We start from the raw sequence: 57,017 nt of genomic DNA, 5'->3' as shown, positions 1-57,017 counted from the left end.
GTCCTCGTTGTCCTTGAGGAACTTCTCCGTCTGGTAGACGAGCTGCTCGCCCTGGTTGCGGGTCTCGGCGGCCTCGCGGCGACGGTGGTCCTCGTCCGCGTACTGCTCGGCCTCCTGGCGCATCCGGTCGACCTCGTCCTTCGGCAGCGAGGAGCCGCCGGTGACGGTCATCTTCTGCTCCTTGCCCGTGCCCAGGTCCTTGGCGGTCACGTGCATGATGCCGTTGGCGTCGATGTCGAAGGACACCTCGATCTGCGGGACGCCACGGGGGGCCGGCGGCAGACCGGTCAGCTCGAACATCCCGAGCTTCTTGTTGTACGCCGCGATCTCGCGCTCGCCCTGGTAGACCTGGATCTGCACGGACGGCTGGTTGTCCTCGGCCGTGGTGAAGATCTCGGACCGCTTGGTCGGGATCGTGGTGTTGCGCTCGATGAGCTTGGTCATGATGCCGCCCTTGGTCTCGATACCGAGGGACAGCGGGGTCACGTCGAGGAGCAGGACGTCCTTGACCTCACCCTTGAGGACACCGGCCTGGAGGGACGCGCCGATGGCGACGACCTCGTCCGGGTTGACGCCCTTGTTGGCGTCCTTGCCGCCGGTCAGCTCCTTGACGAGCTCGGCGACGGCGGGCATACGGGTGGAGCCACCGACGAGGACGACGTGGTCGATCTCGTTGATGGAGACGCCGGCGTCCTTCATGACGTTGAAGAACGGGGTCTTGCAGCGCTCCAGGAGGTCCGCGGTCAGCTGCTGGAACTGGGCCCGGGTGAGCTTCTCGTCCAGGTGCAGCGGGCCCTCGGCGGAGGCCGTGATGTAGGGCAGGTTGATCGAGGTCTCGGTGGAGGAGGACAGCTCGATCTTGGCCTTCTCGGCGGCCTCGCGGAGGCGCTGGAGGGCCATCTTGTCCTTGGCGAGGTCCACGCCGTGGCCTGACTTGAACTGCTGCACCAGGTAGTCGACGACCCGCTGGTCCCAGTCGTCACCACCGAGGTGGTTGTCACCGTTGGTGGCCTTCACCTCGACGACGCCGTCGCCGATCTCCAGGAGGGACACGTCGAAGGTGCCGCCACCGAGGTCGAAGACGAGGATCGTCTGGTCGTCCTTGTCGAGGCCGTACGCGAGCGCGGCCGCGGTGGGCTCGTTGACGATACGAAGGACGTTGAGACCGGCGATCTCGCCGGCTTCCTTCGTCGCCTGGCGCTCGGAGTCGTTGAAGTACGCCGGGACGGTGATGACCGCGTCGGTCACCTTCTCGCCCAGGTAGGACTCCGCGTCCCGCTTCAGCTTCTGCAGGATGAAGGCGGACATCTGCTGCGGGTTGAAGGGCTTCCCGTCCAGCTCCGTCTTCCAGTCGGTGCCCATGTGGCGCTTCACGGACCTGATGGTCCGGTCCACGTTGGTGACCGCCTGGCGCTTGGCCACCTCGCCGACGAGCACTTCACCGTTCTTGGCGAAGGCGACGACGGACGGCGTGGTCCTGGCACCCTCGGCGTTGGTGATGACGGTGGGCTCGCCGCCCTCCAGAACGCTGACGACGGAGTTAGTCGTGCCCAGGTCGATGCCGACCGCACGTGCCATGGTGATTTCCTCCAGCTGACTTGAGTGGAACGGACTCAAGTGTGCACGACACCCGCGACTCGGTCAACAGACCTGAGTCACAGGGACTCAACTCTTATCCGTTCCTTACACGCAACTGGCCCGTGACCTGCGGAGATACAACCCGCTGACGCTGCTGCGGCCTGATGCGAAGCAGCCCCAGCACGACGATCAGGGCGCCCGCGCCCACCCAGAGCACCCCGGTTCCGGCGATCCACCCGAGGTGCACGAGGACCCCGACGAGTACCCCGCCGAAGGCTCCGAGACCGAGGAGTACGGACGCGCCCTGCGGGGTCAGCCCGAGCCGCCGCAGCCGGTGGGCGAGATGGTCGGGCGCGGCACGCAGCAGCGGCCGTCCGGACAGTCGCCGCGCGAGCACCACGAGCACCACGTCGGCGGCCACCACCGCCGTCAGCGCGAACAACACCCCTGCGCCGGCGCCGAGTTCCTGCCCCGCGCGGGTCGTCACGGCCGCCGACGCCAGCACGAACCCGGTGAACAGCGCCCCGCAGGCACCGAGTCCCACGCGCGCGGGATGCCAGTTGTGCATCAGGAACCCGGTCAGCGCGGCGGCCAGCACGCTCAGCAGCACGGCGAGCCCGTCCATCACCTCTGCCGCCGCGCAGGACCCCGCGCCGAAGGCGGTGACGACCCCGACGGTCCCGGCGAGCCCGTCGGCGTGGTCCAGCGCCTTGAACCCGAGGGCGACGAAGACGATCCACCCGACGGCGAGCAGCCCGGCGGGCACCCCTGTGTCCTCGTACGGCACCACACAGGCCGCCGCGACAGCCGTACCGCCGACGAGGAACCGCGCCTTGACCCGCCGTACGTCGGCGACGAGCCCGAGGAGGGCGACGGCGCCTCCGGCGACGAGCAGTCTCCCGACCTCCGCGCCGAGGGGCGTGACCCCCTGCCACTCCCCCACGACGGCGACCAGACAGGTGGCGGCCACGACCGCGACCCCGCCGGACAGCGGCAGGGGGCGCCGCCATCGCCGGTCGACGATCCCGAGGCGCAGGGCGGGCAGCCGCAGCAGGGCGGTGAGCACGGCGGCGAGGAGCAGGGCGGAGGTGGCGGCGAGGATCCCGTAGAGCACAAGCACAAATTAGCGGCGTATGTACCAATTCAGCACGAATAACACGATCGGGTTTTAAGGTAACCCTCAGCGATTCAGATCACCCCCCACCCGGCTACAGTGCGGCGCAGGATGGGGGTAGTCTCAGACGACTACATAAGTTACCGCTTAGTAATCACATTCTGATCTTGCTCGCAGAACCCCTCGCAGGCCCGAGGAGCCCCGAAATGCAACTCGCCGCGATCATCGTGTCGCTGGTACTGACCGTGGTCGGCGTGGCGCTGCTCGCACGCGCCATCGGCCAGTTCGTCCGGTACTTCAAGCTGGGCCAGCCCGTGCCCGCCGGAAGCAGGACCGACAACCCCTACGCCCGCAGCGTGACGCTGGTGAAGGAGTTCCTCGGCCACACCCGGATGAACCGGTGGGGCATCGTCGGCTTCGCCCACTGGTTCGTGGCCATCGGCTTCCTGACCCTGCCGCCGACCCTCGCGCAGGCCTTCGGCCAGCTCTTCAAGGCCGACTGGGTGCTGCCGGTCATCGGCGAGTTCCTGCCGTTCGAGCTGTACATCGAGTTCATCGGTGTGATGACGATCCTGGGCATCGCCGTCCTGATCGTCATCCGCCTGCTGAGCCTGCCCTCCCGCCCCGGCCGCAAGTCCCGCTTCGCCGGCTCCAAGGCGGGCCAGGCGTACTTCGTCGAGTACGTCATCCTCACCATCGGCCTCGCCATCTACGTGCTGCGGGGCCTGGAGGGCGCGCTGCACCACGTGGACGGCTACGAGGCCGGGTACTTCGCCTCGTACCCGCTGGTCCTGGCCTTCAAGGGCCTGAGCGTCGCCACGCTGCAGAACCTCGTCTACCTCGTCGCGATGATCAAGATCGGCACGTCCTTCGTGTGGATGATCGTCGTCTCGCTCAACACCAACATGGGTGTGGCCTGGCACCGCTTCCTGGCCTTCCCGAACATCTGGTTCAAGCGCGAGGCGACCGGCGGGACGGCCCTGGGCGGCCTCCAGCCGATGACCTCCGGCGGCAAGCCGATCGACTTCACCGACCCCGGTGACGACGACGTCTTCGGCGTCTCCCAGGTCGAGCAGTTCTCCTGGAAGGGCCTGCTGGACTTCTCCACGTGCACCGAGTGCGGCCGCTGCCAGTCGCAGTGCCCCGCCTGGAACACCGGCAAGCCGCTCTCCCCCAAGCTGCTGATCATGTCGCTGCGGGACCACGCGCACGCCAAGGCGCCGTACCTGCTGGCCGGTGGCGGCAAGACGATGGAGGGCGAGGAGAAGGCGTCTCCCGAGGCCCTCAAGGATGTCCCCGCCGCTGCTCTCGCCGAGGCCGAGCGCCCGCTGATCGGCACTCTTGAGGACAACGGCGTCATCGACCCGGACGTCCTGTGGTCCTGCACCACCTGCGGCGCCTGTGTCGAGCAGTGCCCGGTCGACATCGAGCACGTCGACCACATCGTCGACATGCGCCGCTACCAGGTGATGATCGAGAGCGCGTTCCCGTCCGAGGCGGGCACCATGCTCAAGAACCTGGAGAAGAAGGGCAACCCCTGGGGCCTGGCGAAGAAGCAGCGCCTGGAGTGGCTCAAGGAGGTCGAGTTCGAGGTCCCGGTCGTCGGCCAGGACATCGAGGACCTCACCGAGGTCGAGTACCTGTACTGGGTCGGCTGCGCCGGCGCCCTCGAAGACCGCGCCAAGAAGACCACCAAGGCCTTCGCCGAGCTGCTGCACATCGCGGGCGTCAAGTTCGCGATCATGGGCGGCGACGAGAAGTGCACCGGCGACTCCGCCCGCCGCCTCGGCAACGAGCCCCTCTTCCAGGAGCTCGGCATGGAGAACGTCATGGCGCTGAACATGGCGTTCGGCGAGGAGCTGGACGACGACGGCAAGGTGGTCCCGGAGTCCGCCAAGCCCAAGTCCGCGAAGAAGATCGTCGCGACCTGCCCGCACTGCCTCAACACGATCGGCAACGAGTACCCGCAGATCGGCGGCGACTACGAGGTCATCCACCACACCCAGCTGCTCCAGCACCTGGTGGACGAGGGCAAGCTGGTCCCGGTGACCCCGGTCGAGGGCATCATCACCTACCACGACCCCTGCTACCTGGGCCGCCACAACAAGATCTACACCCCGCCGCGCGAGATCATCGCGAACGTCCCGGGCCTCCGCAACGAGGAGATGCACCGCCACAAGGAGCGCGGCTTCTGCTGTGGCGCCGGTGGTGCGCGGATGTGGATGGAGGAGCGGATCGGCAAGCGCATCAACAACGAGCGCGTCGACGAGGCGCTGTCGGTGAACCCCGACATCGTCTCCACCGCCTGCCCCTTCTGCCTGGTCATGCTCACGGACTCCGTCAACGGCAAGAAGAACGACGGCAAGGCCAAGGAGTCCATCCAGGTCGTGGACGTGGCCCAGCTACTCCTTGAGTCCGTGAAGACGCCGGTCGACCCGGAGGACGTGACGGAGACGGAGAGCGAGCCGGAGCCCGCTCCGGTGAAGTAGCCGACACCGCCGCCAACACCGCCGACGTCCCCTGCCCAGCCCGGGCAGGGGGCGTCGGTGTGTCATTCGCGCTACCCCATCAGGTGACCATTTCGCGCCACGGCGTTATTTATCCGCCCAATTTCCTACCTATTACATATGCGACCTGTACATGACGACCATGCGAGGCAGGCGCCTGTACCGCATTCCCGTCGACGGCACGGACGTGGGCACCCCGGTCACGCACTATCAGGACCAGTACGGTCGACTGCGCACCGTCGAGAAGGTCCCGGGTCGGAACACGCTCTGGGTGCTGACCACCAACGCCGACTACAACGGCAAGAAGCCCGCGGGCTCCGACCAGGTGCTCGAGGTGGCGTTGACCGACGGCGACTCCCGCTGACCAATGCCTGCGTGACTGCGTCTCTCATCACCCGGCATCGGGCCCGCATCCGGAGAAGGAGTGCGGGCCCGGCCTCTGTAGGACTGCGCAGGGGCGGTTCCGGAACGCTCCACCCCTCACACAGGGCTGTCGCCGCGTGTCGAACAAGCGCATCATTGTCGGGTCGTTGTCAATGATGCTGACGGGGTGAACGGTGCACGTGCGTAACGGCGTGATGTATACGGCGGCTCTCTGTGTCACCCTTCTCCTCGCCGCCTGCGGCCCCACACAGCACGCCGAATCCGCGGACGACACACCCGCGCAGATCGCCGAGGCGCCCGCCCAACTCCCGGTCCCCCGCGGCAAGGGCGACAGCAAGTCCCCCGACGACTTCAACGGCGACGGCCACCGCGACCTCGTCCTGGGCGACCTGGTCAAGGCGCAGGCGCACGCCGACGACCCCGGCATCGGGATCGTCTACGGCGGGGCTCGCGGACTCGTCCCGGGCGCCCGGCAGTTGATCACCGCGAGGACGCAGGGCGCGGCCACCGAGGGCCAACTCCCGGCCGTCTTCGACGCGCAGGCCACCTGCGACCTGGACGGTGACGGTTTCACGGACCTCGTCGTCTCCACGGACCCGCCCTACGACGGCCAGGGCCAACCCCCGGTCCCACTGCAGATTCTCTTCGGCTCCCCTACGGGCCTGTCCGGCAAGGCCGTTCACCTCACGGTCCCGGCCGCCGCCCGCGTCGGCAACGACTGGCCCGACCAGCCGGTGTGCGGCGACTTCGACGGCGACGACGCCCAGGACCTGGTCCTGCACGCGACCGGCGGCGAACTCACCTATCTGCGCGGTCCGTTCACCAGGAAGGGCGCCCCCAAGGCGGCCGGCGCCCCGGTCCGGTCGCCGGGCGAGGTCCCCACGGGTCCGGCCGCCGACGTGAACCGCGACGGCTACGACGACCTCGTCGTCCGTACGACCCAGGGCACCGGCCCCGCCGCGATCGTCCTCGGCGGCCCGGCGGGACCGACCCGCACCGGGGCCGCCCTGCCGTCCGGGATCGACGTGGCCCTCGGCTCCTTCGGCCGCGGCAAGGCCCTGGACGCGGCGGTCGGTGCCATGGGCGAAACGTCTCTGCGCTACGACCTCCCCACCGCCGTACGCGGAACCCTGGATGCGGCGGGCTCGGTCCTCGACGCCGCCGACTTCAACGGCGACGGCCTCTCCGAACTGGTCTCCAGCGGCTCGCGACTGCGGATCTTCCCGGGCCGTACGACCGGCCTGTCCCCCAAGGGGATGGTGACCGTCGAACCGCCCGGCACCGGCACCACCCGGGTCGTGGCGGTCGGCGACTTCGACGGCGACGGCCGCGCGGACCTGGCCGTACGGACGTATCGGAGCGAGACGAAGGACACGGTGGCCGTGTACCCCGGCGCGAAGAAGGGCCTGGTCGCGGCGGAGCCGTCGGTGACGTTCTCCACCTCGGCGTTCCTGACCACCTGAAACCCCTTAGGTACCAGCTGAGTCTCCCCTTAGGGGATGTCACAGCTCGGCCGCAAAGCCGTCCCCGGAACGTCGGCCCGCGCACGCCGATCTTCGGGACCAGGTACGTTCGAAGACGTGGCTGGATTCAGGATCGGACGCGGCCGGGACAACGGCGCTCCTCACACGCGACCGCAACAACCTCCGTACGGGCAGCAGGCGCCCCAGGGACAGTCGTACGGCTATCCCCCCGCGCCGCAGCCCCACCCGGGCCGGCAGGCGCCGTACGGCACCGCGGGCGGCCAGGGTCAGTGGACCCAGGGCGGCGGGGGCTACGACGAGCCGGAGTACTTCGGCGGCGACGGCGGGCCGTACCCACAGGGCGACCACGACCCGTACGCGGCCAACAATCCCGGCCACACCCAGGCCTTCTCGGTCGGCGAGGACCCCTACACCCAGGGCGACACCTACCGCGCGGGCTCGGCCCCGGCCGGTCCCGTGGGTCCCCGCCTGCACTGGAAGGAGCTGCTGAAGGGGATCTTCATCTCCCCCAAGCAGACCTTCCTCCAGATGCGGGACTACACGATGTGGGGCCCGGCCCTCATCGTGACCTTCCTCTACGGCCTGCTCGCCGTCTTCGGCTTCGAGGGCGCACGCCAGGACGCGATCAACGCCACCCTGTCGAACGCGGTCCCGATCGTCCTCACGACCGCCGTGGCCATGGTCCTGTCGGCCTTCGTGCTCGGCGTCGTCACCCACGCCCTGGCCCGTCAGCTCGGCGGCGACGGCGCGTGGCAGCCCACGGTCGGCCTCTCCATGCTGATCATGTCCCTGACCGACGCGCCCCGTCTGGTCGTGGCCATGTTCCTCGGCGGCGACGCGTCCTTCGTCCAGATCCTGGGCTGGGCGACCTGGGTGGGGGCCGGCGTCCTGCTCACCCTGATGGTCTCCAAGTCCCACGACCTTCCCTGGCCGAAGGCTCTCGGCGCCTCCGCGATCCAGCTGATCGCACTGCTGTCGATCGTGAAGCTGGGGACGTTCTAGTCACGTCCGCTCGGCAGCACCCTCGACCAGGTGGGCATAGACCTGCTCGGTCACTTTCGTCCAACTGTGGCCAAGCCAGCGCGAGATTTCATACAGCGGTACCAGGCCGGTGGCGTGCTCCAGTGCGGCGAGCAGGTGGATCTTGCGGCCCGTCGCCTTGGCCGTGCCACGCAGGCTCTTGCCGTCCACTGCGAGGCCGCGCAGCCCGGTCGTTTTCGGGTGGCGGTCGGCGATCCATTCGCCGACCGCCAGCAGCGAGGTCGCTCCGGCCAGCACCGCGCACGCGGTGAGAGCGAGCACGACGGTCAGGCGGTGGCGCACCCCGCGTGGGTCACGCGGGTCCGGCACCTCGGCCAGCCGCTCCAGCAGGCCCGAGACCTTCTCGGGTACGACCTGCGGATTCTCCGTCCCCATCGAAGGGGACCGGCACCGCAACCACCGTTCCCCTGCTCGAACTCCCGTTGCCGGAGCGCAGACCGGGCACAACACATACCAGTGCGCCAACTGGTCGTATCTGCCACTATGTGATCTCTTATTCAACATTGGGGGCAGGGGACATGCGGACCACTGCAGCGCTCATATCCACGGCAGCCCTGCTACTGACACTTGCCGCCTGTTCGGACGGATCAGGGGACTCCGGCAGCCCGGCGGACAGTGCCACAGCCTCCTCCTCGACGGCCGCCACGGCGACCACTGCGCCCCCGGCCGACGCCGAGGCGATCCGCGCCTGTATGACGGGCATCGACTCGCTCTTCACCGCGGACTGGTCGCGGACGACCCCGCCGGAGACCCGGCCGCCCGGCTGCGAGTCGCTGTCGGTCACCGAATACGGCTACGCCTACCGGAGCGCCATGGCGGCGATCGCCCAAGACGGGGAAGACTTCTACAACGAGAACGACGGGCTTCCCTCCGACTGGCCTTCGTGAGCGATCCCCGGTCCGTCACCCGGTGCAGATCACCGACCGTTCGGCCGCACCAACCGCGCCTCGTACGCGCACACCGCCGCCTGCGTCCGACCCCGCAACCCCGGCTTCACCAACACCCTGCTGACCTGCGCCCTGATCAACATGACACGCGGGCCCTCGCCATCGGTGCTCCGCGCCTCGCCGAGAGCACCAACATCACTGCCAGCGTTCGGCGCAACGCCCGTGACACCAGCAGGTCGCTCGCCCCAGTAGCGGTCGAGGTGAAGCCGAATCCGTTATGCCGAGTGAGATCGAAACTGCTAGCGCAAGGTGCCCCGTCTGAGAGAGAAGCGTGCCGCGACGCTAGATCGCTTCCTTCGATGGCGTGAGGGGCTCTCCAGACTTACGTACTACAGGCAGAACGCTCCACGGGAAATTGATCCAGCGATCAGTCGTCTTCCACACGTACTCGCACTTCACCAAAGACTGCGGCTTCTCGTAGATCACAGCCGAGCGCACCTCCGCAGCGTGGGCCAGCGCGAAGTCATGTACGAGTCTGAGGGTCTTCCCGGTGTCGGCGACATCATCTGCGACCAGGATCTTTTTCGAACTGAAGTCGACCACATTGGGCACCGGAGGCAGCATGACAGGCATGTCCAGCGTCTTGCCGACACCCTCGTAGAACTCCACGTTGACAAGGTGGATGTTCTTGCAGTCGAGGGCGTACGCGAGGCCACCGGCGACGAAGACGCCCCCGCGGGCGATGCTGAGCACGATGTCGGGGACGTAACCGTCGTCCGCGATGGTCTGCGCGAGTTCGCGGACGGCGGTGCCGAACGCCTCGTAGGTGAGGTTCTCCCGTACGGCGCTCATACCTGGGTCCGGTGGAAGTTGAGGAACGAGCGGGAGGCGGTCGGTCCGCGTTGGCCCTGGTAGCGGGAGCCGTAGCGCTCGCTGCCGTAGGGGAACTCGGCCGGCGAGGAGAGCCGGAACATACAGAGCTGGCCGATCTTCATGCCCGGCCAGAGCTTGATCGGCAGCGTGGCGAGGTTCGACAGCTCCAGGGTCACGTGACCGCTGAAGCCCGGGTCGATGAAGCCCGCGGTGGAGTGGGTGACGAGCCCGAGGCGGCCGAGGGAGGACTTGCCCTCCAGGCGGGAGGCGAGGTCGTCGGGGAGGGTGACGACCTCGTAGGTCGAGGCGAGGACGAACTCGCCGGGGTGCAGGATGAACGGCTCGTCGCCCTCCGGCTCCACCAGCCGCGTCAGATCGGCCTGCTCGACGGAGGGGTCGATGTGGGGGTAGCGGTGGTTCTCGAACACCCGGAAGAAGCGATCGAGGCGCACGTCGATGCTGGACGGCTGCACCATGGATTCGTCGTAGGGATCGATCCGCACGCGTCCGGCGTCGATCTCGGCCCGGATGTCCTTGTCTGAGAGAAGCACGCCCCGAGGATACGCAAGGCGCGCGGACCGACCACCATCGGACGGACCCGCGCGCCTGGTACTGAACTTCTAGTGCTTCTCCAAGGTCACCTGAACGACGCTGCGAAGCCGGGCACAGCGAGGACACCGGACGAGGCGTCCGGGACCGAGGCGCTCGGCCTGCTGCATCGGGAACGAAGCGGTGCTGAACACGTGCCCATCGGCACAACGGACGACGGTGCGCTCCATCAAGTCCAAGAGTCCCTTCCCCAAGAGCCGCGTCGGGCTACTGCTCACCTGACGACAAATGCCACATTACGGGATCGATGGGACGGCCCTCCAGGCGGCACTCCGGTCCCGCCCGGACCCTCTTCCACCCCTCCACCGTACGCCCCAACTCCCGCCCCCCGCAGCCCCGTCCCACCCCTGAAACGCAGTCAGGCCCCACGGCTTCGACGCCGGGGGCCAGGGATGAGGTAAGGTGACAGTGCGTTTCGACACCGGCCCGTCCGGCGTCTCGCGCGGGTGTAGTTTAGTGGTAGAACATCAGCTTCCCAAGCTGAGAGTGCGAGTTCGATTCTCGTCACCCGCTCCAACTTGAACCCCCTGGTCATGGACCCGGGGGTTGTTTGTTGTCTAGACCATTTCGGGGGTTCCGTGCCCTCCGCGTGCCCTAAGTGCAGGTCAACCACCCCACAGGGTCATCTTCCGGCGCCGGTCTGGACCAGAGGCGGCAGCTCTCGACTCACCGCTTCAACCCCGCCACCTGTTCAGGAGCCGTGTTGTCAGTGGTGCTCATTGGGCTTCTTGATGTCACCGACGACAGGAGGCCGCGCATGGCCGAGTTCGAGATCAACAAACGGGCCCTCGATGGTCCGGTCGCCGGTGTCGCCGTAGTAACCGGTCGCGGACGCGGAGACAAGGACGCGGGGCGGGGTGGACGATTCGGCGCAGGCCCGCGCGATGGTGCGGGTTCCCAGTGCGCGGCTGCGGCGGATCTCCTCTTTGTACGCGGCGCTCCAGCGCTTGTCTCCGACCCCGGCGCCGGCCAGGTGCACGACGGCGTCCACAGTGTCCCCGGCTGGGCGGTCGTCCGTCGTCTCTCCAAGCACCCGGCGGGGCTGCTGCGGTGGCTGGTGCCCGTGCTCGTGGTCGTGTCGTTCGCGCCCGACCTGTCCCTGCTCGGTGGCGGCACGCCCGGCAGGGGGCCGTTGGCCGTCGCTGCGCTGATGGTGATGCATGGGGTGGTCGCGGTCGTCGCCGTCGCCGCCTATCGGCCCGTTCTGCCACTGCCTGTCCGCTGACGCTGCCTGGCGTGCGCGACCGTGCCGGCTGCGGGCTGCGGGCTGTGTCCCGGGAGTCGGGGCGACCGAGCTCCGGGACACCGCTGTTCGCGCGCAGGAACGGCCGTGCACGTCTTTCGTCCGCGTGACGGTTGCCCATCCCATCCACCGCGTGGATAACCCGGATACGGGATTCGGATTGCGCTGGGGATGGCAACGGCGCCTTGGCGCCCCCATAGTCGTCGCTACCGCACGCCGCTGTCCGGATGCCGCCGGCGTGCGAGTCCCCCAGCATGCCGTGCGTCGTCGGCGCCCGTTAGGCATGCCCGCTCCCTTACGCCGTTCCCTGGAGTCGCCATGCCCGGTTCCGTGCCCCCGCCGCCTCCCGCCGCGGTCGATGCCACCGCTCCGTCAGCCGTCGCCGTGTCGGGCCCGGCCCATCTGCTGCGGGTGACCCTTCTGATGGCGGGCAGCTGTCTGCCGATCCTGGGGGCGGTGTTGATCGCCCCGGTGCTGCCGAAGATGCAGGACCACTTCGCGTCGGTCCCGGGGGCCAAGGCGCTGGTGCCCCTCGCGCTCACGGTCCCGGCGCTCGCGCTGGCGCTGCTGGCCCCGTTCGCCGGTGTGATCGTGGACCGGGTGGGCCGCAAGCGCCTGCTGGTCGTGGCGACCCTGCTGTACGCCGCGTTCGGCACCGCCCCGCTCTGGCTGGACTCGCTGGGAGGCATCATCGCCAGCCGCGCCCTGGTCGGAGTCGCCGAGGCCGCGATCATGACAGCCTGCACGACCCTGATCGGCGACTACTACAGTGGTCGGCAGCGGGTGAAGTACCTCGCCCTGCAGACCATGTGCGCCTCGGCATCGGCCACCGTCTTCTTCGTGCTCGGCGGCGCCGCCGGATCGGCGGGCTGGCGCATGCCCTTCTGGGTGTACGCCGTGAGCCTGGTGCTGGCCCCGCTGATGGCAACCGCCCTGCCCGACCCGGCGGCCCGTGCGGACGGCGACGAGGTCCCGGCCGCGGCTCCGGCCGAGGCGGAGGCCCGCCGCCCGTTCCCCTGGCGGCAGCTGGCGGGCATCTGTGCCCTCACCTTCTTCGGGGCGATCGTCTTCTACACCGTCCCGGTGGAGATGTCGTACCTGCTCGACGACCTCGGGGTGGAGAACACCGGCGTGATCGGACTGGCCACCGCGATCGCCAGTGCCGCCACCGTGGGGGGAGCGGTCGCCTTCGCCCGGCTCAAGCGTTCTCCCGACCCGATGCTTCCCGTCGTTCTCGCGGTCTGCGCGGTCGGCTTCGGGGTGATGTTCCTCGCGGGCAACGCCCCGCTGCTGGTCATCGGGGCGGTCGTCAACTGTGTGGGCACCGGCATGCTGCTTCCCGCCCTTCTCACCAGTGCCATGTCCCGTCTGTCGTTCGAGGACCGCGGCCGTGGCACGGGGCTGTGGACGGCGGCCTTCTTCGGCGGTGAGTTCGTCTGCCCGCTGGTGCTGCTCGCCGGGGAGGCTGCCATCGGCAGTCTCCCCGGTGCGGTGGGCGTGCTGGGGCTGTCCGCCGCCCTCGTCGCGGCGGGGCTGTGGGCGGCCCGCCGTCGTACGGGTGCCGTCGATCCCCGGTCGTTGCCGGAGCAGTTGGCCTGAGGGGGCAGGCCGGTGTACGGGCGCTGTCGGTCCTTGGCCGTTGCCGGAGCAGTTGGCCTGAGGGCGCGCGGGCCGGCCGTTGTACGGATGTCGTCCGTTCCCGGCTGTTGCCGGAGCGGTTGGCCTGAGGGCAGCAAGGTCCGCCCGCTGTACGGGTGTCGTCCCCAGCGGTTGCCAGGAGCGGTGGTTCTGAGGGCGGCCAGTCCGCCCGCCGACAGCGCGTCACTCACGGGCTGCCGCTGGGCCCGGTCAGAGCCGGCCCGGCGGCAGCCCCGCGCTCTGGTCGACGGTCACGGCCTTCCCTGGGCCCTTGCCGTTGCTGTAGCCGTTGCCCGCCAGCGTCACGCCCACCTCCGCGGCCTTCTGCCGCAGCCAGATGTGGCCCGCGTCCTGCGCGTGCACCGGGTGCCACCACATCGCCTCCCGCACCGGTACCGCCTCGAACGGGCAGGGCAGGACGCGCACCGCGGCGGAGCGGACCGCCTTGCGCGCCAGGCGCTCCTGGATCATCGCGATCCGGCGGGTGCCCTCGACCATGTGGGGCAGCAGCTGGAAGGTCTGCACGGACACCTCCACCTGGGGACTGATCCCTATCATGCTGAGCTGGCGGGCGGCCGGGGCGTCGTAGGGACGCTGGTAGACGGCCCAGGGCAGACGCCCCAGCTGGTCCAGGGTGAGTTCGTCACCGATCTCGGGGTGATCGTCGGCGACCAGGAACAGCCAGCGGTCCTGGTGGAGGTCGACGGCGGGCAAGCCGTCGATGACGCCGTGCGGCATCAGCAGTCCGTCGACGGTGCTCAGCACCGCGGCGGTGTTCTCCACGACGGACGGTGCCGGGTGCTGGAAGGTGAGCCGGATGCCGGGCGCTTCCTCGTGCAGGGCGCGGGCGAGTGCGGCACCGAACACGGCCGCCCCGTAGTCGGAGGCGAGCAGGGTGAACTCACGTGACTCCGCCGCCGGGTCGAAGTCGGCCTGGCTGGCGAAGACCCGTTCCAGCAGGTCGCACGCGGTGGCGCTGCGGTCGCGCAGGGCGGCGCCGAGCGGAGTCAGCTCGTAGGCGTTGCCGGTGCGGGCGAGCAATTCGTCGTCGAAATGACGGCGCAGCCGGGACAGCGCGGCGCTCATGGCCGGCTGGCTGAGGCCGATGCGCTCGCCGGCCCGGGTGACATTGCGCTCCTCCAGCAGCGCGCGAAGGGCGAGGACCAGATTGAGGTCGAGTCGGGACAGGTTCACCGGCAACCACCTAGCAACGAGAGCCATCCATGACGTGGATTCGGCACATCCACAGGATTAATTTCCGTGATTGGTCGATCGGGGTCAGAGTAGACCGCAACCCCGCAGGAGGAAATCTGATGGCAATGCTCGCGCAACCTGCCGGCCCGTTCGCGCTCGGCACGTTCTCCGCTCAGGACGGGGAGTCGTTTCCCGGCCTCCTGGCCAAGGGCCGGGTACTCGACTTGAGCAGTGTCCTGGCCTGGGCACCGTCCAGCGTGCGTGCCGTGGTGGAGCGGTGGGAGGAGGCCCTGCCCGTCCTGCGCGTCCTGGCGGACGAGGACGCCCTCGGCTGGCGGCCGCTGGAGAGCCTGCGGATGCACGCCCCCATCGAGCCGCGGCAGATCTTCCAGTCCGGCGCCAACTACCGGCAACACGTGATCGACCTGGAGGTCGCCCACCGCTCCCCGGACGACCCGCGCACGGTCGAGGAGGCCCGCGAGGAGATCGCCGCGGTCATGGACCGCCGGGCCGCCGAGGACCTGCCGTACGTCTTCATCGGTCTGCCGAGCGCGATCACCGGCCCGTACGACGACGTGGTCCTGCCCGCCTGGGCCGAAAAGCCGGACTGGGAGCTGGAGTTGGCGGCCGTCATCGCCAAGCCCACCTACCAGGTGACGGTCGAGGAGGCCCTGGAGTACGTCGCCGGCTACACCATCGCCAACGACCTCACCGACCGCGCCACCGTGTTCCGCCGGGACATGAAGGCCATCGGCACCGACTGGCTGCGCAGCAAGAACGCCCCCGGCTTCACGCCGCTCGGCCCGTGGCTCGTACCGGCCGAGTCGATCGCGGACACCGGTGACCTGCGGGTCACGCTCAAGCTCAACGGCGACACCATGCAGGACGAGTCCACCAAGGACATGCTCTTCGGAGTCGCCCGGTTGGTGTCGTACGCCTCGCAGACGGCTCAACTCCTGCCCGGTGACCTGGTGTTGACCGGCAGCCCGGCCGGCAACGGCATCCACTGGGGACGCCTGCTGCGCGACGGCGACGTCATGGAGGGTTCCATCACCGGTCTGGGCGTGCAGCGCACCCGCTGTGTCGCGGAGGGAACGACATGAGCCTGAACCGCCGCGACCCGGAGGACGCGATAGCCGAGGCCGCCAAGGCGTACTCCAACTGGGGGCGTTGGGGTGAGGACGACGTGCTCGGCACACTGAACTTCCTCGACGAGGCCAAGCGGCGCGAGGGCGCGGCGCTCGTGCGCCGCGGCGTCAGCTTCTCGCTGTCGCAGCGGTTCGACATGAACGGCCCGCAGAAGGGCTGGCGCCGGCGGACCAACCCGGTGCACACCATGCTCGACACGGGCACCGACGCGGCGCTGGGCAACCAGGGCTTCCCGCACGGCATCGGCGGCGCCGACGACGTGATCGCCATGCCGCTGCAGTGCTCGACCCAGTGGGACGGACTCGGCCACATCTTCGACCACGGATTCGCCTGGAACGGGCGGCGCGCCGACAAGGTGGTCACCTCCGAAGGCGACCTCGTCACCGGCATCGAGCACATGGCGCCGCACGTCGCCGGACGCGGCGTGCTCCTCGACGTCGGCCAGGTCGTCGGCACGGACGGCGAGTTGCCCGACGGGTTCGCCATCACCGAGGAGCACCTCACCCGGGCCGCCGAGGCCCACGGGGTGACCACCGGCCGCGGCGACATCGTGCTCGTCCGCACCGGACACCTCGCCCGCGCAAGGCGCGACGGCTGGGGCGACTACGCGGGCGGCCCCGCGCCCGGCCTGTCGTTCACCACCGCCGGCTGGCTGCACCGCACCGAGATCGCCGCCATCGCCACCGACACCTGGGGCTTCGAGGTCCGTCCCAACGAGTTCGACGACGCCTTCCAGCCGCTGCACCAGGTCGTCATCCCCAACATGGGCCTGCTGATCGGCGAGATGTGGGACCTCGACGCACTCGCCGCCGACTGCGCCGACGACGGCGTGTACGAGTTCTGGCTCACCGCCGCTCCCCTCCCCATCACCGGCGCCGTGGGCTCCCCGGTCAACCCGATCGCCGTCAAGTAACCCGCACCACTAGCGGATGCGCCGTTCCCCGGACAGCAGCGGCGCATCCGGCACCGCACCCCCGTCCCCACCTCTGGCCCGCACTCGCAGCGGGCGAGCCGCAGCTCCCGCCGCCCGAAGTCGCGCGGCCCAACCCCGGGAGGAATCCCCGACATGGCTGACAGCCGCACTCTCCCCCAGCCTCCAGCCGGGGGCACACCCACCGTCCTGGTCATCGGCGGGGGCGCCTCAGGCAACGCCGTCACCATCCTGCTGCGGCGCGCCGGCATCGTCGTCGACCTGATCGAGGCCAAGCCGGACTGGAACGCCACCACCGGCTCCGGCATCACCCTCCAGGGCAACGCCCTGCGGGTCCTGCGCGAACTGGGCGTGTGGGAACAGGTGAAAGCCTCCGGATACGCCTTCGGCTCGCTGGGCGTGACCGCTCCCGACGGTACCGTCCTGTTCGTCGCCGAGGACATCCAGACCGGCGGCGACGACCTGCCCGCCACCCTCGGCATGCAGCGCCCCCAGCTGCAGCAGATCCTCATCGACACGGTCCGCGCCTCCGGCGCCGACGTTCGTCTCGGTGCGCTTCAGCGACGGCAGCGAGGGCAGATACGACCTGGTGATCGCCGCCGACGGACTCAACTCCGCCACCCGCGCCGCGATCGGCGTCACCGACAAACCCGAGCCGACCGGCATGGCCATCTGGCGCGTCGCCGCCCCGCGGCCCGAGAGCGTGACGCGCACCGACCTCGCCTACGGCGGCCCCGCCTACATCGCCGGCTACTGCCCCACCAGCGAGAACACCCTCTACGCGTACGTCGTCGAAGGGTGCCGCGAACGCTCCTCGATCGACCCGGCCACCTACGCCGACGAGATGCGCCGCCTGGCGCAGAGCTACGGCGGGGTCTGGCCGGAGATCACCGAGCACATCACGGACCCGAAGAAGGTCAACTACACCTGGTTCGACCACCTGCTGGTGGAGGGGTCCTGGCACCGGGGCCGGGTCGTGCTGATCGGCGACGCCGCCCACTGCTGCCCGCCCACCCTGGCCCAGGGCGCGGCGATGTCCCTGGAGGACGCCCTCGTCCTCGCCGAGCTGCTCACCAGCGGACGGGACTGGGACGACGAACTGTTCCAGGCCTACCACGACCGCCGTATCCCCCGGGTGCGCACCGTCGTCGAGGCGTCCATGCAGATCGGCCAGTGGCAGCTGGACGGCGTACGCGACGCCGACATGGCCGGGCTGGTCGGCCGCACCATGAACCTCCTCAAGGAGCGCCCGTGACCACCACCGCCTCCTCCGCGCCGACCATCGACGTCCACGCCCACCTCCTGCTCCCGGAGGTCGAGGAGGCCGTCGCCGGTCATCCCGGTCTCGCCGCGGCCCGCGCCCTCGACGCGCGCCGCAACGGACCGGCGGCCCTGGCAGTGAACGGTCCGATGGTCGGCGCGCGCGTGCCGAAGCTGACGGATGCCGCGGTGCGCCTGACGGCCATGGACGCGCAGGGCGTGGACATCCAGCTGGTCAGCCCCTCGCCGTCCCACTACCACTACTGGGCCGAGCCCCAACTGGCCGAGACGGTCTGCCGACTGGCCAACGAGGGCACCGCCGCCCACTGTGCGAAGGCTCCCGACCGCCTGCACGGCCTGGGCCTGGTCCCGCTCCAGCATCCCGGCCTCGCGGCCGGCCTGCTCGACCACGCCCTGGACCAGGGGCTGAGGGGCGTGGAGATCTCCTCGCACGCGCCCGGCCGCGAACTGTCGGACCCGGCGTACGAACCCCTCTGGTCCCGTGCGGAGGAGACGGGCGCCTTCCTCTTCCTCCACCCGTTCGGCTGCACCCTCGACGAGCGCCTGGACCGGTGGTACCTGTCCAACACCGTCGGCCAGCCCACCGAGAACGCGGTCGCCCTCTCCCACCTGATCTTCTCCGGCGTTCTGGACCGTCATCCGGGTCTGAGGCTGATCGCGGCGCACGGCGGCGGCTACCTGCCCACCCACATCGGCCGCTCCGACCACGCCTGGCGGGCCCGTCCCGACGCCCGGGGCTGTGAGCGGGAACCGAGCAGTTATCTGAAGCAGCTGTACTTCGACTCCCTCGTCCACGACCCTCAGGTGCTGCGGGAGCTGCTGCGAGCGGTCGGCCCGGAACGGGTCCTGCTCGGCTCCGACTTCCCCTTCGACATGGGCACCGACGACCCGCTCGGCGCGCTGCGCGCCGCGGACCTGCCCGACACCGACTTCCACTCCGTCCGCGGCACAAACGCCGCCGCTCTGCTCAACCTCGTCTGAGGAGCTCCCCTCATGAGTAACCGCCTGCTCACCCACCTCCGCCACGTCGATCTCGCCGTACCGGACTACGACAAGCAAATCGACTTCTACGCCGGCGTCTGGGGCCTGACCAAGGTCGCCGAGGACTCCGGCATCTCCTTCCTGGCCGCCGAGGGCTCCCCCGAGCAGTACGTCGTCCGGCTGCGCAAGGCCGACGAGAAGCGTCTGGACCTCGTCTCCTACGGCGCCGCGAACACGACCGACGTGGACACCCTCGCCGAACAACTCCTCGCGACCGGCGTGCAGTTGATCTCCCAGCCGGGCAAGCTGGACACCCCCGGGGGCGGGTACGGCTTCCGGTTCTTCGACGTGGACGGGCGCACCATCGAGGTCTCCGCCGACGTCGAGGTGCGGCAGCACCGCAAGATCGAGGAGAAGGAGTCGATCCCGGTCAAGCTGTCGCACGTCGTCCTCAACTCGCCGGATCTGGACAGGACCAAGGCGTGGTACGAGGAGCACCTCGGCTTCCGGCTGTCCGACACGCTCGGCCATCCGCACATCGGCGACGTCATGCACTTCATGCGGATCAGCAACCAGCACCACTCCATGGCCATCGCCAAGGGCCCGCACACCTCGCTGCACCACATCTCCTTCGAGATGCGCGGAATCGACGAGTACATGCGCGGCTCCGGCCGTGTCATCCGCTCCGGCGCCCGCAAGATCTGGGGTCCGGGCCGGCACATGGCGGGCGACAACACCTTCACCTACTTCCTCGACCCGCACGGCAACACGGTCGAGTACACGACGGAGTTGGAGCTGCTGGACGAGGACACCTGGCACCCGCACGTCTACGACTTCTCGAAGCCCGAGGTCACCGACCAGTGGGGCACCGCCAACCCCATGAACGAACTGGTCACCAAGGAGTCCTTCAACGACGTCGACCGCGGCGTCTTCGTCGCCCCGCCGGTCTGATCGGCGAAGCCCTGAGTCCCCGGGGGCGCGGTGACCCTGTCACTGCTCTGACTCCCCTGCCGCGCCCCCGGCCTTCGTGCCATCCCTCACGCCGACAGCCGACAGGAAACTGCCATGCGTTTCGCCACGTACGAGTACCGCGACCGACGCCAGGTGGCCGTCGTCTCAGAGGACGGCACTCTCCACCCCCTGCCCGGCGTCAGCTCACTGACCGGCCTGCTCGCCGAGGGGGGCGGCCTGCCCGAACTGCTCGACGCGGGCTCCGCGACCCTCGACGTCCCGGCCGGCCCCCACGTCTCCGACGTACGCCTGCTGGCGCCGCTCCAGCCGCCCACCGTGCGGGACTTCGTCACCTTCGAGGAACACGTCGAGGGCGTACGACGGTCCGTGGACGGGGCTGCCGGGGTACCGGAGCGGTGGTACGCGGCCCCGACGTTCTACTTCGGCAACCCCTACGCGATGTACGGGCCGCACGACGACATCCCCGTGCCGCCGGGGTCGAGCGTGCTCGACTTCGAGCTGGAGGTCGCCGCCGTGATCGGAAAGGAGGGCTGCGACCTCACCCCCGAGCAGGCCCGCGACCACATCGTCGGCTACACCGTCTTCAACGACTGGTCGGCCCGCGACCTGCAGTCCGCCGAGATGAAGGTCGGCCTCGGCCCCTGCAAGGGCAAGGACACCGCCACGACGCTGGGTCCCTACCTGGTCACCGCCGACGAGCTGGAGAGGTACCGCGACCCGGACGGCTTCCTGAGGCTCGCGCTCACCGCCTCGGTGAACGGCGAGATCGTCGGCAAGGACCTGCTGTCCAACATGAGCTGGACCTTCGAGGAGATGACCGCCTACGCCTCCCGCGGCACCGTCGTCCGCCCCGGCGACGTCCTCGGTTCCGGGACCTGCGGAAACGGCGGCTGCCTCGCCGAGCTGTGGGGTGTACGGGGTGAGCAGTCCCCGCCTCCCCTGAAGCCCGGCGACACGGTCACCCTCACCGTCGAGGGCATCGGCTCAGTCTCCAACACCGTGGTGGCCGGCCCGGACCCCGTGACCGTTCCCGTCGCCCGACGCCGCACGAGGCAACGGCCGTGACCGATCTCCATCCCAAAAGGCTCCTCGGCAGGGTCGTCGTGGTCACGGGCGCGGCCGGTGGCCAGGGCGCCGCGGAGGCCGAGGCGCTGACCCGCGAGGGCGCCCGGGTGATCGCCACCGACGTCTCGGAGTCACCCGGCTGCCGCCGTCTCGACGTCACGAGCGAGAAGGACTGGGCGGAACTCGCCGCCGACCTGCGTGAGGCGTATGGGCAGGTGCACGGCCTGGTCAACAACGCGGGCGTCACCTGGCGGGCCCGGATCGACGACGTACGCCCCGAGGACATGGCCCGGGTCCACGCGGTCAATGTCACCGGCCCGCTGCTGGGCATCCAGCACCTGGCGCCGCTGATGCCGCCCGGCTCCTCGATCGTGAACGTCGGCTCGTCCGCGGCGCTCACCGGCCACTACCCGGTCGCCTACACGGCCAGCAAGTGGGCGCTGCGCGGCCTGTCGAAGACCGCCGCCATGGAACTGGGGCCCCGCGGCATCCGCGTGAACACGATCCACCCCGGCTTCATCGAGACGGACATGACCGCCTCCGCGGCGCCCGCCTTTCGCGAGGCGAACATCCGGGAGACACCACTCGGCCGCACCGGCACGGTCGAGGAGGTCGCCCCGCTCGTGGTCTTCCTTCTGTCCGACGAGTCGTCCTTCATCACCGGCGCCGAGATCCCGGTCGACGGCGGCCTCACGGCGCACGGCGGCGTCAAGTCGATCTCCGACGCCCTTCACCGGTAGCAGCAGAAAGGCCCTCCCACCCATGGACAAGGTCCGCGTGAGCGCGGCCGAGGCGGTCGCCGACATTCCCGACGGTGCGTCACTGGCCGTTGGCGGCTTCGGACTCAGCGGTGTACCCGAGGCCGCGATCCGGGCCCTGCACGAGCAGGGCGCGACCGGCCTCGAAGTCGTGTCGAACAACTGCGGCGTCGACGGGCGCGGGCTGGGCGTGCTGCTGGCCGCCGGACGTATCGCCCGGGTGACCGGGTCCTACGTCGGTGAGAACAAGGAGTTCGCCCGCCAGTACCTGTCCGGTGAGCTGGAGGTGGAGCTGGTGCCGCAGGGCACCCTCGCAGAACGGCTGCGCGCGGGCGGCGCGGGCATCCCTGCCTTCTACACCCCGGCGGGAGTGGGAACGCAGGTGGCGCGGGGCGGTCTGCCCTGGCGGTACGCCCCCGACGGCTCGGTCGCCGTCGCCTCCCCTCCCAAGGAGACCCGCGACTTCCACGGCCGCCCGCACGTCCTGGAGCACGGCATCACCACCGACTTCGCCCTCGTACGGGCCTGGCGCGGCGACCGCCACGGCAACCTGGTCTTCCGCCGCGCCGCCGCCAACTTCAACCCCCTCGCCGCGATGGCCGGGCGGACCACCGTCGCCGAGGTCGAAGAGCTCGGCGCCCGGCGCGTCATGACCCAGGTCAGAAGCTATTCGCCTCCGCAAGCGCCGTCGCTTCCCAAGCTGAGAGTGCGAGTTCGATTCTTGTCACCCGCTCTTCTTGAAGCCCCAGGTCAGCGGCCTGGGGCTTATGTTTTGCCGGGGTCGCCGACCGGTTTCCGGCCCTCACCCCAATGCGATGCGATGTCGTACGAGCTCCCGCGGGCCTCCCGATCTCGCGATGATCCTCGGGGGACTTTCGTCATGAGCCAGCCACGTCCACGATGACGTGTCCTGCCCGGTGGTCCGCGCGGAGCACCGCGCGGGCCGCTACGAGGATCTCCTCATCCATCGACGGCCCGGAGGCCAGGACCTGCAGCAGCCGAGTGCGCCACACGTCGGGGTCCGCCTCGTACGCATGCAGCACCCGTACGCCGTATCCGCGCCGCACGTCGTCGCCGCCGGACAGCCACCGGCGGACCGCCTGCCTCAGCTCGGTATGAAGGTCGTGGACCACTCCTCGTGAAGTGACGCGTTCTCGTTCCGTACCGGTGAGTCCGGCCGCCGCTCCCGTGGCCAACGCGATGGCCACCAGCTCCACTTCGGTCACGCGGACCCCTTCGGTTGTGTGGGTTGTGCGATGTCGTGTCCACCACCGTGGCCTGGAATGCTGTAATCCTGATGAAATTACGATGATGTGGAGCACGGGAGGCTTCGGGTGGACGGCGGATCTCCTGAGCCGCTCGGGCTCGAAGTGCTGGGGCCGTTACGGGCGCGGCGGGGCGGGACACCGCTGGATCCGGGTCCGGTCAAACGCCAAGCCGTGCTGGCCGCCCTGGCGTTGCGCCAAGGGTCCGTGGTGAGTCATGAGCGGCTGCTCGACGCGGTGTGGGGTGAGGAGCCTCCGGCGGGCGGACGCAAAGTGCTGCCCACACACGTCAACTCGCTGCGCAGGGCGCTCGATCCGGAAGGCACCCCGCCTGCGGAGTCGGTGATCCGCAGCGGCAAGGGCTGGTACCGCTTCGCCGTCGAGGAGGTCCGGCTCGACACGGCGGACTTGGACGAGCAGGGTGCCCGGGCACTGCGCACCGTCGCGTCGGGTGATCTGACCACCGCCGCGGACCAACTCTTAGCCGCCATCGGGCTGTTCCGGGGCGAGCCACTGGCCGGACTGCCGGGCCCCTTCGCGCAGGAGGAGCGGCAGCGGTGGGAGGAGCGCCGACGGACGTACCGTCTGGAGCGGCTCAAGTGCCTGGTCCTGCTGAGGCGGTACGACGATGTCCTCGACGACCTGAGCGGGCTGGCGGCGTCTTCGGTGGACGACCGCTACGACGAGTCGCTGACGGCCCTGCGCATCCGGGCCCTGTACGGCCGCGGACGGCAGGCCGAGGCGCTCAGAGCCTTCGAGGATCTGCGCGTACGGCTCCGTGACGAGCTCGGAACCGATCCCGGTGAGGAATTGCGCCGGGTGCACGAAGCAGTGCTGAACCAGGACGACTTCCTTCTTCTGTCTTCGTCCACCTCGGTCCGATCCACACCCCGCGCGAGTGCCCGGCCCGCCGAACTCCCGCACGACACACCGGGTTTCGCGGGTCGCACCGGCGAACTCGACCGACTCCACTCGATGCTCACCCCCGCGCGGGAGCAGGGGGCGGAGAATGCGAACACCGTGGTGATCTCCGCCATCGGTGGCGCCGCGGGCATCGGCAAGACCGCTCTGGCCGTGCACTGGGCGCACCAGGTCCGCGACCGCTTCCCGGACGGCCAGCTCTACATCAACCTGCACGGCTTCGACCACGACCGGCAGCCCCTCGGACCCGGCGAGGCTCTCGAACTGCTGCTGCGCAGCCTGGGGTTGACGGCGTCGGACATCCCACCGGACCACGAAGCCCAGGGCCGCCTGTTCCGGACCCTGCTCGCGGGCCGGCGCCTGCTCGTCCTGTTGGACAACGCGGCCTCGGCCGAGCAGGTACGGCCGCTGCTGCCGTCCGGCCCGACCTGCTGTGTCCTGGTCACCAGTCGCAACCGGCTCGGCGACCTCGTCGCCCGCGACGGCGCCCGCGCCCTGCCCCTGGACCTCCTCCAGCCCGACGAGGCCCGCGCACTGCTGAGCCGGGCCCTCGGCGCGGACCGGGTCGCCGCCGATGAGCGCGCGATCGACGACCTGGTCCGGCTGTGCGGAAGCCTTCCGCTGGCGCTGCGCTTGGCCGCCGCCAGGCTGGCGGGCGATCCGGTGCTCCGGACGGCCGACCTCGTCGCGGAGATGACGGAGGGCAGTCGGCTGGAGGCGTTGGAACCGGACGGTGGGAGCGGTTCCCCGTTGCGTACGGCCTTTTCCGTGTCGTACCGGGTCCTGGCGCCCGGCGCACGCCGGCTGTTCCGCCTGCTCGGCTTGTTCCCGGGAGCCGAGTTCACCACCGAGGTCGGGGCGGCCCTCCTGGACGCGCCGCTGTCACAAGCCCGCCGCCTGGTCGGCGCACTGACCTCGGCCCATCTGCTGGAGCCGGCGACGGAGGGACGGTACCGGTTCCACGATCTCCTCCGTGAGTTCGCGCAGGAGTGCGCGCTGGCGGAGGAGACGGCACCGGACCGGGCAGCCGCCCTGGAACGGCTCCTCGTCTGGTACCTGAACGCCACCCGGACCGCCGCGGGAGCCGGGCACTTTCCGGAGCTGCCCGTCGGTCTCCGTCTCCGCGGCCGCCTGGACCTGCCTTCGGCCACCGCGGCGAGACCATGGCTGGACGCGGAACGGGCGAATCTGCTCGCCGTCATCAACCATGCCGCCCACCACGGGCCCCGCCCCGTCGCCTGGCACCTGACCTCCGCGCTGTTCACCGACTTCTGGATCCATCTGCCACGGAAGACCTGGCAGGCCACGGCGCACACGGCACTGGACGCGGCCGAGGCCGAAGGCGACGTGTTCGGCCAGGCAGCGATGCACTGCAGCCTCGCGGGGGTGTGGTGGGACCGGGGGTATGTCCGCGAGGCGATGGAGCACGCCACTCGCGCGCTGGACATCAGCCGGAAGGTCGGTTGGGCGATGGGTGAGGCGGCGGGGCTCGGCCACAGAGGCTTCGGGTACTGGAGCATGGCGCGCCTCGACGAGGCGTACGACGATTTCACCGCCGGTCTGCGGATCTTCCGGGAGATCGGGAGCCGCTACTTCGAGGGATACGGCCTGGTCGCCCTCGGTATGGCCTGCCGGGATCTGGGCCGGCTGCACGAGGCCGCGGACCACCTGGAACGCGGCGTCGCCCTTGAGGCGGAGGTCGGTTCGTGGAACGCCGGCTCGGCCCTGCAGGTCCTGGGCGGGGTGTACTGGGAACTCGGCCGTCTCACCGACGGACTCGACCTCCTCGGCCCGGAGGTGGCCTCCGGCAGGAGAGTCGGTTACCGCAACGGCCACGCGATGATGCTCGACGCCATTGCGAAGATCCATGTGGAACTCGGCCGCCACAGCGAAGGGCTGGAACTCGCCGAGCGAGCTTTCACCCTGCTTTCTCTTGAGGACACCAAACGCCCCTTCCGGTCCGGCATCCTCAACACGATCACCGCCGCCCGCCGGCGCCTGGGACGGCTGGACCAGGCACTGCAGGCCGGCGAGCAGGCTCTCGCCCTGGCCCGCGAGGCGCGGTTCCGACGGCCCGAGACGGACAGCCTACTGGCCCTCTCCGCCGTCCACAGGCAAGCGGGCCGCCACGACAAGGCCCGCGCCCACGCCGAACAGGCACTGGCGCTGGCCCGCCGTCACTCGTTCCGCGTGGTGGAGGGCCAGGCCCTGACGGCCCTGTGCGAGACGGCGGAGGCCGAGGAAGCACACGGCACGGCCGTCGGGCTCGGCCAGGAAGCCCTCGCTGTACACCGAGAGACAGGCCACCGGCTGGGCGAGGCCCGCACCCTCATGGCACTCGCCCGCGCCCACCGGAACACCGACGGCGCCGCCGCCGAGCTGATGAGGGAACAGGCAGGGGCCGTCTTCGCGGACATCGGCGTGCCCGAGAAGGAGTACGGGGATCCCGACTGGTGACGTCTTCCTCGCCTGAGCCCATCGGTCTGGTAACGGCGCGACCCGGAGCTTATGCGTCTGCGAGCCCGCCGGAGCACCCATCATCGCGGCGGCGTTCCGCACCCCTGCCGTCTCACGACACCTGCTCGTACTCCTCTCGCCAGGCGCTGAGGCGGAGCTGCGCCGTCGCTTCCCAAGCTGAGAGCGCGAGTCTGGACCGCGCGCGCCAGGGCGTCGGACCCTGAGGCAACCTAGCGCTGCCGCTCTTCGTCGGACGGGCCGACAGATCAACGCGGCCTCCTCGGAGAAATGTCCGGCGCGAACCATCGTGCCCAAAGCCCGTGGGGGCGCGTCGGCCTGGCGACCGGCCCGCGTCCACAAGGCGTGTGGGCTGTTCCATGGCGCACACGGCCCGAGCGCGCGGAGGTTCTCTACCAGACGACTGCGGGCGTGTGCTGTGCGCGAGTGGCCCTTTCCAGCCAGACGCTCGAATGTCGGCAGCAAGTCCGCGTTGACGGCGCGTGCCTCCTCGTACTCGCCAAGCTCGTGCAGGGTCTTGGCGATGCCAACCGCCGCGTCGAGCGCCTCAAGGGAGTTCTCCCCCGACACCCGTGGCCGGCATCGTCGTCCGGTGATCCCTGCCGAGTCGTCGCTCACCACCTGGTGTTCGGACTGGGGACGCGTGGGCTCAGGCACGTGTACGTGAGGTGCGGGAGCGGGGAGTGGCCGCGCTGTCCCGTGCCCGCGGGGGCCCCACGACCGTGTCGCGGAGGGCCCCCGTGGTGTCGCCGCCGCCGGCACGGGTCAGCGCAGGCGGTCCTTGGCCTTGTAGTAGGCGCCGCCGAAGGGCAGGAACCAGGGGGTGCCGTTGTAGAAGGGGACGGGGACCTTGGGGAAGCCGAGGCCGCGCAGGGGGTTGGCCTCCGGTTTGCCGTCCATCATCTCGGCGACGGCACGGCCCATGTAGGTGGCCATCTGGACGCCGTGGCCGCAGTACCCCATGGAGTAGTACAGGCCCTTGGCCCCTTCGGCCTCGCCGGCGTGCGGGAGGCGGTCCCAGGAGAAGCCGACCATGCCGCCCCACACGTAGTCGATGCGCACGTCGGCCAGCTGCGGGAAGATCTCCGCCATCTCCCGCTTCAGGATGTCGCCGCTCTTGACGTCGGAGGCAGGGTTGGAGGGGGCGAAGCGGGCCCGGCCGCCGAAGGCGAGTCGGTTGTCGGGGGTGAGGCGGAGGTAGTGGCCGATGTTCTTGGAGTCGACCACCAGGCGGCCGTTGGGGATCAGTTCGCGGGCGCGTTCCTCACCGAGCGGTTCGGTGACGATGATGAAGCTGCCGACGTTGATCAGCCGCTTGCGGAACCAGGGCAGCGCCTTGTCGGTGTAGGCGTCGGTGGCGGCCATGACCTGCTTCGCACGGATGGTGCCGTGCAGCGTCTCCACGTCGAATCCGCCGCCGGAGAGGCGGGTCAGACCGGTGGCGGCGTTGCGCTCGTGGATCTCGGCTCCGGCGCGTTCGGCGGCCTCCGCCATGCCGTGGACGTACTTGCCCACGTGCAGGGCGGCGCTGAGCGGGTCGAGCAACGCGCCGTGGTAGTAGTCCGAGCCCAGTTCCGACTTCAGCTCGCCGCGGCTCAGCAGCTGCGTCTCGTGGTCGAAGTTGTCGGCCAGGTCGCGCTGGGTGGCCTTCATCGCCTCGAAGTGCTGCGGCTTGTACGCCACGCCCAGGCGTCCGGAGCGGTCGAAGTCGCAGTCGATCTTCTCCGTGCGGGTGATGTCCTCGACGACGTCGACCGCCTCGCGGAACACGTTGTACAGCTCTCGGGCGCGCTCCTGGCCGAAGCGCTTGCGGGCCTCGCCGACGCCGATGGTGATGCCCTGGGTGCACATGCTGCCGTTGCGCCCGGAGGCGCCCGAGGCGACCTTGTCCTTCTCGACGAGGACGACACGGGCGCCCTTGCGGGCGGCGTGGTAGGCGGTGGACAGACCGGTGAGGCCGCCACCGATGACCACCACGTCCGCCTCGTCGGGCAGGTCCTTACCAGACCTGTCGGGCAGGGCGGGTGCGGTGTCGAGCCAGTAGGGGATCTGCTTCATGACGTGCGTCCTCTGTGTTCTGTCTCTGTGTGCTTCGGTCCCGGCCGGTCAGCAGCCGAGCAGCTTCGGCAGGCCCGTCATGTCGGTCAGCTCGTCGTAGGGCTGGTAGTCGGCGCTGCCGGGGCGGCCGTAACGGTTGATCCACACACGGCGCTTCAGGCCGAGGTCGCGGGTCGGGATGTGGTCGTACTCCCAGCCCTGGGCGGTGTGGATGACCTGCGACGGCTCGACGCCCATGGTCTTGAAGGCGTGCTCGAAGGTCTGGCGGTCCGGCTTGTAGGCGCCGGCCTGCTCGGCGGTGATGACGTAGTCGAAGTCGACGCCGATGTTCTCGACGTTCCGGGCGATCAGGTTGTCGTCGCTGTTGGTGATGATCGCGATCTCGTACTTCGTCTTGAGCGCGCGCAGGGCGTCCGGGACCTCCGGGAAGGGACCGAAGGTGGGGACGGCCTCGACGAGGGCGTCACCGTCGGAGGTGCGGTACTCCAGGCCGTGCAGGCGCATGGCCATCTGCAGGCTGGAGTGCAGGATCTCGTGGTAGGGGCGGTAGGCCTCCAGGACGGCCTGGAAGCGCATGACGCGGAAGTCGTCGAGGAACTCGTCGACGTCCAGGTTGTCCAGGTCCAGCCGGTCCTCCAGAACCTTGAGGGTGGTGGGGCCGAGCTGGAAGTCGACCAGGGTGCCGTAGGCGTCGAAGGTGACGATCTCTCGCATGGTTCTTGGCTCCGATTCGAGGGTTCTCAAGGGGAGTTGAGAGCTTCAGACGACGCGTTCACCGGGGGCGACGATCGCGTCGAGCGCGGCCAGGTCGGCCGCGTCGGGGGTCCAGTCGGCCGCCGCCGCGTTGGCTGTGACCTGCTGAGGGGTCATGGCGCCGCAGATGACGGAGCCGACGGCGGGCAGGGCGGCGAGTCCGCCGACGGCGACCTGGAGGAGGGTCAGGCCGCGCTCGGCGGCGTATGCGGTAAGTGCTTCGACGCGGTCGAGGGCCTCGTCGGTGAGCCACCCCTGCCGCCAGGACAGGCGGCTGCCGGCCGGGGGCTGCTCGCCGCGCCGGTACTTGCCGCTGAGCAGGCCGTTGGCCAGCGGATAGTACGGGAGCAGGCCGATGCCATTGCGCAGGCAGGCGGGGATCAGGGCGTTCTCCACGCCACGGTCCAGCAGGTGGTAGCGGGCCTGAGTCGACACGAAGGCATCGGACAGGTCCTCGGCCGGGAGGTTGGAGCAGCCGATGTACCCGATCTTGCCCTCGTCGACCAGTTCCCGCAGAGCTGCGATCGTCTCGTCGAGCGGAGTGACGCCGTCCGGCTCGTGGTACTGGAACAGGTCGATCCGGTCGGTGCCCAGGCGGCGCAACGACGCCTCCACGGCGTACCGGATGTAGCCCCGGGTGCCGCGCGGGCCGTACAGATCGGCCTCCCGGCCCATCTCCATGCCGAACTTGGTGGCCAGCAGGACCCCGTCCCGGTGTCCCTTGAGGGCGGCGCCGAGGAGCCGTTCACCGTCGCCGCGCGCGCCGCCGCTCTCCCCGAACCCGCCGTACACGTCGGCGGTGTCGAACAGGGTGACGCCGGCGTCGAGGGCCGCGTGGACGACGGCCTTGGTGCCGTCCTCGTCGAGGCGGGAGCCGAAGTTGTTGCCGCCCACGCCGACCACCGAGACGACCGGCCCGCGCTCACCGAGCGTGCGATACCTCATGGCCGGCTCCCGAATCCGATGCAGACGTTCTTGGTCTGCGTGTAGCTCGCCAGCGCTTCGAGACCCTTCTCCCGGCCCCAGCCGCTGTGCTTGTAGCCGCCGAAGGGGAGCTCGACGCCGGTACCGACGCCCGTGGCGTTGACGTAGACCTGGCCGGCCCGGATGCCCTCGGCCAGGCGCATCGCCTTGTCGATGTCGCGGGTCCAGACGTAGGAGGACAGGCCGTACGGGCTGTCGTTGGCGATGTCCAGGGCCTCGTCGGCGTCGTCGAAGTCGATGACCGTGACGACGGGGCCGAAGATCTCCTCGCGTGCGCAACGGGACTGGTTGGTCAGGCCGGTGAGGACGGTCGGCTCGATGTAGTAGCCCTCGGCCAGGGCGGGGTCGGACGGGGCGCCGCCGCCGACACGGACCGTCGCTCCTTCCTGGCGGGCGAGATCCAGGTAGCCCAGGACCCGGTCGCGCTGGCGGGCGGCGACCAGCGGACCGATGTCCGGGTCCGTGAGGCCGGGACCGACGCGCAGGGTGGCGATCTTCTCCGCCAGCCGCTCCAGGAAGTCCTCGGCGCCGCGCTGGAGAAGCAGCCTGGTGCCCGCCGAGCACATCTGTCCGGCGTTGCTGAACGACGCGCCCAGGATCGCCTTGAGCGCCAGGTCGTAGTCGGCGTCGGCGAAGACGACGAAGGGCGACTTGCCGCCCAGCTCCGTAACCGACGGCACCACGTTGGCTGCGGCCGCCTGGGCGACCTTGATGCCGGTCGGCACCGAACCGGTGAAGGTGACCTGGTCGATGTCCGGGTGCCCGGCGAGGGCCGCGCCGGTCTCGCCGTCGCCGGGGACGACGTTCAACACCCCGGGCGGAAGGCCGCATTCCAGAGCGATCCTGCCGATCTCCAGCGGGGTGAGCGGTGCCTCCGGGGAGGGCTTGAGGACCACCGTGCAGCCCGCCGCCAGCGCCGGGGCGGAGCCCCTCGCGGTGTTCTGGAGCGGGTAGTTGAACGGGATGATCTGACCGGAGACACCGATCGGCTCACGCACGGTGTAGTCGATCAGACCGGGACCGAGCGGGATCGTGGAACCGCCCAGCTTGTCGGCGAAGCCCGCGTAGAACTCGAAGTAGCGGGCGGCGGACTCCACGTCCGCCTTCGCCTGGGCCAGCGGCTTGCCGACGTCCTGGCTCTCCAGCCGGGCCAGACGTTCGCCCTGGTGGCGGATCGCCTCAGCGATCCTGTAGAGGATCCGGCCTCGGTCGGCTGCCCGCATCCGGGCCCACTCGGGAGCGGTGAAGGCCGCCCTGGCCGCCGCCACCGCCTGGTCCACGTCGGCCGGACCGGCCAGCGCCACCTGGGCGATGGCCGTCCCGTCCGACGGGTCGAGGACGGTGAAGGTACGGCCGTCGGCGGCCGGGACCTGCTTGCCGTCGACGAGCAGCGACTGCGTGTCGATGGTCATGGCCGGATCTCTCCCTGCACCTCGCCGAAGATGACCACCTCGTCGCCGGGGCGCACCGTGCGGATCCTGCGCACCCACAGCACGACGCCGTCCTGCGGGGCACGGACCTCCTCCAGCTGGTTGCCGTAGTGGTCGACGATGTGGGCGATCAAATCGCCTTCCTTGCAGGTCTCGCCCGGCTCGGCGTGGCCGAGGAAGAAGCCTCCGGCGGCGGAGCGGGCGAAGGTGCCGGAGACCGTCGTATACGTGTCCCGCAGCTTCGCGTCGCCGTCGATCATGCCGAGCCGGCGCATGATGTTGTGGATCGAACTGATGTGCAGTTCGACGTTGGACTCGCGGTAGGTGCCGCCGCCCGCCTCGATGGTGATCGCGGGCTTGCCGGCCGCCAGGGTGGGGTGGCGGACCGTGCCGCCCCACTTGCCGCCCTTCCACACCAGGTCGTGGCCGGCCGCGAGGGCGAGGTCGGTGGCCAGGTCCTCGTAGCCGCCCTGGAGGATGACGAGCGGGGCGATCTCGCCGAAGGTGCCGCCGGTGTGCAGGTCGACCAGGGCGTCGATGGCCGGAACGACCTGCTCGACGAAGGTGGCGGCCAGGCGCAGGGAGTACGAGCCGTCCGCGTCACCCGGGAAGATGCGGTTGAGGTTGAGGTGGTCCAGGCCGCTGGTGCGGGCGGCCGCCTCGAAGGCCGGGGTGTTCATGCAGGGGATGCCGACCAGCGTGCCGCGCAGGGTGGCCGGGTCGACCTCGGCGAGGACGCGGCGGATGGACTCCTGGCCGTCGTACTCGTCGCCGTGCACGCCGGCGTCCACGCACAGCACGGGACCGTCCTGGGCACCGTTGACGACGATCAGCGGGATGCCGAGCTCCACGCCGTAGCTGCTGGTGCCGACCGGGATGAGGCCCTGGGCGCGCTCGCCGGGGGCGACGGTCAGCGGACCGATGGAGTACATCAGAAGGTTCCTTTCGGATGCGGGTACATGCGGGTACAGAGGCGTGGGTCAGAGGCGGGTGGACGCCTCATCGAGGGTCGCGGCGAGGATGTCGGCGATACGGTCGAGGAGGTGCCGGTCGCTGATCAGCGGGGGTGCGATCTGCACCAGCGGGGCGGCGCGGTTGTAGACACGGGCCAGGAGGCCGGCCTCGCGCAGCCGCCGCGGGATCAGGTCGGCGATCAGGTCGGCACGGGCGGTGTCGCTGAAGCCGCCGCCGTCGAGGTCTCCGACGAGCTCGCAGGCGTAGAAGAATCCGGCGCCGCGGACGTCACCGACGATCGGCAGGTCGGCGAGGGAGGCCATGCGCTGTGCGAGGTGGTCCTGGTGGCCGCGGACGTTCTCCAGGATCCGGTCCCGCTCCATGATCTCCAGGCTGCGCAGGGCGATGGCCGCGCTCAGCGGGTGACCGGCGAAGGTGTACCCGTGGTTGAGGACGGCGCCCGGCCGGTTGATGACCTCGACGACCCGGTTGCTCACCAGAGTCGCGCCCATGGGGGCGTATCCGGCGGTGATGCCCTTGGCGACGGTGACGATGTCGGGGCGGGCGCCGTACCGGTCGCCGCCGAACCACTCCCCCAGCCGCCCGAAGGCGGTGATGACCTCGTCGGCGACGAGGAGGAAGCCGTACCGGTCGGCCAGGGCGCGCAGACCCGGCCAGTAGCCGTCGGGTGGGGTGATGCAGCCGCCCCGGTTCTGCACCGGCTCGGCGATCAGCATCGCGATCGTCTCCGGGCCCTCGTCCAGGACCGCGGCCTCCAGCTCGGCGAGCAGCCGGGAGGTGTACGTCTCGTCGTCGATGTATTCGGGGTATTCGGGGTATTCGGGCGCGAGACCGAAGCGGTTGGTGTTGGACACGAACCGGGTCTCGATCGCGCCGGGGCCGTAGGGATCGCGCAGCCCGGAGTCGTCGGTGAGGGACAGGGCACCGATGGTCAGCCCGTGGTAGGCGCCACGGCGGGAGATCGCCTTCACCCGGCCCGGTTCCCCGCGCAGGGCGTGGTAGCGGCGGGCGATCTTCCAGGCGGTCTCCACCGCCTCCGCCCCGCCGCCGGAGAAGAAGGTGGCCTCGACGTCGACCGGCGCGATCCGGGAGAGCCGTTCGGCGAGTTCGATGGCCGTCGGGTGCGCCGAGGAGGACCACAGCGGGCTGAAGCACAGTTCGCGCAGCTGCTTGTCGGCGGCCTCGGCGAACTCGGGGGCGTAGGAGTAGCCGAGCTGGCAGCAGTACAGGCCGGACAGGCCGTCGATGTAGCGTCGGCCGTCGGCGTCGTCGACGTACGGGCCTTCGCCACGCTGGACGACGAAGAGGTTCTCTCCCTCGGGGCCGAGGGAGCCGTTGGGGGTCATGTTGAGCAGGAGGTGTCTGGCCGCGGTGGCGGACAGATCCCCGGTGCGGGTGCGGGTGCTGGTGCTGGTGCTGGTGCTGGTGCTGGTGCTGGTGCTGGTGCTGGTGGTCATGATGCGGTCTCACTTCCGGCGGACAGGCCCAGTCCGGGTTCTGTGGGCAGCAGGCCGTCCTGCTTGCCGGAGCCGCTGAGCTTGCGGACCACTCCGACCAGGGCGAGGGCCACGACGGCGACCGCGATGAGGATCGCGCTGACGGCGGTCACCGACGGGTCGACGTTGTACTGGAGGACGTTGAACACCTGCACGGGCAGGGTCGTGGTGTCCACGGAGGACAGGAACTGCGAGATGAAGAACTCGTCGAAGCTGGTGATGAAGGCGAAGATGCCGGCGGCGACCATGCCGGGCATGGCCAGCGGGAGGGTGATCCGCCGCCAGACGGTCAGCCGGCTCGCGCCCATGCTGGCCGCCGCGTCCTCCAGCCGTTCGTCGATGCCCTTCAGGGTGGCCATGAGGATCATCACGGCGATCGGTGAGGCCAGCACCGTGTGGCCCAGCGCGATGGCGATCGGGCTGCCGAGCATCGCGGCCGGCTCGAAGAGCAGGAACAGACCGAGGGCGACGACGACTTGGGGGATGACGAGGGGGGCGAGGACCAGGCCGTAGACCGCCGAACGCAGCGGGAGTTCGCTGCGGACCAGGGCCGTTGCCGCCGTCATGCCCAGGATGAGCGAGAAGACGGTGGTCATGGCGGCCACCAGGGCGCTGAGCGAGAGGGCGGCGGGCCACTTGCTGCCCTCGGCGAACAGCTGCGTGTACCAGCCGAGCGTCCAGGAGTCCGGCGGGAAGGAGCCGAAGGCGACCTTGCCGAAGGAGGTGACGACGATGACGACGATCGGCAGCGCGAGGAACAGCAGGATGAGGGTGGAGAAGGCGGCCAGCGTGATCCGCCCGGCCAGGGTGGAACGGAGCTCGATCATGACGCCGTACCCCGGTTCCTGAGGGCCTCGCCGGCCGACTGCAGCACCTTGAGCAGCAGGAGTCCGGCGAAGGTGAGGAGCAGCAGGATGATGCCGAGCGCGGAGGCGCCGTTCCACTGGTTCTGCTTCATGACCTGCTCGTCGATGAGCGAGGCGACCATGGTCTGCTTCTCGCCGCCCATCAGGGCGGGGGTGAGGTAGTAGCCGAGGCAGAGGATGAAGGACAGGACACCGGCATTGACCAGGCCGGGGGCGACCAGGGGGATGTAGACCCTGCGGAAGATGGTGATCCGGCCGGCGCCCATGCCGGCCGCGGCGGCCATCAGCCGGCGGTCGATGCCCTTCATGACCGCGTACAGCAGGAGCACCGTGTACGGCAGCATCACGGCGGTGGTGCCGATGACGACGCCGATCTCGTTGTAGAGCAGCTGGAAAGGTGCGCCCGGGAAGTGAAGGTCCGTCAGGACGTTGTTCACCACGCCGTTGTCACCGAGCAGGATGATCCAGCCGTAGGTGCGCACCAGCGCACTGATGAAGTGCGGCACCACCACCACGATCATCGCCAGGCCCGCCCACAGCGGCTTGAGCCGGGAGATCGCCGCGGCCAGCAGGAAGCCGATGACCAGGGCCAGCAGTGAGGTCTCGAAGGAGATCCGGAGTGTGGTGAGCAGGATCTCCAGGTTGGCGCCCTGGAAGGCGTCCGTGTACCAGTGGAGCGTGAAGGCGCCGTCGTCGCCCTTGAGGCTCAGCATCAGGGTGCTGAAGATCGGGTAGACGAAGAGGATCAGCAGGTAGAGGACGACGGGGGCGGCGTTGAGCAGTCCGAAGCGGGTGCGCCGGTCGGACAGCGAGACGCGGCTGGGTCGCTTCTTGTGGGGCACCGGGGCTGCGGAGCCCGATAGGGGAGCGAGTACGGCCATGGCCCTCAGCCCCCGTCTTTGACGTCGGGGAAGACGCTGACGTTGTCGGGGTCCGCGGTGAGGCCGATGCGCTCGCCGGGGGCGGGGGCGCGGCCGGCGGGAAGTTCCAGCCGGACGAGTTCGGTTTCCGCGCCGCCGACGGGGCGGACCGTGACGCGTACCAGGGTGCCGACATAGGTGACCGTCTCGACGGTCCCGGTACAGAACCCCTCGTCGGGCGGACACAGGGCGAGCCGGCCGGGCTGGACAGCCGCGCGGACCCGTGCGCCTTCGACCGCCGCCTGCGGGCGGGCCTTGAGCAGCCCGCCGCTGTCGAGGCGTACGAGGGCGTGGCCGGACGTCTGCTGTTCCAGCTGCCCCGGGAGGAAGTTGGCGGCCCCGAGGAAGTCGGCGACGAACGGGGTCCGGGGGCGTTCGAAGAGTTCCCGAGGGGTGTCGAACTGGTCGATCCGTCCGTCCCGCATGACCGCGATCCGGTCGGAGAGGACAAGGGCCTCCTCCTGATCGTGCGTCACATAGATGACGGTCAGGCCGAGTTCCTGCTGGATGCGCTTGATCTCGGTCTGGAGCTGGTCGCGCAGCTTCTTGTCGAGGGCGCCGAGCGGCTCGTCCATGAGAATGACCGGCGGCCGGTAGACCAACGCCCGGCACAGCGCGACGCGCTGCTGCTGGCCGCCGGAAAGTTCGCGCGGACGGCGGCGGGCCATCGCGGACAGGCCGGCCATCTCCAAAGTCTCGCCGACGCGGCGGCGCTGCTCCGCCTTCGGTACGCCGCGCAGTTGCAGCGGGAACGCGACGTTCTCCCAGACCGTCATGTGCGGGAAGAGCAGGTACTGCTGGAAGACGAAGCCCAGGCCGCGCTTCTGCGGGGCGAGACGGGTCACGTCGTTGCCCCCGACGACGACGGAGCCGGAGTCGGGCTCGCAGAACCCGGCGACCATCATCAGGGTGGTGGTCTTGCCGGAGCCGGAGGAGCCCAGGAAGGTGACGAACTCGCCCGCCGCGATCTCCATGGAGACCTCGTCGACGGCCGTGACGCCGCCGTAGGTTTTCCGAAGCCGTGTCACGGACAGGGGTTTTCCGCTGCCGGTCAGGGTCTCGGGCACGGCGAGCGAAGGCATCACGTCGGTCTCAGGCATGCGTCCACTCCTGCCAGCGCTTGGACACGGCGTCCTGGTTCTTGATCCACCACTCGACGTCCAGGTCGAAGCCGGACTCCAGGTGCTCGGGCGAGCTGCCCAGGTTCGAGGCAGTGGTGGTGGAGAGCTTCTTGTAGGCGCCGGGCACCGACGGGGCCATCGGGTAGATCTCGGCATAGGCGGCCTGCACCTCGGGCCGCAGCGCGAAGTCGATGAGCTGGTAGGCGGCGTCGAGGTTGGCCGCGCCCTTGGGGATGCCGAGGGCGTTGCTCTGCCGGCGAGCGCCGTTCCACTGGTAGGCGAGCGGGGCGCCGCCCTTGATCAGGGCGTCCAGGCGGCCGTGCCAGACGCTGGAGGCGTCGACCTCCTTGCGGCCGAGGAGCACGCCGGGCAGGGCGCCCGTGTCCCAGAACTTGCGGACGTGCGGCTTGATCTCGCTGAGGACCTTGAAGGCGCGGTCCACGTCCAGCGGGTAGAGCTGGTCCAGCGCCACGCCGTCGGCGAGGAGCGCGAACTCCAGCTCGGGCAGGTCGGCGTCCAGGGCCTGCAGGGCACGGTTGCCGGAGAAGGTCTTGGTGTCCCAGAAGTCGGCCCACGAAGCCGGCTTCCGCCCGTCGAAGGCATCCGTGCGGTACGCCATCACGCTGGCCCAGTAGTTCTTGCCCACCGCGTTGGAGGCGACCAACGCCTTGGCGATACCGGCGCTCTTGAAGTTCTTCAGCCGGTCGTAGTCCAGTTCTTCGGTGGCGTCCTGCTGCTTGAAGAGCACGAAGTCGGCCATCGAGTCGTCGATGACGTCGAACTGGGGGCGGCCCTGCTTGATCTGGGCGAGCATCTGGGCGTACTCGATGTTCACCACCTTGACCTGGATGCCGGTCTCCTTGGTGAACGGGTCGTAGATCGCCTGCTGGTTGGCGTCGCCGTACGAGCCGCCGCTGTTGCGGACCACGAGCGTCTTGGAGCTTTTGCCGCCGCTGCCGACGGACCGGCTGGTGCCGGTTCCGCAGGCGGTCAGCGAGGTGGCGGCTACGCCTGCGGCGATGCCGCCGACGCCGCGCAGGAACACTCTGCGGTCTATACGTGAGTCCTTCACCGGGGGCCTCCTGGGGATGCGGTACGAGGGGACGGGAGGTAGCGCGTGCTGGGGGGGGCTCGTTCTTTCGCGTGCGGGGCTTCGTGGCGGGGGGTGGAGTCAGAGGGGAGCCGGGGCCGCGATGGCGGCGAGTTCGGCGCCGGGGGCGACGGTCAGGCCGCGCATGCCGTAGAAGATCCGGCCTGTGGCCGGGGTGTGGACCTTGTGCTCCTGGCCGTCGGCCGGGTCGATGACGTGACCGATGACCTGGCCCTCACTCACGTCGTCGCCGGCAGTGAACTCGGGGTACCAGAGGCCGGTGGCCTCGGCGGTGACGCCGGCGGCCCAGACCCACGCGCGGACGGTCGTCGAGTCCTCGGGCCTGCTGTCCAGGACACCGAGTCGGCCCAGCACTCCGTACAGGCCGCCGACGAGTCGTCGGGCGGTCTCCGGATCGCGTTCGCCGAGTTGGCCGGTCTCGACGAGGATCGCCGGGATGCCCTGGCGGGCGGCGGCTGCGTGGCTGTTGCCGCCCTCGGCGTTCAGGCCGAGGATGACGTCGTCGATTCCGAGGGCGCCTGCCATGCCGGCGGTCTTGGCGTCGAGTTGGGGGTCTCCGGTGAGGCGGTAGCCGACGAAGTCCTTGAGGACCTCATCAATGCCGCCGGAGTGGAGGTCGATGTAGGCGTCGACGCCATCGAGGAGGTTGGCGAAGAGCCAGGCGGCCAGCCGCTCGGTGGGGCCGCCGTCGGAGTCACCGGGGAAGACACGGTTGATGTTGACGCCGTCCAGCGGGGAGACGCCGAGCCGTCCCTGGTACACGGCCGGCGGGTTGGCGACCGGGCACACGATGACCTGGCCGTGCACCTCGCCGGGCTCCAGCAGGGCGGCGAGCCGGGTGGCCGCGTCGACGCCGGTGAACTCGCCGCCGTGCACGCCCGCCGTGATGAGGACGCGGGGGCCCGGGTGAGCGCCGTTGACCAGGGTCAGCGGGACGTCCACGGTGAGGGTGCCGAGGCTGACGGGGACGCTGCCACGGGTCTTGGTGCCGGGCTCGGCGCTCAGGGCGCCGACGGAAAGGGTGTTGGTCATGGTCGTCACGCCTCCGCTCGGTCGAGGGTGGAGATGAAGTCGATGGGCCGGGGCGAGGTGCCGTCCAGCGCGAGGTCGGCCGCGATGTCACCGAAGGCCGGCGAGAGCTTGAAGCCGTGGCCGGAGAACCCTGCGAGCAGCACCACGTTGTCGGCGCCGGGCAGCGGGCCGACCAGCGGGCGGCTGCTCTCGGTGTAGCCCTCCATGTAGACGGAGAGGCGGACCGGGTCCGGGCTCAGGTCCGGCATGTGACGCCTGATCAGCTCGGTGAAGATCTCCAGCTCGTCCGGCGCCACCGTCCGGTCCAGCCGGTTCGGGTCGCCGACGGGGCGGTGCAGGGCGCGGGACAGGCCGAGCTTGACCGAGACGCCGTCCGGGGAGGGCAGTCCGTAGCAGTGCGTGGGTGCGGTACGGATGAAGGCGGGGCGCTCCTCGCCGAACCAGGCGTCGGTGGTGGGCACGTACCAGGCACTGAGGAGGCGGCGGATGTCCACCTCCCACGGCAGCTCGGGGAGCAGGTCGTTGACCCACGGGCCGACGGTGACCACGGCCGTGTCGAAGTGCTCACTCCCGGCGTCCGTGCGGATCTCGACGCCGTTCGCGACGGGCACGATCTCGCGGACCGTGGTGTAGCGGTGGATGACCGCGCCCAGCTCCTCGGCGCGGCGGGCGGCGGTCTGGATCGTCAGTTCGGGACGGATGAAGCCGGCGCGGCGGTCGAGGACGGCGGCGTCGCCGTCCTCGATCCGGAACTGCGGGAAGCGCTTGGCGAGTTCCTGGACGTCGAGCACCTCGTGGTCCAGGCCGTGCTCGGCGATCGACTCCAGGACGGTGGCCATCTGGTGGTGCTCGGTCGGCCCCATCAGCAGACAGCCGGTCATACGGCGCAGCTCGCGGCCGGTCTCCTCCTGGAGCTGATCGAACAGGGCGTCGGAGTGCTGGAGCAGCGGGACGTACCGGGAGTCCTCGAAGTGGGCGCTGCGGAAGATGCGGGTCTCGCCGCCGGCCGCGCTGCGGTCGTGGCCCGGGGCGAAACGGTCGTAGCCGACGACCTCGGCACCACGGGCCGCCAGACGCCAGGCGGCCTGGCTGCCCATCGTTCCGACGCCGACGACGGCGACCCGCTTCCTGGCAGCTGACACAGGACTTTCCTTTCGTATCGTCGGGGCGCATGCTGAGCCCCGACGCGGGGCTGTTCGATTCGAGCGGGTTTGGACGGGTTCTTGGTCCTCAGGGAGGCCGCTGCTCACATCCGTCCGGGCCTCTGGACTCCGGCTCTCTTCTCAGGTTCTTCGCGATCCGTGCCACATTGTGGAACGCTGTGCTAGAATCTGGCACAGACAATGGCAGCGGCGCCAAGGGGAGTCAAGAGGGTGTCCGCAACAAGCGCCGAGGGTTAACAGGGGGAAATCGGATGGAAATGAAGAGCGTCACCCGGTCGCTGCGCATCCTGGAGGCGGTCGCACAGCATCAGCCGGTAACTGTCGGGGAGCTGACGAAGCTCTTCGGCCTGCCGAAGTCGACCGTGCAGCGCACCCTGGTCACGCTGAACGAGGCGGGCTGGCTACGGGCCAACCGCAGGGACACCACCCGCTGGGAGATCGGCGCGCGCGTCCTGGCCGTACGCCCGGCCGCCCTGCAGGGCTCCAGCCTGTTCGCCGCCGCCCGCGAGCCCATGGTGCATCTGCGGGACACGGTGAACGAGACCATCCACCTGTCGGTACCGGACGCCCTGCAGTGCATGGTCGTGGTGGACCGCGTCGACTGCGACCACCCCGTACGGACCTTCCACGCCATCGGCGACACCTCCCCCCTGCACGCCACCGCCACCGGACGCGCCGTCCTCGCCCACCTGCCGAAGCAGGATGTCGAGGAGCTCATCGCGCGGGGCCTGGAGCGCTACAGCGAGACGACACCCGCAGACCCCGAGGAACTGCGCACCGAGCTGCGCCGGATCCGCACCGACGGCTACGCGGTCAACCGCAACCAGTACCGGCCGGACGTCTGCGCCATCGCCGCGCCCATCCTCGACGAGGACGGCACACCGCTGGCCACCGTGGCCGTCTCCATGCCCGACTCCCGCTTCGATCCCGACCGGCTCGCCGAACTGGGGCGGCTGGTGACCGACACCGCGGCGGAGATCACCGCCCGGCACCTGGGCTGAGGGCCCCGGGCCGCAGTACCGGACAGCCGCGTTCTCGGCCGTGGAGCGACAGCACTCCGACCCGAACCGCCCTGTGACGCCTGAGCCCGCTTACGGACGCAGGCCCCGCCGCTTGTGTGCGATGCGCCCTCGTGCCTGCCTCGCCCGCGTGGTCCGCCGTCCAGCCGGACAGCACCGACCCGCCGGATCAGCCGCCTGGACCGCATCAGGCTGAGCGAGGGCAGGCTGACGCCCCGTGCCCGGCCAGAAGGACAGTGCGGCCGAGCACGGGGCGTTCCGCGCGGTGCTCGATGGGGCGTGTGTCAGGGCATGACCGCCGTCATCGCACGGGCACCGCGAGGTACTGGAACTCCAGGAACTCGTCGATCCCGACCCGGCCGCCCTCACGGCCGAGGCCGGACTGCTTGACGCCGCCGAAGGGCGCCGCCGGGTTGGAGACGAGGCCCGTGTTGAGGCCGACCATGCCGACCTCCAGGCGTTCGCTGACGCGCAGGGCGCGGTCCAGGCCCTCGGTGAAGACGTAGCCGACCAGGCCCCAGGGCGTGTCGTTGGCACGCCTCACGACCTCGTCCTCGTCGTCGAAGGTGAGGATCGCCGCGACGGGGCCGAAGATCTCCGTGTCCATCAGACGGCTCTCGGCGTCGACGTCGGCGAGGACGGTCGGCGGGTAGAAGCAGCCCGGCCCCTCGGGCGTACGGCCGCCGACGAGCACCCGGGCGCCGCGCTCCACCGCGTCGGCGACCAGCTCCTCCACCTTGGCACGGCCGGTCCTGTCGATCAGTGGGCCGACGTCGACGCCGTCCCGGGTGCCGGGACCCACCACGAGCGCGCCCATGCGTTCGGCCAGTCGGCGCCCGAACTCCTCGGCCACCGAGCTGTGGACGAAGAAGCGGTTCGCGGCCGTGCACGCCTCGCCCATGTTGCGCATCTTGGCGAGCATCGCGCCGTCCACGGCCGTGTCCAGATCGGCGTCCTCGAAGACGATGAACGGCGCGTTGCCGCCCAGCTCCATCGAGGTCCGTACGACCGCTTCCGCGCTCTGGGCCAGCAGCAGCCGTCCGACGGCCGTGGAGCCGGTGAAGGAGAGCTTGCGAATCCGCCCGCCGCGCAGGAGCGGTTCGCACACCTCCCCCGCACGGGAGGTGGTGACGACGTTCAGCACGCCGTCGGGCAGCCCGGCCTCCTTGAGGATCGCGGCGAGAGCCAGGCTGGAGAGCGGGGTCTGGGGGGCCGGCTTGAGGATCATCGTGCAGCCCGCCGCGATGGCGGGGCCGATCTTGCGGGTGCCCATGGCGAGGGGGAAGTTCCACGGGGTGATGAGGAGGCAGGGGCCGACCGGGCGGCGGGAGAGCAGCATGCGGTTGCGGCCGTCGGGCAGGACGCCCCCGCCGCCGTCGATCCGCACGGCCTCCTCCGAGAACCAGCGGAAGAACTCCGCCGCGTACGCCACCTCTCCCCTGGCCTCGGCGAGCGGCTTGCCCATCTCGGACGTCATCACGTGGGCGAGCTCGTCGGTGCGGTCGAGGATGATCTCGTAGGCGCGGCGCAGGATCTCGCTGCGGGCCCTCGGCGCCGTACGCGCCCACTCCTCCTGGGCCCGTACGGCCGCCTCCTCCGCGAGCCGGGCGTCCTTGGGGCCGGCGTCGGCGACGTGGGCGATGATCTCGCCGGTCGCCGGGTCGTCGACGGGCAGGGTGGCGCCGTCCGCGGCGTCCACCCAGGCGCCGCCGATGAACAACTGCGTGGGTGTGTCGGTCATGGTGTCTCTCCTGGTCGGTCGGCGGCGGGGTCGAGGAGTTCCGCGAGGTGCAGGGCGCGGACGTCCCGGTCTCCGGCGAGGTGGTCGATCTGGGTGGCGCAGCTGAAGCCGTCGGCCACGACGGCGGTCCGCGTGCCGTCCGGTGCCGTCTCGTCGATGCCGTCGAGGCGGGGTTTGAGGGCCAGGTCGGCGACGGCCACCGAGGTGTCGTAGTGCTGTTCCTCGAAGCCGAAGTTCCCGGCGAGTCCGCAGCAGCCCTCGGCCTCGTCGACCTTGCGGACACCGAGTCGGCGCAGCAGGTCTGCGGGGCGGCGACCCTTGAACGTGGCGTACTCGTGGCAGTGGGTCTGCAGGACGACGTTCTCGGGCAGCGGCGGCGGGGTCCAGCCCGGTTCGGCGAGGTCGGTGAGGGCGCCGGCGAAAGTGTGGACGCGGTCCGCGACGCGCCGGGCGGCGTCGGTGTCGAGGAGTTCGGGCACGTCCCGCTTCAACGCGGCGGCACAGCTGGGCTCGGCCACGATGATGGGCCGCTCGTCGCCGTTGTCCAGGTGGGCGACCGTACGGGCCATGATCCGCCGAGCCACCGACAGCTGGCCGGTGCTCACCCAGGTCAGACCGCAGCACAGGCCGTCCTCGGCGGTGCTGCGGATACCCGCGTCGGCGAGGACGCGACTGGCGGCGCCCGCCACGTGCGGGCGGAAGGCACGGGTGAAGCTGTCGACGAAGAGGACGGCCTTCGCCGGCCCGTTGGTCTTCGTCGCGCGCAGGACCCGGCGCAGACTGCGGCGGGAGGCGAACGCCGGGATCCGGCGCTTCGTGGTCACGCCCCCGAGGCGGGCGAGCAGCCTGCCGACCGGCCCGCGCAGCAGCAGGTTGAGCGGCCTGGCCGCGAAACCCGCGAGGGCGGAGGTCAGCGGCAGCCAGCCCAGTGAGTAGTGGGAGCGGGGTCTGACGCGCCCCTTGTAGTGGTGGTGCAGGAACTCGGCCTTGTACGTGGCCATGTCGACGCCGACCGGGCAGTCGCTGGAGCACGCCTTGCAGGACAGGCACAGGTCGAGGGCGTCCTTGACCTCGGTCGAGCGCCAGCCGTCCCTCACCGTCTCGCCGCGCACCATTTCCTGGAGCATGCGGGCCCGGCCCCGGGTGGAGTCGTTCTCCTCCCCCGTCGCCCGGTAGCTGGGACACATCACCCCGCCCGCGTCGCTGCGGCACCGGCCGACGCCGACACAGCGGCGGGCCGCGCCCGCGAAGCCGTCCTCGTCGTGCGGGAAGGCGAACGCCGTCGCGAGGGGCTGGATCTGGTGCAGTGCGAGGTCGGCGTCGAGCGGGGCGGGGGCGACGATGACGCCCGGGTTGAGCAGCCCGTCGGGGTCGAAGACCTCCTTGAAGGCGGCGAACGCCCGGATCATCCGGTGGCTGTACATGACCTCAAGGAGCTCACCGCGCGCCCGTCCGTCACCGTGCTCGCCGGACAGGGTGCCGCCGTGCGCGACGACCAGGGCGGCGGCCTCCTGGAGGAAGCGACGGGCCGCGTCACGGCCCTCGTCCGAGGCGAAGTCGAAGTCGATGCGTACGTGGACGCAGCCGGCCCCGAAGTGCCCGTACATCACGCCCGTGAGGTCGTGGGAAGCGAGCAGCTTGCGGAAATCCCGCAGGTAACCGGCGAGATCCTCGGGCGCGACCGCCGAGTCCTCCCAGCCGGGCCAGGACTCCCCGCCGTCGACGAGACGGGCGGCGAGCCCGGCCCCGTCCTCGCGGACCCGCCACAGCGAGCGCCGCTCGGCCGGGCTCGCCACGACCCGGCCGCCGGTCATCCGCCCCTGGGCCTTGAGCACGTCGAGCAGTTCGGCCGCCCGGGTGTCCACCGTCGCCTGGTCGTCGCCGTCGAGTTCGACGTAGAGCCAGGCGCGTCCCTCGGGCAGTCCGGTGACGGAGTCGGAGCCGCGGCGGGCGCGCATGGTGGCGACGATCGCCTCGTCCATGCCCTCCACGGCGGTGGGGTTCCAGCGCAGGATCTCCGGGATGTCCTCGGCGGCGGCGACCACGTCGTCGTAGCCGAGGGTGAGCAGTGCCGAAGCCTGTGCGGTCGCCACCAGACGGACCGTCGCGGCGGTGACGACCGCACAGGAGCCCTCGGTGCCCACCAGGGCGCGGGCCATGTCGAAGCCGCGCTCGGGCAGCAGGTGGTGCAGCTGGTAGCCGGAGACCTGGCGCGGGATCCGGCCCAGCTCGGTGCGGATCGGTGCGAGGTTGGCGTCGATCAGTCGTCGTACGTCCGCTTCGAGGCGGGCGACGTGCTCCGCGTCGGCCGGGTCCAGCGGGTGCAGCCCCGCGCGGTCGGCGACGGCCCGCACGCCGTCGGCCGTCACGATCTCCAGCGCCTCGATGTGGCCGCTGGTCCGCCCATGCCGTACCGACCGGTTGCCGCAGGCGTCGTTGCCGATCATCCCGCCGATGGTGCAGCGGCTGTGCGAGGACGGGTCCGGGCCGAAGGTGAGTCCGTGCGGTGCGGTCGCACCGCACAGCGCGTCCAGGACCACTCCGGCCTGGACCCGGGCGAGCCCGGCCGCCGGCTCGATGTCCATGATCCGGTTCATGTGCCGGGAGAAGTCCAGGACGACGCCCGGCCCGACCGCGTTGCCGGCCATGCTCGTCCCGCCGCCCCGCGCGGTGACCGGAACGCCCGTCTCCCGGCAGGCCCGCAGCACCGCGATCACGTCGCCGGTGGAGCGGGGGAACGCCACGGCCTGCGGAGGGATCCGGTAGTTGGAGGCGTCGTAGGCGTAGGGGCCGGTGCCCGGACCCGTCTCCACCCGCAGGCCCGGAGCGGACTCGGCGAGCCGGGCGGTCAGCCGCGCGAGGGCGTCGCTCATCGTGCCGATGCTCCTGAGGTTCCCGCCTCCACCGCGGTCGCCCACGCCTGGAGGCCCTCGTCCACCGCGGTCTCGTCGATGACGAGTGCCGGGATCATCCGCACGACCTGGTTCCATGCCCCGCACAGCAGCAGGAGCAGTCCCTCGTCGATGGCGGCGCGCTGGACGCGTGCCGCGGTCTCGGGGTCGGGGCTGCCGTCCTCGGTGACGAACTCGGTGGCCAGCATCAGCCCGAGGCCCCGCACATCGCCGATGCCCGGGGTCCGGTCGGCAACTGCCTCCAGGCCGTGGCGCAGCCGCGCGCCCATCGCATCGGCGTTCTCGACGAGCTTCTCGTCGCGTACGACGTCGAGGGTGGCGCAGGCCGCGGCGCAGGCGACGGCGTTGGCGCCGTACGTACCGCCCTGCGAGCCCGGCCACGCCTTCGCCATCAGCTCCTCGGAGGCCGCGATGCCGGACAGCGGGAAGCCGCTGGCCAGGCCCTTCGCGGTGACGAGGATGTCCGGGGTGACGCCGAAGTGGTCGTGGCCCCAGAAGCGGCCGGTGCGGCCGACGCCGGTCTGCACCTCGTCGAGGATCAGCAGGAAGCCGTGGCGGTCGGCCCGCTCCCGCAGCCCTTCCAGGAAGGCGCGGGTGGCGGGGACGTAACCGCCCTCGCCGAGCACCGGCTCGACGATGATGGCGGCTGTGTCGGCGGGCGAGGAGATCGTCTGGAGCGTGTAGTCCAGCTCCTTCAGGGCGAAGCGGGTGGCGGTCTCCTCGTCCCAGCCGTACCGGTAGGCCGTCGGGAACGGGGTGACGACCACGCCACTCATCAGCGGGGAGAACCCGGACCGGAAACGGGTACCGGAGGTGGTCATCGAGGCGGCGGCGACGGTACGGCCGTGGAAGCCGCCGTGGCAGACGATGACGTTGGGCCGGCCTGTGGCCTGGCGGGCCAGCCGCAGTGCGGACTCCACCGCCTCGCTGCCGGAGTTGGTGAAGAACAGACTGTCCAGACCGGCAGGCAGCACCTCGCCCAGCCTGTCGACGAGCTGCCGCAGCGGCTGGTGCATGACGGTCGTGTACTGGCCGTGGATCAGCGTGCCCACCTGTTCCTGGGCCGCCGCCACGACCTTGGGGTGGCAGTGCCCGGTGCTGGTGACACCGATACCGGCGGTGAAGTCGAGGTAGCGGCGGCCGTCCTCGTCGAAGAGGTGGACGCCCTCGCCCCGCACCGCCGTCACGGGTGTGGCCTGGCGAAGGTGCGGCGACAGTGCGGTCATGTTCGTCTCCCGGCGTGGGTCGTCGGACTCTTGCGGTCCATCGAGCATCTCCGCCGCCCCGCCCGGAGCCAACGCGCGATCTGTCCGCTGGGGACACGATGTTCGGACGTTGTGTCCAGCATGGGGCGGGAGCCAAGGGCCCCTCCGCCGTCCTGCACGCGATCGCCGACCACGTCGTCGACGACTACCTGAGCGTCACCGACGCCGTCCAGAACGACATCGACGCCGTCGAGACCGACGTCTTCTCCCCGCGCAGCGCCCGCAGTGCCGACGCCGGCCGCATCTACCAGCTCAAACGCGAACTCCTCGAACTCAAGCGGGCCGCGGTCCCCCTCGCCCGCCCCCTGTCCTGGCTCGCCACCGAACCCTGCCCCGCCGTGGACCCCGGGATACGGGCCTACTTCCGGGACGTCGCCGACCACCTCGCCCGCGTCACCGAACAGATCAACGCCTTCGACGGCCTGCTCGACTCCATCCTCCAGGCCCACCTCGCCCAGGTGACCGTCGCCCAGAACGAGGAGATGCGGAAGATCACCGCCTGGGCCGCCATCATCGCCGTACCCACCATGGTCTGCGGTGTCTACGGCATGAACTTCGACCACATGCCCGAACTGCCCTGGCGCTTCGGCTACCCGATGGTCCTGGCGGTGATCGCGACCGCCTGTTTCGTCATCCATCGCGGTTTCAAGCGCAACGGGTGGCTCTGACAGGCGGTGCGAGAAGCCCCGCGTCCCGTGCATCCGGACGGGTTCTACTTCGGGTCGCGGTCGAACAGGGACTTGGACCAGAGGTAGCCGAGTGCTGCCAGGCCCAGGCACCAGGCGACGGCGAGCCAGCCGTTGTGGCCGATCTCCGTGCCGAGGAGCAGTCCTCGCAGCGTCTCGATGGCCGGCGTGAAGGGCTGGTACTCGGCGATCGGCTGGAACCAGCCCGGCATCGCGTCGACCGGGACGAAGGCGCTGGAGAGGAGGGGCAGGATCATCAGGGGCATGGCGTTGTTGCTGGCCGCCTCGGCGTTCGGGCTGGACAGGCCCATCCCCACCGCGATCCAGGTGAGTGCCAGCGACATGAGGACGACCAGGCCGAAGGCCAGGATCCACTCCAGCGCGGTGGCGTCCGTGGAGCGGAAGCCGATGGCCACGGCGACGGCGCCGACGAGGGCCACGCTCATCGCGCACTGGATCACACTGCCGACGACGTGCCCGACGAGGACCGAGCCGCGGTGGATGGCCATCGTGCGGAAGCGGGCGATGATGCCCTCGTTCATGTCCATGGAGACGGAGACCGCGCTGCCGATCGTGGTGCCGCCGATGGTCAGCATCAGGATCCCGGGGAAGAGATACGCGAGGTATGCGGACCGGTCCCCTCCGCCGTCTCCGATGCCGGCGCTCATGGTGTCGCCGAAGATGTAGACGAAGAGCAGGAGCAGCACGATCGGGCTGAGCAGCAGGTTCAGGGTGAGGGACGGGTAGCGGCGCACATGCAGGAGGTTGCGGCGCAGCATGGTGGACGAGTCGCGCAGGGCGGGTGCGAGGGTGCTCATCGGACGGTCTCCTTGGGCTCGTCGGTGACGTCGCGGTCGCCGGTCAGGGCGAAGAACACGTCGTCCAGGTCGGGGGTGTGCACGGTCAGCTCGTCCGCCTCGATGCCCAGGGAGTCCAGCCAGTCGAGGATCGAGCGCAGTTCGCGCTGGCTGCCGTCGCTGGGGATCTGGAGGGCGAGGGACTCGTCGTCCCGGGCCACCTCGTGCAGGGCTTCGGCAGCGCTCCGGTAGGCGGCCGGGTCGTCGAAACGCAGGCGTACGTGCCCGCCGGGGACGATCCGCTTGAGCTCCTCCGCGCTGCCCTCGGCGACGATCCTGCCGTCGTTCAACACCGCGATGCGGTCGGCGAGTTCGTCGGCCTCCTCCAGGTACTGCGTGGTGAGGAAGACCGTGACGCCGTCGGAGACCAGCTCCCGGATGATGCCCCACATGTTGTGGCGGGAGCGGGGGTCGAGTCCGGTCGTCGGTTCGTCGAGGAAGATGATCCGCGGGCTGCCGACCAGGGTCATGGCGATGTCGAGCCGGCGCTTCATACCGCCGGAGTAGGTGGAGGCGGGCTTCTTCGCCGCCTCGGTGAGGTCGAAGCGCTCCAGCAGCTCGGCGGCGACCTGTCGCCCCTCGCTCTTGGAGAGGTGGTGCAGGTCCGCCATCAGGAGCATGTTCTCCTCGCCGGTGATCAGCCCGTCCACGGCGGAGAACTGGCCGGTGACACCGATCGAGGCCCGTACCGCCTGGGCCTCGGCGGTGAGGTCGTGGCCGCCGACCTTCGCCTGTCCGGCGTCGGCGGAGATCAGGGTGGAGAGGATCTTCACGGTGGTGGTCTTGCCGGCGCCGTTCGGGCCCAGCAGGGCGAACACCGACCCGGCCGGGATGTGCAGATCGATGCCGTCGAGGACGGTCTTGTCGCCGTACGACTTGCGCAGGCCGGTGGTGGAGACGGCGGTCGGGGAGCCGCCCCTGCTGGATGTGGACATGACAGAAGAAGGCATGAGGCCCTCCCGTTCGAAGGCTGAAGTGGGTGGGGGTGGAATCGGTTGAGGCGGGGACGCTCAGCCCAGACTTTGGCTCAGGGCTCTGACTCAGGCTTTGGCGCGGAAGACGTCGACGTTGCCCCAGTTGGTCCGCGCGCGGACCCTGACCGTGTCCTCGGACTGCTCGGGGGCCTCGGAGGCGGTGAGCGTGTTGCGTACCAGCCCGCGGTTGGAGCTGACGTCGAGCCAGGCGGCGGTGCCCTCGCGGACGCCGATCTCGATGGAGCCGTTGGAGGTCTCCAACTGGACGTCTCCGCGGGCGACTTCGGCGACACGCAGGACGCCGTTGGTGGCGGTGCCGGTGACCGACGACTCGGCGCACGCGATGTCGATGGCGCCGTTGGCGCCGCTCACCCGCAGTTCACCGGACACGGCGCCCACCGTCGTGTTGCCGTTCGAGTTCTTCAGGACGGCAGGGCCGTCGACGGTGCCGACGCGCAGGTTGCCGGAGCTGGTGGTGATCTCGGCCTTGCCTTCGATCCGGTCGACGACGATCGAGCCGTGGGAGGCGGTGAGCTGGACGGGTCCGGTGGTGTCGAGGCGGACGTCACCGACCGAGGTCTTCACCCGGACCTCGCCGAGCTCGCCCTCGCCGAGCACCTGGGCCCAGGCGCCGGTCACCTCGACGCGTGACCCTGTGGGCAGTTCGACCGTCACGTCGGCGACACCGGAGGGACCGATCATGCGGCGCTCCTTGGTCCTGACGGTCAGGACGCCGCTCGCGTAGCTGACCTCGGTCTGCTCGGCGGCCCGTACGTCCTTGTCCCTGTCCGGGTCGCGGGGCAGCACCTCGACGACGGTGTCGAGACGGTCGCCCGCGGTGAGGCGGAGGGAACCGGCGGCCACGTGGGCGTTGACCGAGATCGGTTCGGGCGTGTCGAAAGCAGGCATGGCTGTCCCGTCCTCTTGAGTCCTTGGGGCGTCCCCGCTGGTGGGACGTGGTGTGAGTGGAGCGCCTTTCCGTGCGGGCGGATGCGGCTAGCGCACCCAGCCCGTGAAGCTCTGTCCGACGTTCTGGACCTTGCCCGGCGTACGCGGCCGGGTTCCGCCGCCGACCGCGGCGCCCACGGCACGCACCAGCCACGCGTTGACCGACAGGCCCTCGCGGCTCGCGGCTTCCTCCGCGCGCGTCTTGAGGTGAGCAGGCAGCCGGAGGTTGACGCGAGCGGTGCCGCCTTCTTCGCCGTCGGCCGGGTCCTTGAACGGTTCGAGGGGTGCGGTCGGCTCGGCGGGGGCGTCGCCCTCGGTGGGCGGCAGCGTCACCACGAAATCGGGGTCGAGTCCGCGCAGCCGTACGTCGACCGAGCCGGGGGCGAGTTCGCGGGTGATCTCGTCCATCGCGGCGGAGAGCACGTTGAGCATGACCAGCCGGGTCGCCGACTCCAGGGGCGCGGTCAGCCTCTCGGCCAGTTCACGGGCTTCGTCGCCTCCGGCTTCGGCAGCCACCGCGAGTTCGCGGCGGAGGTTGTCGACATACGGGGTGAGGTCCATGGCGTCATAATGGCACCACTATGGCGCCGCACACAACCCCAAAGAGTCACCTGTAGCAACAGAATCCATATCACCTGCGGAAAGCGGTGAAGACAGGTCTGGCACCACGTGGCGCCGGTTGACGCCACGTGGTGCCAGACGCTGCGCTTCAGTGAGCCATCAAGCGAGCCTCGCGGATGCAGCGGTCGAGGATGTCGATCGCGGTGTCGACGTCCTTGTCGGTGTGGTCCGCCATGGCCTGCATACGGAAGCGGGACGCGTCCGAAGCGACGGCGGGCTGTTCCACGAGGTGGGCGACGAGGCCGGCGCGGGCGATGAGGCCGGAGGCGGTGCGACCCGTGGGGGTGTTGCCGATGAGGACCGGGACGACCGGGCAGACGACGTCGCCCATGACCTCCAGACCGCGTGCCGTGAGGCCCTCGCGCAGCCGGGTGGCGACGGCGGCGACCGCCGCGCGGCGCCGGGCGCCCTCCGGCGAGGAGACGACACCGAGGGCCGCGAGCGCGACGGCGCTCTGTACGGGGGTGATGGCACTGGAGAAGGTCTGCGGGCCGCCGAACATCCGCACGTACTCGCGTGCGGAGGCGGACGGGGTGGCCAGGAAGCCGCCGGTGGTGGCGAAGGTCTTGGAGAACGCGCCGACGACGAAGTCGACCTGGCCGAGGATGCCGTGCACCTCCGGCTGACCGCCGCCGTGTTCGCCCATGGCGCCGAAGTCGTGGGCGACGTCGACCATGAGCTGGGCACCGAACTCCCGGCAGATGATGAGGAGTTCGGCCAGCTGCGGGGTGTCGGAGTCCATGGAGAAGACGCCCTCGGTGACGACGAGGACGGCGTTCTTGGTGTCGGTGGCGCGGATGCCGGCGAGATGGCGGCGGACAGCGTCGTTGTCGAGGTGGCGGAAGAACTCGACCGTGGCGCCACTGGCCGCGGCGCCCTGACGCAGTGAGTCGTGGGAGAGCTTGTCGAGGAGGATGTGGTCGCGGCGGTGCATCAGCGCCCGTGTGGTGCCGAAGCCGGAGGCCCAGCCGGTCGGGAAGAGCATGACGTGCTCGGTGCGCAGCGCCTCGGCGAGGCTGGCCTCCAGGGCCTTGCTGAGCGGGGTGGCACCGCCCAGGGCGGGGGATCCGGCGGTGAGCGGGCCGTAGTCGCGCAGGGCCTGGTGGGCGGCGTCGAGGACGGCGGGGTGCCTCGTCAAGGAGAGGTAGTCCTGGCCGCCGAAATTGGGGCCCTGGGTGATCACGCCGTTGTCCGCGACGACGGTGGCGCGGGGGGTGAGGGCGGAGGTCTCGTAGCGGCGGAAGTACGGCCACAGGTCCGCCTGTTCACGGTCGCGCTGCCAGGCGAGGTAGGCGTCGTTTCGGGTGGTCAGATCCGGCCCTGACACCGTGCGGAACCGCATGATGTCCTTCTCCCGGGCGTCCGTCCGCCGGTCGTCGAGCCGCCCGGCCTCGGGGGTGGCGGCGGGCACGGTCGTCGTCATGGTCGTCGTTCTCCTCGGAGCGAGCACACACGGCACTCGCGGTGTGGGGGCGCCCGGTCAGGGGCTGTATGACGACGCTACGGGCGGAATGTACATCGACTTCCTTTTGCATACGGTTTGTTGATCCTGCACGCGCCATCTCTAACGCCCTGCTGACGTGCGCGGCGCACGTGGGTCCGCCTGCTCGGGTCGGCGCTGGGGTGCCGTCCGCAGGACCAGCACCATGGTGAGGCCGCCTCCCGGTGTGTCCTCGGCGTGGATCGTGCCGCCCACGGCTTCGGCGAAACCTCGGGCGACCGCGAGTCCGAGGCCGACGCCGGCGCCGCGCGGGGAGTCGCCGTAGCGCTGGAAGGGCTCGAAGATGCGGTCCTTGGCCTCGTCGGGGACGCCGGGGCCGCGGTCGACGACCCGGACCTCGACGCGGTCGGCGATGGCGCTGGCGGCCACCAGGACCTTCTCGTCCGGCGGGCTGTACTTGACGGCGTTCTCCACGATGTTGGCGACGGCCCGCTCCAGCAGGCCCCGGTCGACGTCGACCATCGGCAGGGTCTCGGGGATGTCGAGGTCGACGCTGTCCTCGGGGACGCCGCCGAGCGCCATCGGGATCACCTCGTCGAGGTCGGTCTCGCGGATGATCGGGGTGACCGTGCCCGTCTGCAGGCGGGACATGTCGAGGAGGTTGCCGACGAGGTGGTCCAGGCGGTCGGCGCCCTCCTCGATGGCCTCGAGGAGTTCCGCCCGGTCCTCGTCCGACCACTCGACGTCGTCGGAGCGCAGGGAGGTCACCGCGGCCTTGATGCCTGCGAGCGGGGTGCGCAGGTCGTGGCTGACGGCGGCCAGCAGCGCGGTGCGGATGCGGTTGCCCTCGGCGAGCGCGCGGGACCGGTCGGCCTCCTCCTGGAGGCGCCGGCGGTCCAGGACCACGACGGCCTGCGCGGCGAAGGCCGCGAGCACCCGGCGGTCCTCGGCCGGCAGCACCCGTCCTGTCAGCGCGAGCGCCATGTGGTCGCCGACCGGTACGTCGACGTCCGCGTCGTCCGGAACCGTGCAGGGATGCACGCCCACGCTCCCCGCGCAGGTCCAGGGCTGGACCTCGCTCTCACGTTCCAGCAGCGCCACGGACTCCATGCCGAAGGTCTCGCGGACCCGTTCCAGGAGCTCCTCCAGACCCGTCTCGCCGCGCAGGACGTTGCCCGCCAGGAAGGAGAGGATCTCCGACTCGGCGCGCAGCCGGGCTGCCTGGTGGGTGCGGCGGGCGGCGAGGTCGACGACGGAGGCGACGGACACGGCGACACCGACGAAGATCGCGATGGCGACGATGTTCTTGGGATCGTCGATGGTGAAGGTGTGGACGGGCGGGGTGAAGTACCAGTTCAGGAGCAGGGAGCCGGCCGCCGCCGAGGCCAGGGCGGGGAAGAGACCGCCGAGGAGTGCGGCCGCCACCGTCAGCGTCAGGTACAGCAGCATGTCGTTGGCGAGTCCGACGTTCGGGGACACGCTGCTCAGCAGCCAGGTCAGCAGCACGGGGCCGCCGAGGCCGACCAGCCAACCCCACATCACGCGGGAACGGCCCAGCCGCGCACCCCGGTTGACCGGGAGTCCGCGTCCCTTGCCGGCCTCGTCGTGGGTGATCAGGTGGACGTCGAGGTCGGGGCCGGAGTCCCGGGCGACCGTGGCGCCGACGCCGGGGCCGTAGACGTACTGCCAGCTCCTGCGGCGGGAGACGCCGAGCACGATCTGGGTGGCGTTGACCCCGCGAGAGAAGTCGAGCAGGGCGACCGGTATGTCGTCGCCGACGACGTGGTGGAAGGTCCCGCCGAGGTCCTCGACGAGGGTGCGCTGGACGGCCAGTTCCTTCGGGGAGGCGGCGGTGAGGCCGTCGCTGCCGGCGATGTACACGGCGAGCACCTCACCGCCGGCGCCCTTCTCCGCGAGCCGGGCGGCCCGTCGTATCAGCGTCCGTCCTTCCGGACCCCCGGTGAGCCCGACGACGATCCGCTCCCGTGAGCCCCAGATGGTGGAGACCTGGTGCTCGCTGCGGTACTCGGTGAGATAGGCGTCGACTCGGTCCGCCACCCACAGCAGCGCCAACTCCCGCAGAGCGGTGAGGTTTCCGGGGCGGAAGTAGTTGGAGAGCGCCGCGTCGACCTTGTCGGACTTGTAGATGTTGCCGTGCGCCATACGGCGGCGCAGGGCCTGCGGGGACATGTCGACCAGCTCGATCTGGTCGGCACGGCGTACGACCTCGTCGGGCACGGTCTCGCGCTGCCGTACCCCGGTGATCGACTCGACGACGTCCCCCAGGGACTCCAGGTGCTGGATGTTGACGGTGGAGACGACGTCGATCCCGGCGGCCAGCAGTTCCTCCACGTCCTGCCAGCGCTTGGTGTTACGGGAGCCGGGGACGTTGGTGTGGGCGAGCTCGTCGACGAGCGCCACGTCGGGGCGGCGAGCCAGGACCGCGTCCACGTCCATCTCCGTGAACACCGAGTCCCGGTACTCGATCTCCCGGCGCGGGATCTCCTCCAGGCCGTGCAGCATCACCTCGGTGCGCGGCCGACGGTGGTGTTCCACGAAGGCGACCACGCAGTCGGTGCCCCGCTCCACCCGGCGGTGCGCCTCGGACAGCATCGCGTACGTCTTGCCGACGCCGGGAGCCGCGCCAAGGTACATGCGGAGCTTGCCGCGTGCCATGTTCACCCTTCGAAGCGGTAGCCCATGCCGGGCTCGGTGATGAGATAGCGGGGGTGGGCGGGATCCGTCTCCAGCTTGCGGCGGAGCTGGGCCATGTAGACACGCAGGTAGTTGGTCTTGTTGCTCTGGGAGACGCCCCAGACCTCCTGGAGCAGGTGCCTCTGGGTGATCAGCCGTCCCGGGCTGGTGACCAGGATCTCCAGCAGATGCCATTCGGTCGGGGTGAGGCGTACGTCGCGGCCGCCCCGTACGGCCCTCTTGGCCAGCAGGTCGATGGTGAAGTCCGCCGTCTCGACGAGCGTCGTCCCGGAGGCGAGCGGCACGTTCTCCGTGCGCCGTACGGCGGCCCGCAGCCGGGCGAGCAGTTCGTCCATGCTGAACGGCTTGGTGACGTAGTCGTCGGCGCCGGCGTCCAGCGCGGCGACCTTCTCGTCGGACCCCTGGCGGGCGGACAGCACCAGGATCGGCACGCGGGTCCAGCCGCGCAGGCCCTTGATGACGTCGACGCCGTCCATGTCGGGCAGACCCAGGTCGAGCATGACGACATCGGGTTGCCGGGCGGCCGCGAGCCGCAGCGCGGTGGCGCCGTCGGGGGCCGCGTCGACCCCGTACTGGCGTGCCTGGAGATTGATGATGAGGGCCCGTACGAGCTGCGGGTCGTCCTCCACCACCAGCACCCGTGTCATCGGCGTGCGCCTTCCTGTCGTACGTCGTGGGGACGTACCCGCTTCATGACTGCCGGAGTCGGCGGACCCGGTCGTCCCGGGCCGCCGACTCCCCTGTGGGTCGGATAACGCCATCAGCTCTTCGCCGCGAGGGCCTTGAGCGCGATGTTGAGCTCCAGGACGTTCACGCGGGGCTCGCCGATGAATCCGAGTGTGCGGCCCTCGGTGTGGTCCCTCACGAGCTTCTCGACCTGGGCGACCGACAGACCGTTCCGCTCGGCGACCCGGTGGACCTGGAGGTCGGCGTAGGCCGGGGAGATGTCGGGGTCCAGGCCGGAGCCGGAGGAGGTGACCGCGTCCGCCGGCACTTCGGAGGGCTTGACCGTGTAGCCGGCGGTCGAGTTGTCCTTGACGACCTTGGCCTTCGCCTCCTTCACCCACTTGATGAGCTCGGGGTTGTCGCCGGAGCGGTTGGTGGCACCGGAAAGGATCAGCTTGTACCGGGTGTTGACGGAGTTCTCGCCGAGCCCGTTGGCGAGCCGGGACTGGAAGTAGTCCAGGCTGTAGCCCTGTTGGCCGATCAGCGAGGACCCGACCACCTTCCCGTCCGCCCTGACCTCGGAGCCGTTCGCCTTGTCGTGGAACAGGGCCTGCGCCACACCGGTGACGGCCAGCGGGTAGATGACGCCGGTCACCAGGGTCAGCACCAGCAGGGCCCGCAGCCCCGCCCACAGCAACCGGCCTGTGTTCGATACGGAGTTGTTCATGGCGTTCAGCACGCTTTCGAAAAGTTACAGCCCGGGGATGAGGGAGATGAGCAGGTCGATGAGCTTGATGCCGACGAAGGGGGCGACCAGGCCGCCGATGCCGTAGATGGTGAGGTTCCGGCGCAGCATCTTGTCGGCGCTGACCGGCCGGTACTGCACGCCCCGCAGCGAGAGCGGCACCAGCGC

General features: G+C 70.2%; 47 protein-coding genes, 1 tRNA gene and 2 pseudogenes (1 of these 50 running past the window's edge). 19 read left to right on the top strand and 31 right to left on the bottom strand.

Features of this window, described 5'->3' with window-relative positions; all coding sequences use genetic code 11:
- Together dnaK and AB0D34_RS30140 are read right to left on the bottom strand one after the other, a co-directional pair.
- Positions 1-1,578 carry the 5' portion of a molecular chaperone DnaK gene (dnaK, locus tag AB0D34_RS30145; protein ID WP_362666963.1) on the bottom strand. Its footprint begins 264 nt before the window's first position, so the window shows 1,578 of its 1,842 coding nt (coding positions 1-1,578); the start codon lies at positions 1,576-1,578; its stop codon lies beyond the left edge, outside the window.
- A gap of 94 nt (positions 1,579-1,672) precedes the next feature.
- The gene (locus AB0D34_RS30140; RefSeq protein ID WP_362666960.1) at positions 1,673-2,692 is read right to left on the bottom strand and encodes an MraY family glycosyltransferase; all 1,020 of its coding nucleotides are present in this window, start codon (positions 2,690-2,692) and stop codon (positions 1,673-1,675) included.
- Positions 2,693-2,898: 206 nt separating this feature from the next.
- On the opposite strand from AB0D34_RS30140, the gene AB0D34_RS30135 reads away from it, so the two are divergent.
- The 4 genes from AB0D34_RS30135 (at position 2,899) to AB0D34_RS30120 (ending at position 8,069) form a co-directional block, all read left to right on the top strand.
- Positions 2,899-5,181 (top strand): heterodisulfide reductase-related iron-sulfur binding cluster, encoded by a 2,283-nt coding sequence (locus AB0D34_RS30135; protein WP_362666958.1) that lies wholly within the window; start codon positions 2,899-2,901, stop codon positions 5,179-5,181.
- 151 nt (positions 5,182-5,332) lie between these two features.
- Positions 5,333-5,563 carry a hypothetical protein gene (locus AB0D34_RS30130; protein WP_362666955.1) on the top strand — a complete coding sequence of 77 codons (231 nt, stop codon included), beginning with the start codon at positions 5,333-5,335 and terminating at the stop codon, positions 5,561-5,563.
- Between the two features lie 214 nt (positions 5,564-5,777).
- Positions 5,778-7,046, top strand: a complete 1,269-nt coding sequence (locus AB0D34_RS30125; protein ID WP_362667366.1) for a VCBS repeat-containing protein — start codon at positions 5,778-5,780, stop codon at positions 7,044-7,046.
- Between the two features lie 36 nt (positions 7,047-7,082).
- On the top strand, positions 7,083-8,069 hold the full coding sequence (locus AB0D34_RS30120) for a Yip1 family protein (protein WP_362666952.1): 987 nt from the start codon (positions 7,083-7,085) through the stop codon (positions 8,067-8,069).
- Here AB0D34_RS30120 and AB0D34_RS30115 read toward each other — a convergent pair whose 3' ends face one another.
- Positions 8,070-8,483: a transposase family protein gene (locus AB0D34_RS30115; RefSeq protein WP_362666949.1), complete on the bottom strand. Its 414-nt coding sequence runs from the start codon at positions 8,481-8,483 to the stop codon at positions 8,070-8,072. It lies immediately after the preceding gene.
- Between the two features lie 143 nt (positions 8,484-8,626).
- Between AB0D34_RS30115 and AB0D34_RS30110 the strand changes: the two genes are divergently transcribed.
- Positions 8,627-8,995: a hypothetical protein gene (locus AB0D34_RS30110; RefSeq protein ID WP_362666946.1), complete on the top strand. Its 369-nt coding sequence runs from the start codon at positions 8,627-8,629 to the stop codon at positions 8,993-8,995.
- A gap of 342 nt (positions 8,996-9,337) precedes the next feature.
- Here AB0D34_RS30110 and AB0D34_RS30105 read toward each other — a convergent pair whose 3' ends face one another.
- On the bottom strand, positions 9,338-9,847 hold the full coding sequence (locus tag AB0D34_RS30105) for a phosphoribosyltransferase (protein ID WP_362666943.1): 510 nt from the start codon (positions 9,845-9,847) through the stop codon (positions 9,338-9,340).
- Positions 9,844-10,419, bottom strand: a complete 576-nt coding sequence (dcd, locus tag AB0D34_RS30100; protein WP_362666939.1) for a dCTP deaminase — start codon at positions 10,417-10,419, stop codon at positions 9,844-9,846. The genes AB0D34_RS30105 and dcd overlap by 4 nt, the downstream gene beginning before the upstream one ends.
- Positions 10,420-10,919: 500 nt before the next feature.
- On the opposite strand from dcd, the gene AB0D34_RS30095 reads away from it, so the two are divergent.
- A tRNA-Gly gene (locus AB0D34_RS30095) sits at positions 10,920-10,993 on the top strand.
- Positions 10,994-11,264: 271 nt separating this feature from the next.
- Here AB0D34_RS30095 and AB0D34_RS30090 read toward each other — a convergent pair.
- Positions 11,265-11,465 (bottom strand): annotated as a pseudogene (locus AB0D34_RS30090) (NAD-dependent epimerase/dehydratase family protein); the annotation flags it as partial.
- Here AB0D34_RS30090 and AB0D34_RS30085 point away from each other — a divergent pair.
- On the top strand, positions 11,451-11,702 hold the full coding sequence (locus AB0D34_RS30085) for a hypothetical protein (protein ID WP_362666936.1): 252 nt from the start codon (positions 11,451-11,453) through the stop codon (positions 11,700-11,702). The pseudogene AB0D34_RS30090 and the gene AB0D34_RS30085 overlap by 15 nt on opposite strands.
- 336 nt (positions 11,703-12,038) lie before the next feature.
- Complete coding sequence (locus AB0D34_RS30080; protein WP_362666933.1) at positions 12,039-13,319, top strand: MFS transporter; 1,281 nt, start codon at positions 12,039-12,041, stop codon at positions 13,317-13,319.
- 249 nt (positions 13,320-13,568) lie between these two features.
- Here AB0D34_RS30080 and AB0D34_RS30075 read toward each other — a convergent pair whose 3' ends face one another.
- Positions 13,569-14,552: a LysR family transcriptional regulator gene (locus AB0D34_RS30075; RefSeq protein ID WP_362666930.1), complete on the bottom strand. Its 984-nt coding sequence runs from the start codon at positions 14,550-14,552 to the stop codon at positions 13,569-13,571.
- Positions 14,553-14,671: 119 nt separating this feature from the next.
- Here AB0D34_RS30075 and AB0D34_RS30070 point away from each other — a divergent pair, with 119 nt between their 5' ends.
- The 8 genes and pseudogenes from AB0D34_RS30070 (at position 14,672) to AB0D34_RS30035 (ending at position 22,593) form a co-directional block, all read left to right on the top strand.
- Positions 14,672-15,655 carry a fumarylacetoacetate hydrolase family protein gene (locus AB0D34_RS30070; RefSeq protein WP_362666927.1) on the top strand — a complete coding sequence of 328 codons (984 nt, stop codon included), beginning with the start codon at positions 14,672-14,674 and terminating at the stop codon, positions 15,653-15,655.
- Positions 15,652-16,614 (top strand): cyclase family protein, encoded by a 963-nt coding sequence (locus tag AB0D34_RS30065; RefSeq protein ID WP_362666924.1) that lies wholly within the window; start codon positions 15,652-15,654, stop codon positions 16,612-16,614. Before AB0D34_RS30070 ends, AB0D34_RS30065 begins: the two co-directional genes overlap by 4 nt.
- Before the next feature lie 153 nt (positions 16,615-16,767).
- Positions 16,768-17,887: pseudogene (locus tag AB0D34_RS30060) on the top strand (FAD-dependent oxidoreductase).
- A complete protein-coding gene (locus tag AB0D34_RS30055; protein ID WP_362666921.1) occupies positions 17,884-18,894 on the top strand; it encodes an amidohydrolase family protein in 1,011 nt (336 codons plus the stop codon). The pseudogene AB0D34_RS30060 and the gene AB0D34_RS30055 overlap by 4 nt, the downstream one beginning before the upstream one ends.
- Positions 18,895-18,906: 12 nt before the next feature.
- The gene (locus tag AB0D34_RS30050; protein WP_362666918.1) at positions 18,907-19,845 is read left to right on the top strand and encodes a VOC family protein; all 939 of its coding nucleotides are present in this window, start codon (positions 18,907-18,909) and stop codon (positions 19,843-19,845) included.
- A gap of 114 nt (positions 19,846-19,959) precedes the next feature.
- Positions 19,960-20,931: a fumarylacetoacetate hydrolase family protein gene (locus AB0D34_RS30045; RefSeq protein WP_362666916.1), complete on the top strand. Its 972-nt coding sequence runs from the start codon at positions 19,960-19,962 to the stop codon at positions 20,929-20,931.
- On the top strand, positions 20,928-21,671 hold the full coding sequence (locus tag AB0D34_RS30040; RefSeq protein WP_362666913.1) for an SDR family oxidoreductase: 744 nt from the start codon (positions 20,928-20,930) through the stop codon (positions 21,669-21,671). Before AB0D34_RS30045 ends, AB0D34_RS30040 begins: the two co-directional genes overlap by 4 nt.
- 22 nt (positions 21,672-21,693) lie before the next feature.
- Positions 21,694-22,593: a CoA transferase subunit A gene (locus AB0D34_RS30035; RefSeq protein ID WP_362666910.1), complete on the top strand. Its 900-nt coding sequence runs from the start codon at positions 21,694-21,696 to the stop codon at positions 22,591-22,593.
- On the opposite strand, the gene AB0D34_RS30030 is transcribed toward AB0D34_RS30035, so the two are convergent.
- A complete protein-coding gene (locus AB0D34_RS30030; RefSeq protein ID WP_362666907.1) occupies positions 22,568-22,915 on the bottom strand; it encodes a hypothetical protein in 348 nt (115 codons plus the stop codon). The genes AB0D34_RS30035 and AB0D34_RS30030 overlap by 26 nt on opposite strands.
- Positions 22,916-23,002: 87 nt before the next feature.
- Between AB0D34_RS30030 and AB0D34_RS30025 the strand changes: the two genes are divergently transcribed.
- Complete coding sequence (locus AB0D34_RS30025; protein ID WP_362666904.1) at positions 23,003-26,332, top strand: BTAD domain-containing putative transcriptional regulator; 3,330 nt, start codon at positions 23,003-23,005, stop codon at positions 26,330-26,332.
- Between the two features lie 783 nt (positions 26,333-27,115).
- Here AB0D34_RS30025 and AB0D34_RS30020 read toward each other — a convergent pair.
- The 12 genes from AB0D34_RS30020 to solA form a co-directional block, all read right to left on the bottom strand.
- The gene (locus AB0D34_RS30020; RefSeq protein WP_362666901.1) at positions 27,116-28,408 is read right to left on the bottom strand and encodes an FAD-binding oxidoreductase; all 1,293 of its coding nucleotides are present in this window, start codon (positions 28,406-28,408) and stop codon (positions 27,116-27,118) included.
- Between the two features lie 48 nt (positions 28,409-28,456).
- Positions 28,457-29,122 carry a haloacid dehalogenase type II gene (locus tag AB0D34_RS30015; RefSeq protein WP_362666898.1) on the bottom strand — a complete coding sequence of 222 codons (666 nt, stop codon included), beginning with the start codon at positions 29,120-29,122 and terminating at the stop codon, positions 28,457-28,459.
- 45 nt (positions 29,123-29,167) lie between these two features.
- The gene (locus AB0D34_RS30010; protein WP_362666895.1) at positions 29,168-30,106 is read right to left on the bottom strand and encodes an aldo/keto reductase; all 939 of its coding nucleotides are present in this window, start codon (positions 30,104-30,106) and stop codon (positions 29,168-29,170) included.
- Positions 30,103-31,557, bottom strand: coding sequence for an aldehyde dehydrogenase family protein (locus AB0D34_RS30005; RefSeq protein ID WP_362666892.1), 1,455 nt, complete (start codon positions 31,555-31,557; stop codon positions 30,103-30,105). Before AB0D34_RS30005 ends, AB0D34_RS30010 begins: the two co-directional genes overlap by 4 nt.
- Positions 31,554-32,507, bottom strand: coding sequence for a M14 family metallopeptidase (locus AB0D34_RS30000; RefSeq protein WP_362666889.1), 954 nt, complete (start codon positions 32,505-32,507; stop codon positions 31,554-31,556). The genes AB0D34_RS30005 and AB0D34_RS30000 overlap by 4 nt, the downstream gene beginning before the upstream one ends.
- A gap of 48 nt (positions 32,508-32,555) precedes the next feature.
- Entirely contained in the window at positions 32,556-34,007 is a 1,452-nt protein-coding gene (locus AB0D34_RS29995; RefSeq protein ID WP_362666886.1) for an aminotransferase class III-fold pyridoxal phosphate-dependent enzyme, read from the bottom strand.
- Positions 34,004-34,873, bottom strand: coding sequence for an ABC transporter permease (locus AB0D34_RS29990; RefSeq protein ID WP_362666883.1), 870 nt, complete (start codon positions 34,871-34,873; stop codon positions 34,004-34,006). The genes AB0D34_RS29995 and AB0D34_RS29990 overlap by 4 nt, the downstream gene beginning before the upstream one ends.
- Positions 34,870-35,754: an ABC transporter permease gene (locus AB0D34_RS29985; protein ID WP_362666880.1), complete on the bottom strand. Its 885-nt coding sequence runs from the start codon at positions 35,752-35,754 to the stop codon at positions 34,870-34,872. The genes AB0D34_RS29990 and AB0D34_RS29985 overlap by 4 nt, the downstream gene beginning before the upstream one ends.
- A gap of 44 nt (positions 35,755-35,798) precedes the next feature.
- Complete coding sequence (locus AB0D34_RS29980; RefSeq protein ID WP_362666878.1) at positions 35,799-36,932, bottom strand: ABC transporter ATP-binding protein; 1,134 nt, start codon at positions 36,930-36,932, stop codon at positions 35,799-35,801.
- A complete protein-coding gene (locus tag AB0D34_RS29975) occupies positions 36,925-38,025 on the bottom strand; it encodes an ABC transporter substrate-binding protein (RefSeq protein ID WP_362666875.1) in 1,101 nt (366 codons plus the stop codon). Before AB0D34_RS29975 ends, AB0D34_RS29980 begins: the two co-directional genes overlap by 8 nt.
- A 99-nt stretch (positions 38,026-38,124) precedes the next feature.
- Positions 38,125-39,096, bottom strand: a complete 972-nt coding sequence (locus tag AB0D34_RS29970) for a succinylglutamate desuccinylase/aspartoacylase family protein (protein WP_362666872.1) — start codon at positions 39,094-39,096, stop codon at positions 38,125-38,127.
- A 5-nt stretch (positions 39,097-39,101) separates the two neighbouring features.
- Positions 39,102-40,238, bottom strand: a complete 1,137-nt coding sequence (solA, locus tag AB0D34_RS29965) for an N-methyl-L-tryptophan oxidase (protein WP_362666869.1) — start codon at positions 40,236-40,238, stop codon at positions 39,102-39,104.
- 278 nt (positions 40,239-40,516) lie between these two features.
- Between solA and AB0D34_RS29960 the strand changes: the two genes are divergently transcribed.
- Positions 40,517-41,260, top strand: coding sequence for an IclR family transcriptional regulator (locus AB0D34_RS29960; RefSeq protein WP_362667364.1), 744 nt, complete (start codon positions 40,517-40,519; stop codon positions 41,258-41,260).
- 319 nt (positions 41,261-41,579) lie between these two features.
- Here the strand turns inward: AB0D34_RS29960 and AB0D34_RS29955 are convergent, their stop codons facing one another.
- From AB0D34_RS29955 to AB0D34_RS29945, 3 genes are read right to left on the bottom strand one after another with little or no spacing between them, the layout of a single operon-like run.
- Complete coding sequence (locus tag AB0D34_RS29955; RefSeq protein WP_362666866.1) at positions 41,580-43,019, bottom strand: NAD-dependent succinate-semialdehyde dehydrogenase; 1,440 nt, start codon at positions 43,017-43,019, stop codon at positions 41,580-41,582.
- Positions 43,016-45,892 (bottom strand): FAD-binding and (Fe-S)-binding domain-containing protein, encoded by a 2,877-nt coding sequence (locus AB0D34_RS29950; RefSeq protein WP_362666863.1) that lies wholly within the window; start codon positions 45,890-45,892, stop codon positions 43,016-43,018. Before AB0D34_RS29950 ends, AB0D34_RS29955 begins: the two co-directional genes overlap by 4 nt.
- Positions 45,889-47,157 carry an aminotransferase class III-fold pyridoxal phosphate-dependent enzyme gene (locus tag AB0D34_RS29945; protein WP_362666860.1) on the bottom strand — a complete coding sequence of 423 codons (1,269 nt, stop codon included), beginning with the start codon at positions 47,155-47,157 and terminating at the stop codon, positions 45,889-45,891. Before AB0D34_RS29945 ends, AB0D34_RS29950 begins: the two co-directional genes overlap by 4 nt.
- Positions 47,158-47,237: 80 nt before the next feature.
- Between AB0D34_RS29945 and AB0D34_RS29940 the strand changes: the two genes are divergently transcribed.
- Positions 47,238-47,864, top strand: coding sequence for a magnesium and cobalt transport protein CorA (locus AB0D34_RS29940; RefSeq protein ID WP_362667362.1), 627 nt, complete (start codon positions 47,238-47,240; stop codon positions 47,862-47,864).
- Between the two features lie 44 nt (positions 47,865-47,908).
- Here the strand turns inward: AB0D34_RS29940 and AB0D34_RS29935 are convergent, their stop codons facing one another.
- From AB0D34_RS29935 to AB0D34_RS29900, 8 genes are all read right to left on the bottom strand, one after another.
- Complete coding sequence (locus AB0D34_RS29935; RefSeq protein ID WP_362666857.1) at positions 47,909-48,700, bottom strand: ABC transporter permease; 792 nt, start codon at positions 48,698-48,700, stop codon at positions 47,909-47,911.
- Positions 48,697-49,689 (bottom strand): ATP-binding cassette domain-containing protein, encoded by a 993-nt coding sequence (locus AB0D34_RS29930; protein ID WP_362666854.1) that lies wholly within the window; start codon positions 49,687-49,689, stop codon positions 48,697-48,699. The genes AB0D34_RS29935 and AB0D34_RS29930 overlap by 4 nt, the downstream gene beginning before the upstream one ends.
- Positions 49,690-49,779: 90 nt before the next feature.
- A complete protein-coding gene (locus AB0D34_RS29925; protein WP_362666851.1) occupies positions 49,780-50,622 on the bottom strand; it encodes a DUF4097 family beta strand repeat-containing protein in 843 nt (280 codons plus the stop codon).
- An 87-nt stretch (positions 50,623-50,709) separates the two neighbouring features.
- Positions 50,710-51,222 carry a hypothetical protein gene (locus AB0D34_RS29920; RefSeq protein WP_362666849.1) on the bottom strand — a complete coding sequence of 171 codons (513 nt, stop codon included), beginning with the start codon at positions 51,220-51,222 and terminating at the stop codon, positions 50,710-50,712.
- Positions 51,223-51,370: 148 nt separating this feature from the next.
- Positions 51,371-52,705, bottom strand: coding sequence for an aminotransferase class I/II-fold pyridoxal phosphate-dependent enzyme (locus AB0D34_RS29915; RefSeq protein ID WP_362666846.1), 1,335 nt, complete (start codon positions 52,703-52,705; stop codon positions 51,371-51,373).
- A gap of 141 nt (positions 52,706-52,846) precedes the next feature.
- The gene (locus AB0D34_RS29910) at positions 52,847-55,399 is read right to left on the bottom strand and encodes a DUF4118 domain-containing protein (RefSeq protein ID WP_362666844.1); all 2,553 of its coding nucleotides are present in this window, start codon (positions 55,397-55,399) and stop codon (positions 52,847-52,849) included.
- A gap of 2 nt (positions 55,400-55,401) precedes the next feature.
- Complete coding sequence (locus AB0D34_RS29905; protein WP_362666841.1) at positions 55,402-56,085, bottom strand: response regulator; 684 nt, start codon at positions 56,083-56,085, stop codon at positions 55,402-55,404.
- 113 nt (positions 56,086-56,198) lie between these two features.
- A complete protein-coding gene (locus AB0D34_RS29900) occupies positions 56,199-56,831 on the bottom strand; it encodes a potassium-transporting ATPase subunit C (protein WP_362666839.1) in 633 nt (210 codons plus the stop codon).
- Positions 56,832-57,017 lie beyond the last annotated feature (186 nt).

The organism is Streptomyces sp. NPDC048420, from assembly GCF_040651535.1.
In the GTDB taxonomy this organism is placed as follows: Bacteria; Actinomycetota; Actinomycetes; order Streptomycetales; family Streptomycetaceae; genus Streptomyces.
Note: the sequence above shows the minus strand (reverse complement) of the source record. Positions and strands in the feature narration are given on the sequence as shown.

Bases quoted from the DNA above. Each gene is read 5' to 3' on its own strand.
- AB0D34_RS29900 (WP_362666839.1), bottom strand. From the start codon at position 56,831: ATGAACAACTCCGTATCGAACACAGGCCGGTTGCTGTGGGCGGGGCTG.
- AB0D34_RS30135 (WP_362666958.1), top strand. From the start codon at position 2,899: ATGCAACTCGCCGCGATCATCGTGTCGCTGGTACTGACCGTGGTCGGC.
- AB0D34_RS29930 (WP_362666854.1), bottom strand. From the start codon at position 49,689: ATGCCTTCTTCTGTCATGTCCACATCCAGCAGGGGCGGCTCCCCGACC.
- AB0D34_RS29995 (WP_362666886.1), bottom strand. From the start codon at position 34,007: ATGACCACCAGCACCAGCACCAGCACCAGCACCAGCACCAGCACCAGC.
- AB0D34_RS30125 (WP_362667366.1), top strand. From the start codon at position 5,778: ATGTATACGGCGGCTCTCTGTGTCACCCTTCTCCTCGCCGCCTGCGGC.
- AB0D34_RS30120 (WP_362666952.1), top strand. From the start codon at position 7,083: ATGTCACAGCTCGGCCGCAAAGCCGTCCCCGGAACGTCGGCCCGCGCA.
- AB0D34_RS29935 (WP_362666857.1), bottom strand. From the start codon at position 48,700: ATGAGCACCCTCGCACCCGCCCTGCGCGACTCGTCCACCATGCTGCGC.
- AB0D34_RS30110 (WP_362666946.1), top strand. From the start codon at position 8,627: ATGCGGACCACTGCAGCGCTCATATCCACGGCAGCCCTGCTACTGACA.
- AB0D34_RS29915 (WP_362666846.1), bottom strand. From the start codon at position 52,705: ATGACGACGACCGTGCCCGCCGCCACCCCCGAGGCCGGGCGGCTCGAC.
- AB0D34_RS30115 (WP_362666949.1), bottom strand. From the start codon at position 8,483: ATGGGGACGGAGAATCCGCAGGTCGTACCCGAGAAGGTCTCGGGCCTG.
- AB0D34_RS30015 (WP_362666898.1), bottom strand. From the start codon at position 29,122: ATGCGAGAGATCGTCACCTTCGACGCCTACGGCACCCTGGTCGACTTC.
- AB0D34_RS29955 (WP_362666866.1), bottom strand. From the start codon at position 43,019: ATGACCGACACACCCACGCAGTTGTTCATCGGCGGCGCCTGGGTGGAC.
- AB0D34_RS30070 (WP_362666927.1), top strand. From the start codon at position 14,672: ATGGCAATGCTCGCGCAACCTGCCGGCCCGTTCGCGCTCGGCACGTTC.
- AB0D34_RS30105 (WP_362666943.1), bottom strand. From the start codon at position 9,847: ATGAGCGCCGTACGGGAGAACCTCACCTACGAGGCGTTCGGCACCGCC.
- AB0D34_RS29990 (WP_362666883.1), bottom strand. From the start codon at position 34,873: ATGATCGAGCTCCGTTCCACCCTGGCCGGGCGGATCACGCTGGCCGCC.
- AB0D34_RS30050 (WP_362666918.1), top strand. From the start codon at position 18,907: ATGAGTAACCGCCTGCTCACCCACCTCCGCCACGTCGATCTCGCCGTA.
- AB0D34_RS29905 (WP_362666841.1), bottom strand. From the start codon at position 56,085: ATGACACGGGTGCTGGTGGTGGAGGACGACCCGCAGCTCGTACGGGCC.
- AB0D34_RS30045 (WP_362666916.1), top strand. From the start codon at position 19,960: ATGCGTTTCGCCACGTACGAGTACCGCGACCGACGCCAGGTGGCCGTC.
- AB0D34_RS30035 (WP_362666910.1), top strand. From the start codon at position 21,694: ATGGACAAGGTCCGCGTGAGCGCGGCCGAGGCGGTCGCCGACATTCCC.
- AB0D34_RS30000 (WP_362666889.1), bottom strand. From the start codon at position 32,507: ATGTACTCCATCGGTCCGCTGACCGTCGCCCCCGGCGAGCGCGCCCAG.
- AB0D34_RS30065 (WP_362666924.1), top strand. From the start codon at position 15,652: ATGAGCCTGAACCGCCGCGACCCGGAGGACGCGATAGCCGAGGCCGCC.
- AB0D34_RS29970 (WP_362666872.1), bottom strand. From the start codon at position 39,096: ATGACCAACACCCTTTCCGTCGGCGCCCTGAGCGCCGAGCCCGGCACC.
- AB0D34_RS30010 (WP_362666895.1), bottom strand. From the start codon at position 30,106: ATGAGGTATCGCACGCTCGGTGAGCGCGGGCCGGTCGTCTCGGTGGTC.
- AB0D34_RS29910 (WP_362666844.1), bottom strand. From the start codon at position 55,399: ATGGCACGCGGCAAGCTCCGCATGTACCTTGGCGCGGCTCCCGGCGTC.
- AB0D34_RS29960 (WP_362667364.1), top strand. From the start codon at position 40,517: ATGAAGAGCGTCACCCGGTCGCTGCGCATCCTGGAGGCGGTCGCACAG.
- AB0D34_RS29925 (WP_362666851.1), bottom strand. From the start codon at position 50,622: ATGCCTGCTTTCGACACGCCCGAACCGATCTCGGTCAACGCCCACGTG.
- AB0D34_RS29950 (WP_362666863.1), bottom strand. From the start codon at position 45,892: ATGAGCGACGCCCTCGCGCGGCTGACCGCCCGGCTCGCCGAGTCCGCT.
- AB0D34_RS29980 (WP_362666878.1), bottom strand. From the start codon at position 36,932: ATGCCTGAGACCGACGTGATGCCTTCGCTCGCCGTGCCCGAGACCCTG.
- AB0D34_RS30080 (WP_362666933.1), top strand. From the start codon at position 12,039: ATGCCCGGTTCCGTGCCCCCGCCGCCTCCCGCCGCGGTCGATGCCACC.
- AB0D34_RS30005 (WP_362666892.1), bottom strand. From the start codon at position 31,557: ATGACCATCGACACGCAGTCGCTGCTCGTCGACGGCAAGCAGGTCCCG.
- AB0D34_RS30020 (WP_362666901.1), bottom strand. From the start codon at position 28,408: ATGAAGCAGATCCCCTACTGGCTCGACACCGCACCCGCCCTGCCCGAC.
- AB0D34_RS30130 (WP_362666955.1), top strand. From the start codon at position 5,333: ATGACGACCATGCGAGGCAGGCGCCTGTACCGCATTCCCGTCGACGGC.
- AB0D34_RS29920 (WP_362666849.1), bottom strand. From the start codon at position 51,222: ATGGACCTCACCCCGTATGTCGACAACCTCCGCCGCGAACTCGCGGTG.
- AB0D34_RS29945 (WP_362666860.1), bottom strand. From the start codon at position 47,157: ATGACCGCACTGTCGCCGCACCTTCGCCAGGCCACACCCGTGACGGCG.